Consider the following 57671-nt stretch of genomic DNA (forward strand, 5'->3'; position numbering starts at 1 on the left):
AGGGGACAAATCTGTTATTTTCAGACTTGTCCCAATCAGTGATCCGAGCGGGATTCGAACCCCCGACCCACAGCTTAGAAGGCTGTTGCTCTATCCAGCTGAGCTACCGGACCATCCTTTTGAATCAGGCTGCAAAAATAACGCAATTCTCAGAATAAAAAAAATATCTGAATCGCTAATTTATATATCTTCTCAGGATTTGGGCTGCGTGGGCTTATTGTCCCTTAAAATTCATTGCACCTATCTCATTGAAGTTGGTTAAATGATCCTCAAAAGTTTTCGCCAACTTTTGAAGGTCAATTCATTTTCCTGTATGTCAAAGTATTCATATTATAAAATTCCCTGACTCATCATCGCTTTGGCAACTTTCATAAAACCGGCGATATTGGCGCCTTTTACATAATTGATATAACCATCACTTTCGGTACCGTACTTCACGCAATTCTCGTGGATATTACCCATAATCCATTTCAGTTTCTCATCTACTTCTTCTGCAGACCAACTGTAACGTTCTGAATTTTGGGTCATTTCCAATCCGGAAACCGATACTCCTCCCGCATTGGCGGCTTTGCCGGGAGCGTATAATATCTTACTGCGCTGAAACACTGCGATAGCTTCGGGGGTGCTAGGCATATTGGCACCTTCGGAGACGGCGAGAACACCGTTCCTCACAAGTGTTTCGGCATCTGCCTGGTCGATCTCGTTCTGTGTGGCCGAAGGAAGGGCAATATCTCCTTTTTCACACCATGGACGTGCTCCGGGAACATATTTACAACCATACTCCTCAGCGTATTCACGAATACGCCCACGGTAGAGATTCTTTAATTCCATCACAAATTCAAGCTTCTCCTTAGTGATACCATCGGAATCATAAATATAACCGTCGGAATCGGATAGGGTGACAGGAATAGCACCTAACTCCAGTAATTTTTCGCAGGTATACTGCGCCACGTTACCCGCGCCGGAAACAAGGCATTTCTTTCCTTTGATATCAATATTTTTGGTTTTCAACATCTCCAACAGGAAATAAACATTCCCATAACCGGTGGCTTCGGGACGGATAAGCGATCCTCCGAACTCCCGCCCCTTACCGGTAAAAGTGCCGGTGAACTCCTCTGCCAGCTTCTTGTATTTACCGAACATATAACCCACTTCACGCCCCCCCACACCGATATCGCCGGCCGGCACATCGGTATTGGGTCCGATTACCTTCCACAAGCCTTCCACAAAAGCCTGGCAGAAACGCATCACCTCGCCATCTGATTTGCCGCGTGGTGAAAAATCGGAACCTCCCTTGGCTCCGCCCATCGGCAAGGTAGTGAGTGCGTTTTTAAATGTCTGTTCAAAAGCAAGGAACTTCAGGATGGAAGGCGATACCGAAGCATGAAAGCGAATCCCACCCTTATACGGACCAATCGCATTGTTATGCTGCACCCGGTAACCCATGTTAGTCTGTACGTTACCCTTATCATCTACCCATGTAACCCGGAAGGTATGGATTTTGTCGGGAATGACCAACCGCTCGATCAGGTTTGCTTTTTCAAATTCGGGATGTTCATTATAAACATCCTCAATGGACTCAACAACTTCTTCTACAGCCTGATGATATTCCGGCTCATTGGGAAAACGCCTTTTTAGAAGACCTAAAACTTCTGAAGATTTCATCTGATTCAACTATTTATTTTTAATTTATTAGACCTTGTCTGCGCTCAACAGAAGTCAAAACAAGTTTTGTCTCTGTATCCACTTATCGAAAGAGTTCAAATGTATCCATATGGAACTCGCTTAAATCATGTCACGTTTACCTAATGATTTAGATGCTTGTTTCATGCGTCAATGTAATTTTTTACACTAAGGTTTGTATGGAAGGGAACTCCGATACACGGGAATAAAACGCAATCCTCACAATAATCACGAGTCCGGACCCTCATCTGTCAGAGTCCGGTTTTCTGAAAACCTCACAATTAAATATTGTTATCAAATAACCACTTTGAAATGCAAAGGTATAAATAAATTTCTAAAACAAAAATATTATACACTTTTTTATTAAAACTGTCACAAAAACAGCTATTTTTTTAGATTTCTGTAAACAGGAATAAAAACGATGGCTCCCGACATCAGAATAGAAATAATAGTAAATGTGGTAATTTGTGCATATAAAAGGATATAGGCTACCAATATAATCCAAAGGATAATGATACATGCAATCTGGGTGGTAGAAAGTTTTCTTCTTTCCATATTTCTTGAAAAATCTTTATAATATCACAAAGGTACGATCTCCTTCATTCCATGCAAAATAATCCTGTAAAATTTTAAGGATAGATCATCTATGTTTTTTCGATCATTTTGACTTATAATAATTGAATACAATATTAAAATGACACACATAAGCATAATTTCACATCATTGACACATAAGAACATGCATTAAGTTCCTTTTTTCTTTGAAATTTCAAAAAGATAATGCACTTTTGCACGCTTACAATTTGTTTTTTCATTATTTTCCATTTAAAATTAATCAACTATGTGTGGAATAGTCGGATATATAGGTAACAGGCAAGCTTACCCCATCTTAATAAAAGGACTCCACCGGCTGGAATACCGTGGATATGACAGTGCCGGAATTGCGTTGATCGACAATGAGCATCTCAAAGTGTACAAGGCGAAAGGGAAGGTAGAAGAGCTGGAACAATTTGCCCAACAAAAAGATATCACAGGAACAATCGGAATTGCACATACCCGTTGGGCAACTCACGGCGAACCGACGCATAATAACGCACACCCTCATTATTCGCAATCGGAAGAGATCGCCATTATTCATAATGGAATCATTGAAAACTATGCCGTGCTAAAAGAAGGGTTGACAAAAGAGGGGTACACATTCCAAAGTGAAACCGATACTGAAGTACTGGTACAATTGATAGAATATATGAAAAAAACCAACGGTACAGATCTACCGACTGCCGTACAATTGGCTTTGGGACAGGTCGTCGGAGCCTATGCCATTGCCGTTCTCGACAAACATAATCCCGATCTGATCGTCGCTGCCAGAAAAGGAAGTCCTCTAGTAGTAGGCATAGGGGAAGATGAATATTTTATCGGTTCAGACGCAACACCCATTATTGAATACACCAATAAGGTTACTTATATTGGCGAGGAAGAGATTGTTACTATTCTTCGGAATGAACCATTGAGGATCAGAACGATAACCAATATTGAGAAAACTCCGCAAATCCAGCAACTCGAGATGACATTGAGTCAGCTTGAGAAGGGAGGCTATCCTCATTTCATGTTGAAGGAGATATTCGAGCAACCTCACTCATTAAGTGATTGTATGCGAGGAAGAGTGAATGTGGACAAGGATAATATCACTCTGGCAGGTTTTATCGACAACAAGGAAAAATTTTTAAATGCCAAGCGAATCATTATCACTGCCTGCGGCACTTCCTGGCATGCCGCACAGATCGGTATGTATGCCATTGAAGAGTATGCTCGCATTCCGGTAGAAGTAGAATATTCATCGGAATTCCGTTACCGGAAGCCGGTCATACACAAAGATGACATTGTCATCGCCCTCTCCCAATCAGGTGAAACAGCTGATACACTGGCGGCGGTAGAGCTTGCCAAACAACACGGGGCGTTTATCTTCGGCATCTGTAACGTTGTCGGTTCTTCCATACCCAGGAATACACATTCTGGTTGTTACACTCATGTGGGACCTGAAATCGGCGTAGCCTCCACCAAGGCGTTTACGGCACAGGTCACGGTGCTGACCATGCTGGCCATCCTTATCGGAAAGGAGAATGGGACAATTTCACAGGATAAATATCTGGAGCTGATCAGGGAATTAAGCCTGATACCCGATAAGATAGATAAGGTATTAAAAAAGAACGACCAGATCGCGGAACTGGCAAAGACTTTCACCTATGCCAGCAACTGTATTTATCTGGGTAGGGGATATAATTTTCCGATTGCCCTGGAAGGTGCACTGAAACTGAAAGAAATCTCCTATATACATGCAGAAGGTTACCCTGCAGCAGAAATGAAGCATGGCCCGATAGCGCTTATCAGTAATGATATGCCTGTAATAGCTATTGCGACTCAATCGGAAACTTACGAAAAAGTATTGAGTAATATACAGGAAATAAAAGCCCGCAAAGGGAGGATCGTTTCGATAGTCACCGAGGGAGACAAAATAATAAAAAATATATCATCTCATACGGTTGAAGTCCCTGAGACAGTCCCCTGCCTGGCTCCCTTGCTTTCAGTGATTCCTCTCCAGCTACTGGCCTATCATATTGCAGTGGTGAAAGGATGTGATGTGGATCAGCCACGTAACTTGGCGAAATCGGTCACGGTTGAATAAGTATCAAGAAGTGAATTGCCTCCCCTGCTCGATATGGATTTGGTATATTGCTCTTTAAAATTACGGTGAGATTTCATCAGATTGCTCGATTGCAAAGTGATAATCTTCGATTCATTGACCAGATTCAGGAAGAGAATGCTGCTCCGGGTAGTCGATTCACCTGCCTTTACCCGTTTTATTTGACGCTTGGTCAGTTTTGGATTCAAGTCAAGAATTGCTTCCCTCATATTTACAATCAGACTGAACTGGCTATAATCATCCGATTTTTCCATCTTCTCATATACTATAAATGCTTCGGAGAGAATTTTATACATAACTTTCAAGTCATCGATTTGCTCTTCTGAGAATGCGGTATGATTGTTGTCGATGTAGCGGAAAGTCACCTCCGAAATTGCTTTCAACGATTTGGTAATCTCATAGGAATAATCTACCAGTTGGACATATTCCTGTTCGAGATCCAGCGCATTCATCTGTATACTTTCCAATGTGGGAACCACTTCATAATCCCGTTTATCCTTGAATTTTTCATAAAGGCCATAGGCTTCGCCCATCGCTTTTTTGACAACCTTCCTATCCTCTTCTTTCAGCCCTTTCACAATACTTCTATAGATAAAGAGTGTCTTGTCCAACATTAGGTGGACCTCATCATTACAGGAAGTGACTAATTGCTGTTCACTGGAAAGGATTTGTTGCTGTTGTTGCTCTTTGGACTTTAATTTAGTGTGTAATCTTCCGGATTTAAACAGGATAAAGATAACCAATAGTACCATCACTGCTACCGCGATCTTCCCTCCCCACATCAGGAACAACCCTACAAGCATAGATGCGGTAAATGCCACCAGTGCCGTCAGGAGCCAACCGGCTACCACGGTAAGCACTCCATTGATACGATACACAGCGCTCTCACGTCCCCAGGCTCGGTCGGCCAGCGAACTACCCATCGCCACCATAAAAGTCACATAAGTGGTAGACAAGGGCAATTTCAATGAGGTTCCGAGTGAGATCAGCAAGGCGGCAATGGTAAGGTTGACGGATGCCCGTATCAAGTCGAACGAAGCGCTATTTTCCAATTTTACCGGTTCAAATTGCCTGTCAATAAATTCTTTTACCGATACCGGCATTATCTTGTCGATAGATTTGCTGAGATTGAGGCTGCTCCTTACCATACTACGGGAGAGAGGTGATGAGGAAAATCGCTCTACTCCATCCCCTTTGCGAGCTAAATTCACTTCCGTTTCGGTGACGGAGCGGGATTTTTTGGAAAACCAAAGCGCCAGTACCATAATTACACCTGCACCCAACAACCACCAGATACTGGCGACCACAGGTTCCGATAAACGCCCCATATGGAGTTGGCTGATATCACCGCCCGTTGCAGCCACTTCCTGTGCTATATTGAATGAATCGTAGCCGGCCATGAACACACCGATAAAATTCACCAGGTCATTCCCTGCAAAGGCCATCGCCAGTGCGGCTGTTCCGGTCAATACGATCACCTTTAATATCTTTACCCGGAAAAGATGTTGCAATATACCCATGAACAACGTCCAGCCGACAAAAGTATACAGAAGAGCCGTCGCCATGTTGTATTCCAGATAGTGAAGCATATCAGTACTCACTAGCACACTGCCTTTCAATCCTTTGAAAATGGCAAAATAAGTGATAGCCGTAAGAGCAATCCCCCCCCAAACAGCCCCCAGATATTTAAATACCTTATTATAGTTAAAAGAGAATATCAAACGGGATATATACATGATAATGCTACCAGCAAGAAAAGCAATAGCAATGGAAATAAATATACCACCTATAATAGCCAGTGCTTTTCCACTATTAATAAATTCCCCGATATGCTCGCCCGACCCGGAAGTCCCAACGGAAAAAAGTGCTATCGCCACAGCAGCGCCTAATAGTTCAAATACCAGGGAAACAGTAGTGGAAGTAGGTAATCCAAATGTATTAAAAAGGTCAAGGAGAATGATATCCGTCAGCATCACCGCCAGGAACAACATCATAATGGCCGGGAATGTGAATTTCTCCGGGTAAAATACCCCGCTCCTTGCAATCTCCATCATACCGCTTGAGAACATTGTTCCGATAATGACACCCACAGAGGCTACAGTAAGAATAACCCAAAGAGGAGCTACTTTTGATCCAATACTGGAATTAAGAAAGTTTACTGCATCGTTTGCGACTCCTACAACAAGATCTAATGCTGCAAGGCCTAAAAGGATAATTACAATAATAAGGTAAATAGGATCCATCTTATGCTAAAAAAATTCCGCACAAAGGTCTCCTATAAATGTTACAAAATGGTTACATTTTGGTTACAATATTGTTAAGATTTGAAAAACAAAAATAACCTTGTACTGTTCACCGGAATATTCATTAGAAATCTTATCTTTGTTGCTTCATGGGTATACAAAATTGAATGTTTGTATACGAATATTATTATTTGGTTGTTATCATTCTGTCCGGATTAACGGCTGGTACGTTCCATATTCATGTCCGAATATTATCATATGACTACTATCACTCTGATGAAATGTCCGGTTTGCGGCGCCGGCAATTTGAAAAAAATTTTTGATGCAGCAGATCATTTTTCAAGCGGAGAGATGTTCCCTATATATGATTGCGATCATTGCGGATTTCGATTCACCAATCATTTTCCTTCCGAAGATACCATTGGCAGATATTACGACTCACCCAACTATATTTCCCACTCCGATTCCAACGAAGGGTTAGTCAACCGGCTATACCACCATTTCCGGAAACGGATGCTAAGAAAGAAAGTCAGCCTGGTAGCGAGCTACGTCCCTGAAAAGGATAGCCCTATTCGGTTGCTGGATATAGGCTGCGGCACAGGCTATTTCCTACAGGCAGCAAAGGAGCGGGGATGGATTGTTTCGGGTATTGAAAAAGATGAAAAAGCACGGGAGAATGCAGCCATCCGTTCCGGGCTGCCAGTACATGATGAAAATAACCTGTGGGAAATAAAAAATTCATCTTACAATGTTGTTACTCTATGGCACGTATTGGAACATCTGGAAAAACTAAATGAAACTATCCAAAAAATAAAGGAAATCATTACGCCGGAAGGAATTGTAGTACTCGCGCTCCCTAACTGCCGATCCTATGATGCAAGGTTTTACAAAAAATGGTGGGCGGCATATGATATTCCACGACATCTCTGGCATTTCTCCCCTGGTCCCTTGGAAAAATTGCTCGACAAACATGGTCTGAAAGTCATACAGAAAGTATGTATGCCATTGGATGCATTTTATATCTCCCTACTGAGTGAAAAATACAAGGGAAGCAACTTCTTTATACGCTACGGCAGGGCATTTGGAATAGGTACGATAGGTTTTTTATGCTCGCTCGGCAACATTGAGCAATCGAGTTCTATCATCTATATTGCAAAAATAAAGGAAAATAAATCAAAACCCGATAATGGGAACTTATGATGAGAGTGAATTATGACGAATGACAAAGAAAAACTTGTTCTTACTGACGGAAAGTATTATTTTTGAAACGGACAACATTTATCCGGCTAATTGTTCCATCCAAAACCATTTATAAAGAGATTATCATGGGAAAAAGAAAGAAACCAATTCAATTTGCTGACAAGCGTCTCTTCTATTCTATTCAGGAAGTAGCCGACCACTTTGCAGTCAATATATCACTCTTACGTTTCTGGGAAAAGGAATTCGAGAATATCAATCCTAAAAAAACTGCCGGCGGTACCCGCCAATATACTCGTGAAGATATACAACAACTGGAAATCGTATATCATCTGGTAAAAGAAAAAGGAATGACGTTGGAAGGAGCCCGGCATACACTGAAATCTAAAAAAGATGAGGAGGAGAAACGGGTAGAACTACTTTCCAGGCTTACAGAAATCAAAAAAGAATTACTTTCGCTGGAGACAGAATTCGACCAGCTCCATGAAAAACAAAAATACTCTAAAATAAAAACGGAATAATCAATGTGAGTAACAAGACTAATATGCCAATATGAAAAAATATCTATTCCTCGCGATTTTACTTTTTTCAGCCTCCATTCTAGCTCAAAATGAAAAACCTTTAAAGGTAGGAGCAGAGCGGATCGATCTTTATTTTTCCCTGCTAAAAGGGAAACGAATTGCCGTAATGACCAACCAGACAGGAATGGCAGGGGATGAACACTTGGTGGATATGCTGGTCAAACACCGGTTCAATATTGTAGGGATCTTCTCTCCTGAACACGGATTTCGTGGCACCGCCGATGCAGGGGAACATATAGCCAGTTCAATTGATAAAAAAACAGGCATCCCCATCTGGTCGCTGTATGACAGTGGGAACGGTAAACCATCACCAGACAATATGAAACAATTCGATGTACTGCTGTTCGACCTGCAGGATGTGGGGCTCCGTTTCTATACTTATTATGCCAGCATGGCTCGCCTGATGGATGCCTGCGCGGAGCATGATAAAAAGATGATCGTGCTGGATCGCCCCAATCCAAACGGATTTTATGTAGATGGTCCCATCCTTGACATGCAATATAAATCGGGTGTAGGATGGTTACCTATTCCCGTAGTGCATGGCATGACTTTGGGGGAACTGGCATTGATGATTAATGGTGAGATGTGGCTTCCCGGAGGCAGGATATGCGATATAACAGTGGTGCCGTGTGAGAATTATACCCATCAGACCCTTTACGAATTACCTATCGCTCCTTCTCCCAATCTACCCAATATCCATTCTATCTACCTCTATCCTTCCACATGCCTTTTTGAAGGTACGGTGATGAGCCTGGGGCGGGGCACTTCATTCCCTTTTGAAGTATATGGCCATCCACAATACAAAGGATCCGGTTTTTCATTCACCCCACGGAGTATCCCCGGCGCCAAGAATCCGCCGTTGCTCAACAAAAGATGCTATGGGGTAGACCTGCGGGAGATTCCCAATGAACTGATATGGGAAAAACAATTCGACCTTTCTTATGTAATCGACGCATATAATAACCTGAATATGGGGGAGAAATTCTTCACCTCTTTCTTCGAAAAACTGGTAGGGGTAGACTACATCCGTAAAGATATCATCGCCGGAAAAACGACTGAAGAGATCAGAAAAAAATGGGCTCTTGATGTGGAAGTATTCAAACAGCAGCGAAAACCTTATCTCCTATACGAAGAGTGAAGTGAAATACTTTTTGTATTTTTGCACTTCATTTAGATATAAATTATGGAGATTGCAAGCAAATATAACCCTGCAGAGGTAGAGGAGAAATGGTACAGGTACTGGATGGAGAACAAATTGTTCCATTCCGAACCGGATGAACGTGACCCTTTTACCGTTGTCATTCCACCGCCCAATGTGACCGGCGTATTGCACATGGGACACATGCTCAACAACACTATACAGGATGTGCTGGTCCGAAGGGCTCGGATGCAGGGCAAGAATGCCTGCTGGGTGCCCGGTACCGACCATGCCTCCATCGCTACCGAAGCAAAGGTGGTGAACAGGCTGGCCGCACAGGGTATCAAAAAAAATGACCTCAATAGGGACGAATTCCTAAAACATGCATGGGACTGGACACACGAGCACGGAGGAATCATCCTCGAACAACTAAAAAAACTGGGTGCATCATGTGACTGGGACAGGACTGCTTTCACCATGGATGAAACTCGCTCAGAGAGCGTATTGAAAGTGTTTTGTGATTTGCATGACAAAGGATTGATTTACCGCGGAGTGCGTATGGTCAACTGGGATCCGAAAGCCCTCACCGCCCTTTCCGACGAAGAGGTGATCCATAAGGAAGTGACCGGAAAACTCTATTATCTCAGATATGAAATCGAAGGGGACCCCGACGGGGATTATGCCGTGGTTGCCACCACCCGCCCGGAAACGATTATGGGTGATACAGCCATATGCATCCATCCCGAAGATCCCAAAAACAGCCATCTGAAAGGGAAAAAAGTGATCGTCCCGTTAGTCGGACGTGCCATTCCCGTAATTGAGGATAAATATGTGGATATCGAATTCGGTACCGGCTGTCTGAAAGTGACGCCGGCACACGATGTGAACGACTATATGCTGGGTGAGAAATACAACCTGCCTTCTATCGACATCTTCAATCAGGACGGCACACTCAATGAAAATGGCGACCGATACGTAGGATTGGATCGCTTCGAAGTGCGCAAGCAGATTGAAAAAGATCTGGAAGCAGCCGGACTGTTGGAAAAAGTGGAACCTTACACCAACAAGGTGGGCTTTTCGGAACGTACCGATGCCATCATCGAACCCAAACTCTCGATGCAATGGTTCCTGAAGATGGATGATCTCGCACGTCCTGCACTCGAAGCGGTAGAAGATGGCACCATCCACTTTTATCCCGAAAAATATAAGAATACTTACCGCCACTGGATGGAGAACATCAAGGACTGGTGCATCAGTCGCCAGTTGTGGTGGGGACACCGGATACCGGCCTATTTCCTGCCGCAAGGGGGATATGTGGTAGCGATGACCCGTGAAGAAGCCCTCAAAAAAGCGTTGGCCAAAGTGGACTACCCGCTGACGATCGACGAGCTGAAACAGGATGAGGATGTACTCGACACCTGGTTCTCCTCGTGGTTGTGGCCAATCTCGGTATTCGATGGTATCAACCATCCTGATAACAAAGAGATCAACTACTACTACCCCACAAGTGACCTGGTAACTGCCCCCGAGATTATTTTTTTCTGGGTAGCACGCATGATCATGGCGGGATATGAATACCGAAAAGAGCCCTGCTTCCGGAATGTATATTTCACGGGGATCGTACGCGATAAACTGGGACGAAAGATGTCCAAATCGCTCGGCAACTCACCCGACCCCATCGAACTGATGGAGAAATACGGCGCCGACGGAGTGCGTATGGGGATGTTACTCACCTCACCGGCAGGGAACGACTTGCCTTTCGATGAGTCGATGTGTGAACAGGGACGTAATTTCAACAACAAGATATGGAATGCTTTCCGACTTATCAAAGGATGGGAAATCGATGAAAACATTCCCCAACCGGAGACGGCGAAGGTTGCCGCGGAGTGGTTCCAAAGCAAACTCTCCGAAACCATTATCGAGCTAGACGACCTCTTCTCAAAATACCGTCTCTCCGAAGCGTTGATGCTGCTCTATAAACTCTTTTGGGATGAGTTCTCGGCCTGGTACCTCGAAATGATCAAACCCGCCTATCAACAACCTATCGATACGGAAACATACAAGGTAACACTGCAATATTTCGATGCATTGATGCGCTTGTTGCATCCCTTTATGCCGTTTATTACAGAAGAGCTGTGGCAGGCTCTATATGACAGGGAAGCAGGCGAAAGCATCATGACCTCTCTTCAACCAAAGCAAACTGTGACAGACAACACTCTACTGGCGGATTTCGAAACATTGAAAGAGGTTGTTGCCGGCATACGCACCATCCGTCTGGAAAAAAATATCCCTAACAAGGATGAATTGGAACTACAAGCAATTGGCCCGCACAATCATCAATATGACTGTGTGATTGCCAAGGTGTGTCACCTCGCATCCATCACATCGGTTTTGGAAAAGCAGCCCGGGGCGGTCGGCTTCCTGATCGGAACTACAGAATACAGCATTCCCCTGGCAGAAAAAATAGATGTAGAGGCTGAGCTTCAAAAGTTGAAAGCCGAACTCACCTATACCGAAGGATTTTTACAGTCGGTCATGAAGAAACTAAGCAACGAACGGTTTGTACAGAATGCCAAACCGGAAATCGTGGAAGGAGAGCGCAAAAAACAAGCCGACGCTGAAAGCAAAATCACCCTATTGAAAGAGAACATCGCGGCGTTATCTTCCGGAAAATAGCAAAAAGTGTATCTATCAATCAAAGATCACTTTTGATTAGACATAGAAAAACATGGTCAATTGGATACCTTATATTGCCGATAAAATTTCTGAGGAAATCATCTCTGCCAGACCTGTTTCCGGTGGAGATATCTCCTCAGCATATCATATCGACACAGCAAAGAGAGAATATTTCTTGAAAACAAACCATGCCTCTTTTGCTTTGAAAATGTTCCTTGCAGAACAAGAAGGACTCCAGGCAATTAAAGAAACCAAAACCATTGCCGTACCCCATGTGCATTTTGTGGACTCCTTTGAAGGTCAATCCTTCCTATTGATGGATTATGTGAAAAGCAAACGGCCCGATAACTCCGACTATCAACGCCTCGGAAGTCAATTGGCCCGATTGCATCAATATTCACACGCTGATTTCGGGTTTCCCACTGATAATTTTATCGGCAGCCTGCCCCAACAAAATAATCCTCATGTCAACTGGCCGGAATTCTATTGGTTTGAACGTATTCTTCCCCAGCTTCAAATGGCACTTAAAGATGGATTAATACAGAAAAACATGATGCCGGAAGAAAGGAAAGCCATATCCCTGTTTCAAGAAATATCCGGCGATATAAACCCATCATTGCTGCATGGAGACCTTTGGGGCGGCAACTACCTGATCGCAACAGACGGCACACCTTACCTGATCGATCCGGCGGTTTATTGGGGCCATTCAATGGTAGATATCGCCCTGTCCCGTCTCTTCGGTGGCTTTGGCCCCGGCTTCTACGAAGCCTATCACGAGATCATCCCACAATCACCTCAATACAATATACAGATCGAACTATACCAGCTCTATTACCTGCTGGTGCATCTCAACCTCTTTGGCAGCAGTTGCTATCCTTCCGTCGCCTCCATCCTGAAAAGGTATTTTTGAGATAACTTTCAATTAATCTGTTCACGGGAGAAAAAGCTATCTCTGCAAGAAAAAAAGATGACAACTGAAGAATTCTGGGAAAAATATCATGAATAATTACTCCGACCAACTGATATTTATATAAATACCTGTTGCTTTTTTCGATAATTTTTCGATAATTCGTTATCTCCATGTCACCATATAGACTAATGCTAAACCATTATAAATCAATATAAAAATAATAGCAACCAATGAATGAATAATTTCCAAAAAACCACAAATATGAGAACAACAGACGAAATAGCAAGAATAATCAACAACCATACTCAAGCAATCATAGACAATATTTCATACGAAAGTATTGAAGTTTACAATTTTCTAAGAAAGGAGTATGAGAAAAAAAATATAACTGATAATTATTTATTTCAGTTTGTCTACAGAAGCTTTTATCGACTTGATAATGCGGGACTACCAGCGGAATTCAAAACCGAATACTTCAATCTTTTAGAAAGATATAGCAAACCTGACCATTTTTTTGATTTTCATACAATACTGAAGAAACTCAATGACATTGAAAATTATAAAAAGCAACGTACTATTCAATTTTCTTTTGTTTCCAAGATGCAAAATACCATCCATAGCAACAAACCAATTTATGATAGTAAAGTGGCTAAGGTGTTTGCATTCAGCCGAGCAAAACCAGTTCTAAGCTTTGATGAAAAAGTAGATTTTTACAAAAAACAATTACAAGAAATTGAAGATACTTATAAATTACTCATTAAGAATAATAGCATCCAAAAAGTAATAACACTCTTTGACGAAAAATTTCAAGGAAACAATTTAGGAACAACTAAAAAACTAGACTTTATTTTTTGGTCAGCGGGTAAATTAGATTGGGAGGAAAATAGTATTGGATTTCAGTGATTTTGATCTAATCAGTTTGATAAGCACTCAACCATCAGGAACATGAGGTATAAAACATATTAAAAATATAATTATGGATAAAAACATTCAATTGCGTCACCAATTAAGGAAATTATCGGAAAAGCAGGTAATATTAAATCAAGAAGGTGGGCCTGAAAATAATGGAGACTTATTCGAGGAAATATTAGAAATTCAAGAAAGAATATTGGAAAATTTCGGACTACCCACCAACCATCCCGTTTATGAAAATTATCTCTATTTCAAAAATCCTCCAACAGATCATGAAATATTTAATTGAATGAAACTGTTACACAAAGTGGCTGTTGACTATTTAATGAATAACGTAACAACAGAAATTCAACTCTTAAAAGATGCGCAAGAATCGCAAAGAAATACCTTCCATGTTTTAGCTGAATTATCATTACCGACTCATGTTTACATGATCTTTGTATATGAAGAGATTCTATTAAAAAGAAGAGATATGCTTGAAAACATTCTACAAGAATTTAGATTTGCGAACCAACCAGACATTTTAAATAGACTTGGGAGATTAGAGGAAGAAGAACTGAACGATAAAAATGCAACTGTTCAAATTTTTGAAGATATAGGCTTGAATTATGTTCGACAATTTGTCTTCTTTATTAAAAACCAAACCAGCAAAAGCATATCTATCTAACAAAATTTGAAACAATATTGTATCTTCGCTGTGCCAAGGGTAAACCAGATGTAAACAGGATTTAAAGACCGAAATTTCCGCAAATTTGTAACCATATTTATTGCCCGTCGGTTTCCGGGACACTCTCCTTTCCATTGAAGGTGTAGGGTATGCCGAAGATGTCGAAGACGAGCCTCTAGGCGGAGGTAGTCGTGGTGTGGACATCCTTATATTCCTCCAGTCCTTCACGAGCCGTTTTGGCCGAGGTGGAGAGCAATACCCAATAGTAGTTGTCGCTGTTGATAAACTCCTGTATCGCTTCGTCGTTATAGATAACCTTACGTCCCCGCTCTGTCGTCTCCTTGATGATAAAGTATTTGTCATACAGGGATTTGTGAGATTCTACCGGCTTTTCCCCGTCCAGCTCGTCCTTCAATCCCCTGAGCTTCTGCATGAAGGAGGCGATCACCTTGTCCTTCCTGGCCGGAGCGAAGTATATATGATGCCATCTCCGACTATGATCGGTTTTCCTGTAAACGGTTTTCCCGTAAATGAGGCTGCCGTTTTCCTCCAGGAGATGGTCCGGCCGCATCAGGGAATCCCGGTGTTCAGCGATCAGCTCCTTTTGCCAGGCTATATGGGAGGGAACCAGTATGGTGAACTTGTAACCTCCCGAGGAGAGTATCCCGAGGTTGTGCTCGCTGTAGAAGCCCCGGTCGTCAACGAACTTCGGGATATCCATCCTTTTCATCGTCGACAGGACGTGGTTCAGCACCACCTTGTCGGACATGCTTCCCGGAAGTATTTGATACCATAAGGGAAGTCCACTCCCGCAAGAGGTCAGCAATGCAAGATTGATCTGTTCGAGATTGTTTTACCCGTTCCTTTTGCCCCAATAAGCCCTATCAGCCGGTTTTCTCAAGGAATTACCCCGTACAGGTAGTGAACAAATCCGCAATCTGTAACTTGCATAATTGTTATGATTTTGATATTTCAAACCTGCATAAAGACAACGCATTTTTTTGAATATGTAAAATTATTCACCTTTTTACAGTAGCATTATACAATATACAATTTACAAAGCGCCTCCAATATCCCTATCTTTTGAGTTATATAACATTGGAGCAGGGCAGATATTGGCAGATTGATTATTCAACTGTAAACCGTATTGATACCGAGACACCATTTTCATCGACAACGGTGAGGATATATTCTCCCGGATCGGGAGAGAGTTCCATCTGGTGGATATTAGATGTCTCTCCCAGATAATCTGCGCCGAGATGCCAGAAAACACGTGTGGAAGGGTTACGGTGCGCCAGTTCGAAAACAGCTTTGCCACGTGAACCGTCCATTTGCTTGGTTATCCGGAGTATTGCTCCCGGATAGGGATAGATAAACTGCATCACCGCATCGGAGAGGTTCCCGGAAGCGCATTCGGGTGAATAAGGAGGGAGGGAACGATAACCGGGATGTCGCTGTTTGTAATACCATTCCCAGGAGGGAGGTAATCGGAACCATGAAACAGTACGGATTCCACGGTCCCCCGCGCATTGTTCGTATACCCTGTATTGACCGTCATCCGACAGATGAACCCAACTGTGATAACTGCAAACAGAGCCCTGCAAACCCCGTGCGGGCACAAGCAATGTATCGATAGAAGTTTCGGGGCAGTACAGTCCTTTCAGTTGGCCGCTTTCACGACAAATGGCCGCTTCGACAAGCTCTCCGTAGGGCGTACCAAACCATCCCGTCGCAGGCAGGATGTTGAACAGGTCGAACATCACCTCGGCAGACGTCCGTGCGCCTGTGAGGCCCGGACGGCCTTCGCCGCTCGCGTTTCCGGTCCACACGGCAACCAGGTATTTGGGTGTCACTCCCACTGCCCATGCATCCCTAAATCCATAACTGGTACCTGTTTTCCATGCGACTCTCCTGACAGAAGGTACAAAGTCGCGGTTCAACTCTTCCGGCCGGTTCACATTGGTCAATGCCTGTAAGGTAAGCCATGCGGCTCCTGCATTGAACAGAGGCGATTCATCCGGTCTACGTTCTCCGGATGGATGTTCATCACACACCAAATTGAAACTCTCCCACGCATAATACTTCCCATCCCGGTTATAATCCATCACAGTATGTGCCATTCGCGCATAAGCGTTGGCGATATCCCATAGCGTTCCTTCGGTGCCGCCGAGGATCAGGGAAAGACCATAATGATCGGCAGGCCGGTTGAGGGTGGTCATCCCGGCTTTTTTCAAAAAGTCATAGAATTTCGGCACCCCATATTTCCGTAGTGAAACCACTGATGGCACATTCAACGAACGGGCTAGCGCCTCATCGGCATGCACTGCCCCATCGTATCCAAGGCTGAAATTCTTGGGGGCAAAACCGTTGATATTAATGGGGACATCGGGAAGTAATTCCGAGGGAAGCAACACGCCTTCCTGCAACATGGCACAATAGAGAAAGGGTTTTAAAATACTACCCGTACTCCGGGGTGACCGGATAATATCGACCTGACTACCATAAGCATTGGTACCAAAACCTGCATTTCCGTTGTAAGAGAGTACTTCATTCGTCTCCAGATTGACGATCAATGCCGCAAGGTTGAAAATACCATTTTGCGAGAATTCCTTATTCCAGTGATTCAGCACCTCTTCGGTACGCACCTGCAAATGTTTATCGATCGTGGATTGAATATGGTTGCCCGGGCGCTGTAGATAGGCTTGAGTTACCAGATGGGGCGCAATCTGTGGCAGAGGATGCGGATGGTTGGGTAACGGCTCCAATAAAGCCAACTCATAGTCTGTTTGGTCAATGATATTGTTATCGTATAATTGCCTCAAAAGACGGTCGCGTTTCTTCAACAACCCGTCCCGGTCACGGCCGAAGTGCATCATCGAAGGCGAATTGGGTAATACGGCCAACACTGCCGCCTCCGCCCAGGAAAGCGATCCGGCACTATGCCCGAAATAACGCCACGAAGCAGCATCTATACCCACCACATTTCCACCCATCGGTGCATGGGAAGCATAGAGGACCAGGATATCATTTTTAGAACGTGATAATTCGAGCCTTGTAGCGAGGATAACTTCGATAAACTTTTCGAAATAGGTACGTTTGTTCCGACGCATCAACCGTACAGTCTGCATGGTGATGGTGCTTCCGCCACTCACGATTCGGCCAGCCTTTATATTCTGTGCCATCGCCCTACCCAGCGACAGCGGATTGACTCCCGGATGATACCGGAAATGCCTGTCCTCAAACTGGACAAGGCATATCTTATATTTCTCCGGGATACTGTCGGCCGGAGGAAATCGCCATTGCCCATCGGCAGCAATACGCGCACCCAACAGCTCCCCGTTCCGGTCCGATACCAGCGTACTATAAGGCGAGTTGAACAACGTACGGGGCAGGGAGAAAAGATACCAGACCAGCAGGAAAGCAAGGAGCACTAAAAAGATCTTTTTCCATCGGCTTAATGCGTGAAACCATCTCCTCATCATTCCACGACTTTCACCCACATTCCCCGGTTCCTCGCCTCTTCCTGCGGCGCATACATCGCCTGGCATGATACCGCCGGGAGGTAGTAATTACCCCGGTAAGCAGCCTGCAGGCGCACCCGGAATGTTTTGATTTGTCCGGCACCCAGGTTGAAATAAGTCAGTACCCGGTCGTCCCGGATATCCCGGTAATTGTAACCAGCGCCGGCAGAGGAAGCATCCGCTTCGAGTACCCGATCATTGAAAATTTCCCATCCGGAGGGGAATACCTGTGTCAAGGCGAGATCGGTGAATGCCTCCTCCACCCCATTCTGCACAGTGACCACCGCCGTGAACTCCGTTCCCTGCCGGAGCGATTCCACATTCACCGGATTGGCGTTCAAATCGACATACCGCACCGACAATCTGAATTTCCCTTGTACCGGTTCGTATTCCGAATCGACCTGCGGTTGTGTCCGCCCGGAAAGACGGGCATAGAGTTTGCCATTCCCCTTATTGGTCAGGTTGACCGCAAGGTTGGCATCCGGCTTCACATCTACCTGGTAGATCGCCTTGGGTGTATTTACCCCCTCCATCTTTTTACCGTTCAGTGTCCAGTCGATATCGATATTACCCGTACCCATCTTCTCGGCGAGTTTTGCCATGGCTATCAACCCAAAAGCCGCGGTTTGCGTGGAGATATAACCCGACGACAATGATTCTGCCACGGATGGAGCCAACGACATCGCTTTCTCCACATTGTCGAGTAGCAGGTAAGTTTCCAGTATCATTGCCCTATCCCGTTCCGATGTCCCGTAAGTGTCGTTATTAAAGCCATACGGTTCAACCTCATCCGCCACATTGAAAACAAGCGAATTAGCCACCTCTTTCCTGCCGGCCAACGCATAAGCCGCGGCCAACCGCCAGCGTGCCTGCAGCGACAAATTAGGAAGTTCCCGCATACGGTTCATGGCTCCCAGCTCGGTATTTCCGCTAAGGGCCAGCGTATATAGACGATAAGCCTGTTGTAATTCTATCATCGACACGGCGTAATAAGTAGGATTGGGATTGGTAGGCAACCAGTTCTGTGCGAGCCTTCTCTGGAACTGGATCCATCGCGACAGCACGCTTTCAGGTACTTCATACCCTTTGTTTCTCGCCTCAAGGAGGAAATGCCCCGCATAGGTGGTCACCCATTCCGACGCGTAATGATCGCCATACCAGTATACAAAACCGCCATCCGCCGTCTGCCGTGACGCAAGCATCCGGATCACCTCATCCACTTTGGCGGTCATCCGTTCCTTTTCGTCTTCCTTCAACACGGTAAATTCTTCCACATAGAGTATAGGGAATGCCTGTGAAGTGATTTGTTCCGAACATCCATGCGGATACTCCAGGAGGTAATTCATATTTTGACTGAAATTCACACCCGGCAAACGCGAGAGCTCGAGGGTAGCCCAGTCATCCGGTTGTACGCCATCGGTTTGGATCGTAAATATAGCAGATGCCCCCGGTTCAACAAGTTGAGCCTGGGTGAGCACCACAGGCGGGTTCGGATTACGGATATCGATATCAATGGTCTCGGTGAATGAAGCACCATTGCCGGATGTGGTTATCGTCACCTGCTCGGCTCCTGTTTTTTTGGCGGATATCAATTTAAAGAAGACGGTTTTATCTCCCGGCTTATCAAACGAGACGGTTTTAGACTTTCCGTCGGCAGGTGTCAACAGTCCCTTCGTCTGGATGGACACCTGCACGTTCTTCACGCTATTTTCCATCGCGAACACATTCACCGGCAACCATACCTCTTCTCCCGGACCCAATATGCGGGGAAGCGTGGAGAGTGTCATCAGTTCGTTTTTCACAGCCACGGTTTTCTCGGCGTTGCCGTAGGCGCCATCTCCTCCCGCTACTACCATCACCCGCACCGATCCGACATATTGCGGCAGTTTGATCGTATGTGTTTTTGTCTCACCGCCCTTCAAAGCAAACGGCCCGATAAACTTCACCACCGGCTTGAAACGGTTCACATTGTCTCGGGACGGTCTTAGCGCCTCATCACCGCCGATGCTCAGCAACGATCCCATAAGGCCGGTGTTGGCCCCCAGCACACGGTCGAACAAGTCCCAGGTACGCACACCGAGTGCTTCACGGGCATAGAACTCGCTCCACGCATTGGGTGTCTTGAATGCGGTCAGGTCGAGCAATCCTTCATCCACAATAGCGAGGGTATACGTCATCGGTTTCTTTGATTTTTCCGATACCGACACCGTGAATTCTTTTTCAGGATGGAGGGTATCCGGCATCCGGATTACCGGCTCAAGGATACTCTTCTTATTCTCCACACCCACATTCACCACGCCATACATCCGGATGGGCAAGTCGTTCACCGTCTGCGCGTGCGGTTGCAGCATGGTCGCAAACACGTAGAAGTTGGGTGCCATCTTATCGGCCACCTCTATCACATATTTGGTATCACCTTCGGCGGAAGTCTTCACCCATTCACGATGGAGGATTCCCGATCCGTTTTCGATACTGACCAGCACACGTCCGTCCGAACTCTTCGGTATGATGACCGTTGCTTTCTCACCCACCTCATAGGTTGGCTTATCGGTAGAGAACGCCAGCATGGTCAACCCTTCCGGATCGGTCTTGGCCGAACGACCCCGCCAGTAAGGCCAATCCACATAAAAAATCGTTCCGGTAGCATGCTTGCCCGATTTATCTTTCACCAGCAGCAGGTAACGTCCCCAATCGGGATAATCCACCTGAAAATCGACTTTCCCCTTGCCGTTGGAGAGCGTCACATCCCCTTTTGCCACTACGTTGGCGGCGGTATTATTCACATACGAACCCAGGTCTTCACCGGTACTGTTCCACCACCAACTCCAGTTGAGCTTGTAGACAGTATATTCCACATTTCCCGAAACCGGTTTACCGTAAGCATCTACCGTGACCACGTCGAAGTGAACCGGGCTGTCGGTCTCATGGAACTCGCCGGGACGCAATGCCGGTGCTTTCACCCCCACATAAGTCTTATAGGGCGAATAAAATACCGTCTGGGCATAAAAACTCATATCGCCCCCGGCCTCATATACCCGTGAAAGGATATTCCCGCGCAGCATGCCCGGTGCATTCTCGGCCACAGGGACTTTGGCATTCACACCTGCCACGCCGGAAGCATTCAACACCCCTTCAAATATTTTTGTCTTGCTTGACTCGAACTTCACTACCGGATTATTGAATGAATAGCCGGTATATCCCTTGAAAGGATTATCCGAAGCATAAAGTGTCAGGTCCACATCCGCTTTCAGGTTAGAAGCCGGTGCTCCGTGCAACCACTGTGAAGCGAGGGTACCGGAAATTACACCGCTCGTCGCATCGATAATGGAGTCTGTATCCATACGGACCCTTAAGCGATTGGGTTTAATAGTCTCTATACGAAGGGACTTATAGAAAGTGGTACCTCCCACTTTGATTTGCCCCTGCCATACACCGGTCTCCACAGCGGGATCTGTCGGAACAATAAAAGTATAGAAGCCATTCAAGCCATCGCTCTTCACGTGTCTTTGATAGAATTGACCTCGCGGTGTATAGACTTCGAGGGTGACAGGATGTCCTGCAGGCAATTTCTTCTCTCTGTCTTCAAGGATAAAAGATACATAAAGCGAATCCCCGGGGCGCCAGACACCCCGCTCGGCATAGACATACCCTTTCAATCCTTTTTGCATTTCCTTCCCGCTTACATCGAACCGGCTAAGTGATAACGATGCCTGGTCAGATACTTCCAGATAGCCGGTATCATCACCTTTGGAGGCAGTCACCACAAACGGTTTTCCTTTCTTATAGTCGATTTCAGCGAAACCACTCTCATCGGTCTTACCCGATCCCATTACCTGCATCTGGAAATTATATACGGTCACTTCAGCTCCGGACATAGGCTGAGTAGTGAGAATATCGGTCACCACCACCGTCATGGTATGGTCTTGTCCCGCTTTGGCAATAATACCCACATTGGAGGTCATCACCATGGTCTGCACCCTACGTTCATAATTCATGTAATAAGTGGGCTTACAAGGATCATCCCGCTCTTCCCATTTATAATTGCTCCAATCCATCGGCTCATAGTAATAGGGAGATGTTTCATCCCACACAGCCTCCTCCTCTTCAGAGATTTCGTTATCGGAAAACCGGTTCATATTCACATCATCAGGAATCTGCGGCCTCATTCCCTCGCAGGCATAGAGCGAATACTCCGGCTGCATCGAGAGCTGTACCATGTAAAGTGCTCCCGGATCTTTTTCCATCATATCGGAGAGATCGATGGAAAAGTTATTCCATTTTGAGAGATCCAGTTTCTTATCGCCGTCAAGGCGAATCCGTTTCTTCATTACCAGGCGGCCAAACCGGCGTAACTCACTGCCGGATTGGTTATTGTTCAAGGATGAACTTTGCAGGTAATACAGCAGATTATTACGATACACTTTCACGACCTTCACATCCACTGCCCAAAGATTTACAGCGCTGAAGGGTAGCAACAGATGGTCCGCATCGGGAAGGATATTTCCGCTCTTTTCAAATTTTATCAGCGGTTTATCATCTTCTACCTGCAGTTGGTAAAGATAGGTCTTATCTAGCATCAATCCGGAGTTATTCTGAATCCCTTGATAGATTTGCAGGTCGATTTGCCCTTTTGGAAAAGTTTCGGGATATATCTTGATCACATTTTTATCGATCCGATAAGTGAAATTATTCACCCCGGAGGGAACGATCAATCCCGTCATATCCTGTGTTTGTGAAACCGGATCACTGAAAGTCAGCCGGATATGGGGGGATGGCGCCTGTACCATCCGTACATCCGTCACTACAAAATGATCTTTTGAAAACGCAGGAATATCAATGGTATATTCCAGTTTCTTTTTCGAATCGATCGCTTTCCCGTCAATGGTTAATATATATTGTCCGGACTTATCCATCCGTTTCAGACTGTCAATCTGCACCCTGAATGATGTGGCGCCGGCAGGTGTTATCCGGATTTTTGGTTGTGATTCCCCTTTTACATTGAACATTTTGCTTACATCATCCACCGAAACCGGATTAGATACATTCATTGTTACCTCTACCCCGTTCCATGTTAGGTTGGAGGAGTTCATCGGTGAAAACGGAAGCATATCGGCAGTAAAACTTTGTTCATTCACACGAACAGAGAAATCGAAATGCTTGAATTTCTCCTCCACCTTGAATACTTTTCCCAATTGAAATCTAACCCGGTATTCTTTTCCCGGCTTAAGTTCCCCTGCATCAGGCACAAAACGCACGGTATTCCCGTTCACCCAGAAAGTCTGACCTTTCAATGAAGGAGAAAATGAGAATAAATTCTCTTTTACCTCCGCATTCAGTTCCACGGCAGGGATTTCCTGTACCAGTTCAATCTGGATAAATGCATCGGTTGACACATTTCCATAGGTAAATGCAGAGATATACCGGGCAAATTCAGGATCAATCTCTTTCGATTTTTTTGTATTGCAACCAATCGATAATAATAAAATAGCCATGAATAAGGCTGAAAGAAGACGGACAAGTATTCGTTTCATATGATTATTTGATTTACTGATGTGCTGATGTGCTGATGTGCTGCTTTATTAGTTATTTAAGTGACTATTTAAATTCCAGATAAGGTTCAAGGCGGAAGATATCTTCCGGTGTAAACTCATCAAGAATAGATAGTTCGCGTATGGAAGAAATATCTCCCTTTTTACGGCGAAGTCCCATAATAGCTTGCACCTGTTTATAATTTAGGTATGGATGACGTAATAATTCCTTAAAATCCGACCGGTTAACCTGCAACCTGCGGATATCGCCATCCGGCTCAATATAAACAATGATACCGGAGAAAAGTTCCTGATCGATACCATATACCTCCAATAGTTGTTCGGCTTGCACAAAGCCTCCCAGAAGTTCCCTATACTTCACGATACGGGAAGCATAGGCACTACCGATACCGGGAATTTTTTTCCATTCGGCTGTATCACCCTTATTCAAAGATATGGTTTCTCCCGCAGATAATTTTTCTGTCGTCGGGTAAATTGTACGGGACGAGGATTTATCTATATTCCGGGACATATATTGTTGTGATAAGGACCTATCATTCTGATCATATACACCTTCATCAGAACTACCCTTTCCGGATAATTGTCCTGTATCACTCCCATACTCCTCCTTAACATTTCCGTTTGAAGATGGCCCCCCTACCGTCAGCGACCGTTTGAATTCCTCAAATTCCCGCACCAGAGAGTCGTTCTGTTGCAGTACAATATCTGAAGAGTTACGATAACTGAGGAGTATGTTCAAGATAAGGGTCAACACAATCAAGATGAGCAACAGGATTACCGCCGTCTTCGAATTTCTTTGGAAATATAGAAAATCCTTCCAATACATATCTTTGGACTTTTAGAGTCAAGAACCAAGAGTCAGGATTTAGTAAGTGAAAATAAAGTAACTACTTGTCCACCTAACCTCCTAAGCCTTTAATTGCCTTCCCGAACCTTAAAGATAGAAAATATATTGTTTTCTTTTCGATAAATAGCCATAAATTGTATCTTTGATAATTCTTTGTCCGCTATAGGTCTTATTAATGATTTCTCGCAAGGTATGGTATTGAATTACATTTGGATTGCATTTTTCCTAATCGCTTTCGTGGTGGCTTTAGTAAGACTCATCTTCTTTGGGGATGTGGATGTCTTTACCGAGATCATGAATTCCACTTATGCATCGGCTAAAACCGGCTTCGAGATATCACTCGGGTTAACGGGAGTACTATCCCTATGGCTCGGCGTGATGAAAATAGGTGAACGGGGCGGGATGGTGACGCTTTTTTCCAGAGCTGTCGCTCCTCTTTTTACCCGTCTCTTTCCCGATATACCCAAGAATCACCCGGCTTATGGTTCGATGTTAATGAATATATCTGCCAATATGCTGGGGCTTGACAATGCCGCCACCCCGTTCGGACTGAAGGCAATGCAGGAACTACAGGAGATCAATCCAAAGACAGGGGAAGCATCTAATCCCATGATCATGTTCCTAGTGCTGAATGCTTCTGGGCTGACCCTGATTCCCGTCACTATCATGGTATACCGGGCGCAGATGGGCGCCGCTAACCCTGCAGATGTCTTTATCCCCATCATGATTGCCACTTTTGCCGCCACCCTCGTGGGTATGATTGCCGTCTGTCTCAAACAGCACATCAATATTTTCAATAAGGCAATCATGGGCTTTTTATTGGCCATGGCGGGGATTATAGGAGGTACGATCGTACTCTTTCAATCCATGCCTCAGGAACAGATTAATATTGTTTCGGGGCTTGCCGCCAATATTTTTCTCTTCACCATCATCGTCCTTTTCATCGTGAAGGCACTACGACGTAAGATTAATATCTTCGATGCTTTTATCGACGGAGCAAAAGAAGGATTTAAAACTGCCGTGACCATTATCCCTTTCCTTATCGCCATACTGGTAGGCATTGGGGTGTTCCGCGCTTCCGGTGCCATGGACTTTCTGATGGAAGGGTTGCGCGACCTGGTAGCAATGACAGGCTTCGATACTCGGTGGGTGGACGGTATGCCTACAGCCCTCATGAAACCGCTGAGCGGAAGTGGCGCACGCGGAATGATGATCGACGCCATGCAGACTTTTGGCGCCGATTCGTTTGCCGGGCGATTATCGGCCGTCTTTCAGGGAGCCACCGATACTACTTTCTATATTGTAGCTGTTTACTACGGAGCGGTGAACATAAAAAATTCACGCTATACCGTTCCCTATGCACTTTTGGCCGATTTAGCAGGTATTATTGCTGCTATTTTCGTGACCTATCTCTTTTTCGGATAAAAAATAAAGGATTCTCCAAGCTAATAAATGTTAATAAAATGGCAGTCACTTTCAATGCTGAAAATATCGATTTTCCTAAGATTAAAAAAAGGGAAACAGCCGACTGGATAAAATCCGTCGCAAAAAATTATGGAAAACAAACCGGTGATATCTCCTATCTTTTTTGTACCGATGACAAAATTTTAGAGGTCAACCGGCAATACCTGCAACATGATTTTTATACCGATATCATCACCTTCGATTATTCCGAAGGAGATTGCATCTCAGGGGATATTTTTATCAGCCTCGATACGGTGCTGTCCAATTCAATTCAATATGACACCGATTTCATCGAAGAGCTGCACCGTGTTATAATCCATGGCGTTCTCCACCTGTGTGGCATCAACGATAAGTCGGAAGCCGAAAGCAAACAGATGAAAGAGGCAGAGGAAAAAGCCCTAAGTTCACGAAAGGGAAGCAGAATTTAATTGTACATTTCCACCGGATAGAATAGAATGTATTCATCTATTGACCTGGAAAAAAGACAATTGACTATTTCTTATCGGTAATTAACATCACAGCGACAGGTAACTTTTTCTTTTTTAGTATCTTTGCTTCCTCAAAACAATAAAATGACATTCAATTACGACATCATAGTGGTGGGAGCAGGCCATGCCGGATGCGAAGCGGCGATGGCTGCAGCCAATTTGGGATCCAGAACGCTGTTGATCACCATGGACATGAACAAGATTGCCCAGATGAGCTGCAATCCTGCCGTAGGTGGTATTGCAAAGGGACAGATTGTACGTGAAATTGATGCATTAGGTGGACAGACGGGGATCGTGAGTGACAAGACGGCCATCCAGTTCCGGATGCTCAACCGCTCCAAAGGGCCCGCCATGTGGAGCCCCCGGGTGCAAAGTGATCGGATGAAGTTTATCGAGACATGGCGGAAGATCATCGAGAACACGCCGAACTTAGATATGTGGCAGGATGTGGTGACCGAACTCCTGTATAACAATTCTACCCTCAACGGCGTAAAGACCGGCATGGGCGTGGAGTTCTTCTCCAAAGCGGTGATCCTTACCAACGGTACTTTCCTGAACGGATTGATCCATATCGGCAAGGTACAGATCAGCGGAGGACGTATCTCTGAACCGGCTTCTACTGGAATGACGGAGCAGTTGCGGGATTTGGGATTCACTACTGACAGAATGAAAACCGGCACACCCGTACGTATTGACGGAAGAACGGTCGATTTCTCCCTGCTGGAAGAACAGGAAGGAGATATAGATTTTCATAAGTTCTCCTATCTTCCGGAGGTACAACGGACGCTTCAACAGCGAAGCTGCTGGATAGCCTACACCTCTGAAGAGGTACATCAAGCTTTACGGGAGGGACTTCATGATTCCCCCCTCTACAATGGGCAGATTCAGAGTATCGGGCCGAGGTATTGTCCCAGTATAGAAACCAAAATTGTCACTTTCTCAGACAAGACAAGTCATCAGCTTTTCCTCGAACCGGAAGGAGAAACAACCCACGAATATTATCTCAACGGGTTCTCCTCTTCCCTCCCCTTGCAGACACAATTGAAAGCCCTGCAACTTATCCCCGCCTTTCGGAATGTACATATTTTCCGGCCGGGATATGCAATCGAGTATGATTTTTTTGACCCACGCCAACTGCATCCGACATTAGAAACAAAACCGGTGAAGAACCTTTTTTTCGCGGGACAGATCAACGGAACAACGGGATATGAAGAAGCGGCAGGACAAGGACTGATCGCAGGCATCAATGCCCATGTCAGCTGCCATGGAGGAACTCCTTTTATATTGCGCAGAGATGAGGCTTATATTGGGGTGCTGATCGATGACCTGATTACGAAAGGAGTGGATGAGCCCTACCGGATGTTCACCTCCCGTGCGGAATACCGTATTCTCCTCCGTCAGGATAACGCAGACGAGCGACTCACAAAAAAATCCAATGAATTAGGTTTGGCTACGCAGGAAAGATTACAATTACTCAATGACAAGGAGGAAAAAGTAACCGAAATCATCAATTTTGTGCATAATTTTTCTATCAAATCGGAGCGAATTAATCCATTTTTGGAACATATCGGGACAGCGCCACTAAAGCATGGAGTGAAGCTGTACGACCTACTGACAAGGCCTCACATCGACCTGTCACTAATGTCACAGGAAATAATTCCTCTGAAAGAATTGCTGGAATCCATCCAAGAGCGCAAAGACGAAATAATAGAATCAGCCGATATAGAAATAAAATACAATGGATATATCAAACGCGAGCGGATAATGGCCGACAAAATCACACGGCTGGAAGACATCCGTATCAAAGATAAATTCAACTACAACGAAATACAATCGCTCTCCACAGAAGCACGGCAGAAACTGACTAAAATAAATCCCGAGACCATCGCGCAGGCAAGCAGGATTCCGGGTGTTTCACCCAATGATATCTCTGTGCTGCTTGTACTATTGGGGCGATAAAAAATAGAATGTTTCACGTGGAACATTAAAAAAAGAATATAAAAATGAGTATTGAAACACTTACTTCCTCCGTTAGGAATATCCAGGATTTCCCCATACCGGGAGTCTTGTTCAGGGACATTACCACCTTGTTCCAATCGCCTACACATTTAAAAGAACTTTCGGACATCCTGTACCAAAGGTACCAAAACAAGGGAATTACCAAAGTGGTAGGAATAGAATCCAGAGGCTTTTTTATGGGTCCGGTTGCAGCAATCCGATTAGGAGCCGGGTTCGTCCCCGTCCGTAAACCAGGGAAACTCCCCTATAAAGTAATAGAGGAAACCTACACAAAAGAATATGGAGAAGACGCGATCCAGATTCACGAGGATGCATTATCGAGCGACGATGTGGTATTGTTGCATGATGATTTACTAGCCACCGGGGGAACAATGGTAGCTGCTTACAACCTTGTAAAAAAATTGGGGGTAAAAAAAATTTATATCAATTTCCTTATCGAATTAGAAGAGTTGAACGGTCGGCAACATTTTCCGAAAGAGGTAGAAATAAATTCAATAATTAAATTTTAAACCCCGGAATCTCCGGCTAAATGATACAAATTTCTCACCATTTCCCGGAGATATCCTATTCTGAAAATTAAAAGAGATTTTATCCCCTGTCATGACCGACGAAGTAAAAAATACATTGGCTGTTATTCCCCATCAACCCGGATGTTATCAATTCCTGGATGAGAAGGGTACAGTTATTTATGTCGGAAAGGCCAAAAGCCTAAAAAAAAGAGTCTCTTCCTATTTCAATAAACACCACGAGCATCCAAAGACCCGCATACTGGTCCGTCATATAAGGCAAATAAAATATATTGTTGTCAATTCAGAAGAGGATACTTTTCTGCTCGAAAATAACCTGATAAAGCAATTAAAGCCTCGGTACAATGTGATGCTGAAAGACGATAAATCTTATCCTTTTATCGTAATAAGAAATGAGTATTTCCCACGTGTATACAAGACACGCAATGTGGTAAAAGACGGATCAAAATACTTTGGCCCTTACACTTCGGTACAATCCGTAGATGCCTTATTGGATATTTTCAGGAAAGTATATAAAGTCCGTACATGCCGCCTCAACCTTACACCCGAAAATATTGCAGCCGGCAAATTCAATGTCTGTCTCGAATATCATATAAAACGATGCAAGGGGCCGTGCGAAGGATTACAATCATTAGAAGATTATAACAAGAATATTGCGGAGATTATTGAGATTTTAAAAGGGAATGTCGCCATCATAGAAAAGCAAATTCTTACAGAGATGCAACTGCTGGCCGAACAATTAAAATTTGAAGAAGCGCATGAACTAAAAGAAAAGCTACAACTAATCCATAATTTCAGGGAAAGGTCTCAAGTGGTCAGTAATATTCATTATAATCTGGATGTATTTTCCATTGAAGAATCCGAACAATCAGCCTATATCAATTACCTGCATGTAGTGAACGGAGCCGTAAATCAGGCCTATACTTTCGAATATAAAAAAAGGCTTGATGAGACGCCGGAAGAACTATTAGGCATGGGGATTGTGGAAATGCGTCAGCGATTCGGCAGTGAGATGAAAGAAATTATTGTACCTTTTACTCCGGACCTAAAAGTCCCCAATGTAGAATTTACCATCCCTCAACGGGGAGAAAAGAGAACGCTTCTCAGTTTGTCGGAAAAAAATGTAAAACAATACAAGATCGACAAACTGAAAAAAGCAGAGATGCTCAATCCCGACCAACGGGCGACCAGAATATTGAAGGGGGTGCAAAATGATCTTCAGTTAAAAGAAATTCCATGGCATATCGAGTGTTTTGATAATTCCAATATACAGGGAACAAATCCGGTTGCCGCATGTGTGGTTTTCAAAAAAGCCAAACCATCCAAAAAAGATTACCGTCATTACAACGTTAAAACCGTCGTAGGCCCTGATGATTTCGCATCTATGCGAGAGATTGTGGAAAGACGCTACTCTCGGCTGCTTAACGAAGGCGCTTCACTGCCCCAACTCATTGTAATTGACGGAGGTAAGGGGCAATTACACGCTGCTGTAGAATCACTTCAGAAAATCGGATTATATGGAAAAATTGCCGTGATAGGGATTGCCAAGCGTTTAGAAGAAATATATTTTCCCGAAGATCCGGTTCCTCTCTATATCGATAAAAATTCCGAGACGTTAAAGCTTATTCAGCAATTACGGGATGAAGCACATCGGTTCGGGATTACTTTCCATCGACAAAAAAGGAGTAAATCACAAACAACATCCGAACTCGATCAAGTGAAAGGCATCGGATCTGAAACAAAAAAGAAGTTACTTGTCCATTTCAAAAGTATCAAACGGATAAAGGAAGCCAACAAGGAGGAGATTGTCTCAGTGATAGGAAAAAATAAAGGGGAAATTATATGGAAGTGGATTCACGGATGAAATACTATTTTCTTTATATATCAAATCTATGAGGTTACTTATTCAACGTGTAAAAAAAGCGGTCGTTTATATCAGCCGACAGAAAATAAGCAGTATCAGAGAAGGCATGCTGCTCTTTATAGGTATCGAGGAAACCGATAATGAAGAAGATATTACATTTTTATGTAAAAAGACAGTTAATTTACGTATATTTGATGATGAGAAAGGAGTAATGAACCGCTCGATACGGGAAACAGGCGGAGATATTTTAGTGGTTTCCCAATTCACATTGCATGCAAGTACAAAAAAAGGAAACCGCCCTTCTTATATACGTGCTGCCAGGCCGGACGTATCCAAACCGTTGTATGATCAATTCTGCAGCACTCTGTCACAAATGCTACAAAAGCCGGTAGCTACCGGAGAGTTCGGAGCAGATATGGAGGTAGAGTTAACAAATAACGGCCCTGTCACCATCTGGATCGATTCAAAGAACAGAGAATAATAACTGAGAGGCTTGGGAGAAGGTGAGAAAAAGAAAAAGAAATAACATGACGATACAGGAGGTACAGCATCAGGTAGACCAGTGGATAAGGACTTATGGCGTACGCTATTTCAGCGAATTGACCAATATGGCTATTCTCACTGAAGAGGTAGGTGAATTGGCCCGGATTATGGCTCGTACGTATGGCGACCAATCCTTCAAAAAATCGGATTTATCGAAAAATCTGGCGGACGAGATGGCCGATGTACTTTGGGTATTAGTATGTTTAGCAAACCAAACCGGAGTAGATTTGGAAGACGCGTTACATAAGAATTTCGAGAAAAAGACACAGAGAGACGTGAATAGACATTTGAATAATGAAAAATTATAAATACATCATTCATTAAACTAATATTTGGTAGATGCATAATAATTAAAGAATAAGATAGAATCAATGGAAACAAGTAAATACACTACAGCAATCAACACCCATCCGTTCAGATTGACAGACGAGGAGGTTTCAAAAAAAGTAAATGACTTGCTCAATGAAAAATACAATGAGAATAATAATGCGAAAGTCTATAAAAAATTATATAGCTGCATAGATCTCACTTCATTGAACAGCACCGATTCAAATGAAAGTATCTGGAAATTTACCGAAAAGGTAAACAAGTTCGATGGTTCGAATCCGGAAATGGATAATGTAGCAGCCGTTTGTGTATATCCCAACTTTGTCCGTACAGTAAAAGAAGCACTCACAGCCGATGTGAAGATCGCCTGTGTAGCAGGAGGATTCCCTTCATCTCAGACTTTCAGCGAAATCAAAGTGGTAGAAACATCACTGGCCGTAGCAGATGGGGCAGATGAAATCGATGTGGTCATCAATGTAGGAAATTTTTTAGATGGTGAATACGAAGGAATGTGTGAAGAACTCACCGAAATAAAAGATGCTTGCCGTCATGCTTCTCTAAAGATAATCCTCGAAACCGGCGCATTACAGAATGTAAAGAATATCCATAATGCAGCCGTTTTAGCCCTCTATTCCGGAGCAGACTTCCTTAAAACATCCACGGGAAAAGGATATCCGGGAGCCTCTCCCGAAGCAGCATACGTGATGTGCCATGCCATCCGCTCCTATCATGCTAAAACCGGAAGGAAAGTAGGTTTGAAAATGGCCGGAGGAATTGCCACGGCGGAGGATGCGATAAAATATTACACTATAGTGAAAGAGATGCTGGGGGAGGAATGGTGCAACAATGCCTTCTTTCGCATAGGTGCAAGCCGATTGGCCGAGAACCTGCTCTCCAAAATTGATGTTCTGTGATAATATGACTAATATGCCAATCGAAGCGTAGCAAAAATCCCGATGTGTCGGGATGGGAATAATGTGAACAATCATTCTTAATTTTCAACTATATAATATGATGCAGATCAAACAGTTGATACTGGCGACAATTGCCTGTATATCAAGTATAAATACATTGCCTGCCCAGGAATATAAATCAATTTCCCCTCGCCGGACGCTTCCCTACTGGCAGGATATAAACGTAGTGCAGGTAAACAGGGAGTATCCGCGCACGCAATTTATGACCTATGCAAACAAAACAGAAGCGCTTAACACACCTTACGAAAAGAGCAGATATTATCAATCCCTTAACGGAACATGGAAATTCTATTTCGTGGAGTCCTATAAACAATTACCCGAAAACATCACTGATTCTGTTGTAGCATTAGCAGACTGGAAAGATATCAAAGTGCCCGGTAATTGGGAAATTCAGGGATTTGGCACTCCGATCTATGTGAACCATCCTTATGAATTTGTAGAACGTGATCCAAAAACCCGTTTCCCTAAAATGGAACCACCCTATCTCCCAGAAAAGAATCCGGTGGGTGTGTATCGTCGTGAAATAGATATACCGGAAGAGTGGGAGGATCGGGAGATATTCCTAACGATAGACGGTGTCAAATCGGGCGTATATGTGTATATCAACGGCGAAGAGGTGGGATATAGTGAGGATTCCAAAACACCCGCCGAGTTCAGGATTAATTCCTATATACAACCCGGAAAAAACTCACTCGTATTAAAAATATTCCGGTGGAGCACCGGTTCCTATTTAGAATGTCAAGACTTCTGGCGTATCAGTGGCATCGAGAGAGATGTCTTCCTATGGTCACAACCCAAGACTTCATTGCGGGATTTCAGAGTGAAATCGACGCTTGACGATGATTACTTAAATGGTATCTTCGAATTGGAAACTACAGTAAGCAATTATCAATCCGGTGCTTCTTATGCCAACGTATCATACGAACTGCTCGATCCCTACGGTAAGGTCGTCGCTTCCCAAACAAAGCCGATAGCTGTACAAAGCCATGGAGAGAATAGTATCCGTTTCAGTGCGCAATTGCCGTATGTAACTACTTGGACTTCGGAGCAACCACATCTTTACAAATTACTTATTACAGTGAAAAAAGAAGGGGAAGAATCTGAAGAGGTAGTCCCCTATCCTGTCGGCTTTCGCCGTTTTGAGATCAAACCTGTAAAAACAGGTCACCGGATCGACCGGTTGTTCCTTGTGAACGGACAACCCATCAAGATAAAAGGTGTGAATATACATGAGACTAATCCCGAAACAGGACACTACGTCACGGAGGAATTGATGCGAAAAGATTTTGAACTGATGAAACTACACAATATCAACAGTGTCCGACTCTCCCATTATCCTCAATCGCGCCGCTTTTACGAACTTTGTAACGAATATGGGCTCTATGTATATGACGAAGCCAATATCGAATCACACGGGCTCTATTATGGCGAGAGATCCCTTGCCAAACATCCGGAATGGGAACAAGTACATATGGACAGAACTGTAAATATGTTCGAACGAAATAAAAATCAACCCTCCATTTTTATCTGGTCATTGGGAAATGAGGCCGGAAACGGCATCAATTTCTTCCATACTTACAAATACCTGAAAGACCAGGAACGTAGCCTGATGAATCGACCGGTAAACTATGAACGGGCATTATGGGATTCCAATACAGATATGTACGTGCCCCAATACCCCAGTGCGGCCTGGTTGGAAGAAATCGGCAGAAAAGGAAGTGACCGTCCCGTGATCCCATCGGAATATTCACACGCGATGGGTAATTCCAACGGTAATCTTGATATCCAATGGGAAGCCATCTACAAATACCCGAACCTGCAAGGAGGGTATATCTGGGAATGGGTGGAACACGCCTTATTGAAACACGATGAAAATGGAACACCCTTTTGGGCTTATGGAGGTGACTATGGTGTAGATATGGGAAGTGATGGGAATTTCGTATGTGACGGTGTGGTTGACCCGGCAAGAACTCCCCACCCCGCTATGGCAGAAATACAATATGTACACCAGAATTTTGGATTTGAGGCAGTTGATTCGGAGAAAGGTATTTTCAGGGTTATAAACCGCCAATATTTTACCAATACTGATAATTATATCTTCCGCTACATCATCACAGAAGGTGGAGCAACCTTCGATGAAGGAGTGTTGGATATTGCTCTCTTACCACAGCAAACAGCAGAGGTAAAGGTACCGTTTGGTAACCTTCAACCCAAACCGGGAACAGAATATTTTGTCAATTTTGAAGTAGTCCAAAAAGAGGCGCAATCGCCTATACCCTCAGGCTATATCGTGGCCATCGAACAATTCAAGCTACCGATTTACGTGCCGAAACAAGCCTATACCGAAACCTCAAATTATCCTGCATTAAAAATAGAACAAAAAGGAAATATTCTCCGGGTAAGCTCTACCCGACTGGAATTTCAGTTCGACAAGGCAAGCGGTATGCCCACCTCTTATGAGGTGGATGGCATCCAATATTTCGACAAAGGGTTTGGCGTACAACCCAACTTCTGGCGTGGCCCCAACGACAATGACTACGGAAACGGCAATCCTTATCGACTTCAAGTCTGGAAGCAATCGAGTAAGGATTTCAAGGTAACCGATGTGAAAAGCTACCCGGAAGATAAAAACGTAGTGGTAGAAACTACTTATCTGCTTGCCGCCGGGAATCTCTACACTCTAAAATACAATATATACCCGTCGGGAATCGTGAAAGTCAGTGTACAGTTCCATTCCACCGATATGCAAGAGACAGAAGTCGAAGTATCAGAGGCTACGCTGACTGCCACGTTTTCCCCGGAAGCATCAGCAGCACGTAAAGCATCATCAACTTTAAATGTGCCTCGCATTGGAGTGCGTTTTCGTCTCTCCCCATCTATGAATGATGTGAAATATTATGGTCGGGGTCCCGGAGAGAATTATGTCGACCGTGCTTCCGGATCGAAAGTAGGTGTTTATAGCACCACGGCAGAAAGTATGTATGTCCCTTACTCCCGACCCCAAGAAAACGGCCATAGAACTGATGTCCGATGGCTAACACTCACCGGTGGACCCGGTGGATTACTGGTAGTTGCCGATAGTACGATAGGGTTTAACGCACTTCGCCACAGCGTGGAAGATTTTGATTCTGAAGAAAACAAAGACAAGCCCTATCAGTGGAACAACTTCAACAGTGAGGAAATTGCTGCACACTCCAATGAGGAAGCAAAGGATAAACGCCCCCGACAAACTCATATCAATGATATTATCCCCCAAAACTTTGTAGAGGTATGTATCGATATGAAACAACAGGGCGTAGCAGGATACAATAGTTGGGGAGCACGCCCCCTACCCGAATATAGCATCCCGGCCAACCAGGATTACAAGTGGGGATTTACATTGATTCCGGTGAAGAGTGAAGCTGAAATTGCGGAAAAATCAGTGCTAAAATATGACTAAACTGCCCTCATTGATCACTATTATTTTTTACGATTACTGACATAATGTCTTATATTTACATTACTTTTACATCATTTTAAGCCATTTTGTCATTCACAAAGTACGGATAAGAGAAATACTCCTTTCGGCATATCTTTTGCCTATTCAATAGTGTAAGAATTGATAAATTAAAAGGATTAAAGATAAGGAAAGGAATAAAATTATGGCAATTATTAGACGTACCAACAACTGGTTACCGAGTATTTTCAATGATTTTTTCGGTAATGAATGGATGGAAAACAGCAGCAGATCAGTGCCTGCCATCAATATTCAGCAAAGCGAAAACGGATTTACCGTGGAAGTAGCGGCTCCGGGTATGACCAAAGAAGATTGTGTAGTCAGAATTGATGACGACAATAACCTGGTAATCTCCTTCGAGAAAAAGAATGAACAAGAAGAAAAAGACAAAAAGGGAGCTTATCTAAGACGCGAATTCTCTTACACGCAATTCCAAAGAAGGATGGTATTACCTGAGAATATAGAAAAGGATAAAATTTCTGCAAAGGTGGAAAATGGTGTATTGACCGTTGAAATTCCTACCCGAGAAGAAGGAAAAGTATCTGCCTCTAAATTAATTGAAGTACAATAATTCGAGAGGGACAGGCAATAAAACAGGAGAGTGAACCGTACATCGGGTTCACTCTCTTTTTTTAATAATTTCGTTCAAACAAATAAGAAAGAAATAGACGTAAAAGATCCTTGATCTGATTATCAATCGAGAGTTCAGATATAATCGATTCCGCCTCATCCAGCAACTCTCTTATCTTTCTATTAGCATACTCTATTCCCTCATATTCTTTGGCAAAACGAAGTATGTCTTCTATGTTTTCCTCAGAATAATCGCGTGAGCGGATGATTTTCAATACTTGATCCGACTTGGCCTCAGGTGCCCGCCGCAATGCATATATCAACGGGAGCGTCACCTTCCCTTCCCTGATATCGTTACCGGTAGGTTTCCCTACATTGGTTTTATAATAATCAAATATATCATCCCGTATTTGGAAACAAATACCCAGAATTCCTCCTAAGCGGCTGAATATTTCCACTGTTTCCTGTGTAGCACCTCCGGTAATTGCCCCGATCGTAATGCTGGCACGTAATAAAGAGGCTGTCTTCTTCTCAATTACCTCAAAATAGGAGGTTTCATCTATGACAACCTCTTCGGCAAGTGAAAACTGCACCAATTCTCCTTCGGAAAGGCTCTGTCCCAGTTCCGAGATAATCCGTACAATTTCAAGATCCCTTGTTTTCACGCTCTCCGCCAAAGCGGTCGACAAAAGATAATCGCCCACCAATACCGCCCGGGTATTATCATACACAGCATTCACTGAACGTTTCCCTCTACGCATGTCGGACTTATCGATCACATCATCGTGTACAAGCGTGGCCGTATGTAACAATTCAACAGTCACAGCTCCATGGTATGTTTCCGGGATAATTTGTCCACAGGCTTTTGCAGCCAGAAGTACTAACGTGGGTCTCAACCGCTTACCATCAGCCCCAAAAACATAATCGATAATTCCTGAAATGCGGGGATTGTCGGTTTTTATTGATTTTCGCAAATAATTATCAAAAAGACCCAATTCATCATGTAGGAAGTCTTTTATGATCTGACTTTGATCCATCGCATCCTATATTTAATTCCACAAATTTAGAAATTATTCTCCTTCCCGCAACAAATATTCGTAACTTTACGCTTCTTAATCAGATTTTAAAGATAGATATGAGCAAAAACAAACTTTTCCTTCTGGACGCATACGCACTCATTTACCGTTCTTATTACGCGTTTATCAGAAACCCGAGGGTAAACTCAAAGGGCGAGAACACATCCGCTATCTTCGGATTTGTCAATACGCTGGAAGAAGTACTCCATAAGGAAAACCCGTCGCATATCGCCGTCGCCTTCGATCCCGACGGCCCCACTTTCCGGCATCAGGAATACGAAGCCTATAAGGCACAGCGTGAAGCAACCCCGGAGGATATCAAGCGGTCGGTGCCCATCATCAAACAGATTATCACTGCTTACAATATTCCCATATTGGAAGTACCCGGTTATGAGGCCGACGATGTGATCGGTACCATTGCCAAACGGGCAGACAAAGACCGTTTTGATGTGTATATGATGACACCGGATAAAGACTACGGGCAGCTCGCCGAACCTCATATCTTTATATACAAACCCAAATACGGCAGCAACGATTTTGATATTCTAGACGACAAAAAGGTAATGGAGAGATATGGACTTTCCAGCCCTGCCCAGATGATCGACCTGCTGGGGCTGATGGGGGATGCTTCCGATAATATTCCGGGCTGCCCGGGAGTGGGAGAAAAGACGGCCGTAAAACTGCTCAACGAGTTCGGTTCCATTGAAAACCTCCTGGCGCAAAGCCGTCAATTGAAAGGGGCATTGCAAAAGAAGGTAGAAGAGAACCGGGAACAGATACTTTTCTCAAAATTCCTCGCCACCATCAAAACCGATGTTCCCATTGAAGTAAAAGAGGACGATCTTGCCCGGAAAGAGATGGACGAAGAGGCGATGAAAATACTTTTCGAGGCGTTGGAATTTCGCACATTCCTGAACCGCATGTTCAGCCGGACAACGGTGGTCGCTACCCCTAAAGGGCCTATACAGGGCAATCTCTTCGCTACCATCGAAGAAGAAATTATACAAGAAGTTGTACCTGCGGAGACCCTCTTTGCCGGATATACCGACATCCGCACAACCTCTCATCAATACACAATGATACGGTCGGAAAAGGAAATGACTGAATTGTGTGAAAAGTTGTCACGGGAAAAAGAGGTCTGCTTCGATACGGAGACTACCGACATGGATCCCCTGTTGAGCGACCTGGTAGGACTTTCCTTTGCCTTTAAAGAGGGAGAAGCTTACTATGTGCCCATTTCTGCAGACCGCGAAGAAGCCTGTCGTCAGACTGCAATCTTCAAGCCTTTTTTCGAAAATGAGTCTATCGGCAAAATCGGTCAGAACCTCAAATACGATATCCTCTCGCTCCGCAATTACGATATCCGGGTGAAAGGAAAACTCTTCGACACCATGATCGCTCATTATCTCCTCAACCCGGAGATCAGGCACGGGATGGACTATATGGCGGAGACTTACCTCAAATACCGGACAATCCATATCGAAGAATTGATCGGGCCGAGGGGTAAAAATCAAAAGTGTATGCGTGATGTGGATCCGGAAATCGTATCCGATTATGCGGCAGAAGATGCCGACATCACGTTGAAGCTGAAGAATATACTGGAGCGGGAAATCCACGAAAACAAGCTGGAGAAACTGTTCTACGAGATTGAATGCCCCCTTGTCTATGTGCTGGCTGATATGGAATGGACCGGAGTGCGGCTCGACCTGAAAGCGTTGGAAGAGCTCTCCACCCAATACACGGCCGAACTGCAACGGATTGAAAAAGAAATCACCGATATGGCCGGTATCGAGTTCAATGTCAACTCTCCCAAACAGATAGGGGAAATCCTTTTTGACCGATTGATGATCGTAGACAAACCGAAAAAAACCAAGACGGGACAGTATAAGACCAGTGAAGAGGAGTTGGAGAAGATCCGGTCGAGGCATCCTATCATAGAAAAGATACTGGAACAGAGGGGCCTGAAAAAACTCCTCGGTACTTATATCGATGCGTTCCCCCTCCTTATCAATCCCCGTACCGGAAAGATACATACTTCGTTCAACCAGACGGTAGCCGCCACAGGACGCCTGAGCAGCACCAACCCCAACCTGCAGAATATCCCCATCCGCGATGAACGGGGCAAGGAGATGCGTAAAGTATTTATTCCCGACGAAGGATGCCTGTTTGTTTCATCGGACTATTCACAGATCGAATTGCGTATCATGGCGCACCTGAGTGGCGATAAAAATATGACGGAAGCATTTAACAAAGGGCAGGATATCCATGCCGCCACTGCCGCCAAAATTTACAAGGTACCCCTCGAAGAGGTGACCGGTGATATGCGGCGCAAAGCAAAAACGGCCAATTTCGGGATTATCTACGGCATCACCCCCTTCGGCCTGTCGGAGCGGCTTACCATCTCCCGTACCGAAGCCAAAGAACTGATAGACGGTTATTTTGATACTTTCCCGCAGGTGAAACAATATATGGATGAAAGCATTTCCCGGGCACGTGATAAAGGCTTTGTGGAAACACTTCTGGGACGTAAACGGTATCTTGTCGATATCAACTCGCGCAATGCGGTCGTACGTGGATATGCAGAACGGAATGCCATCAACGCACCTATCCAGGGAAGCGCGGCGGATATCATCAAAATAGCGATGATCCGCATTTTCAATAGGTTGCAGGAAGAGAAACTACAATCCAAAATGATCCTCCAGGTACATGATGAATTGAATTTCAATGTGTTTCCTGATGAATTGGGAAAAGTAAAAGCCATCGTGACGGAGGAGATGGAAAATGCCTGCCGGTTGTCGATTCCGCTGAAGACCGATATTGGTGTGGGTGAGAATTGGCTGGCAGCACATTAGTCGATGTGGTGATGTGATGATTAGCAGATTATCTTATGCTTGACGGATTAGCGGAATACGGTTATTGGGGACTTCTACTGGCATCTTTCCTGGCAGCTACTATCCTGCCGTTCAGTTCAGAAGTGGTATTCGCGGCATTGATCGCGGCCGGATCGGATATTGGTACGAGCATCGCCTATGCTACCATAGGTAACTCGATCGGCGGTGCCACCTGTTATTATCTGGGCCGGTTAGGTAAAATAGAGTGGCTCGAAAGATGGTTCAAGATCGACCGGGAGAAGATCGACCGGATGATTGCCCTCCTGCAAACCAGGGGAGCGGCCATGGGTTTTTTCGGTTTCCTTCCCGCCGTAGGAGACCTGATGCTGGTCGCATTAGGTTTTATGCGGGCCAGCGCACCTATCGTAATGATATCGATGACTGTCGGGAAATTTCTGCGGTATTTTGTGATCGCTTTCGGTACCGATCGGATCCTGTCATGGTTTTAATGGCTGTATTTCTCATTCTTAATTTTTAGTTTTTCACTTTTAGTTCTTAGTTATCAATCATATGTCCACTATACTTTTTCATGAAATTGTTTTTGGCCCCATCCACAGCAGGCGATTGGGGATATCGCTCGGAATGAACCTGTTGCCATATGACGGCAAACTCTGTTCATTCGACTGTATTTACTGCGAATGTGGTTTTAATAAAGATTTCCGGACCAAAACGAAGTTGCCCGACCGGGAAAATGTACGGGCGGCGCTGGAAGATAAATTGCTATCCCTCCGCGGGGAGGGAGTCACACCCGATGTCATCACTTTTGCCGGTAATGGCGAACCAACGATGCACCCCGAATTCAAAGGTATTATTGAAGATACGATTGAATTACGCGACCAATATTTCCCCAATGCAAAAATAAGCGTGCTCACCAACGGCATGCACCTCAATAAACCGGAAGTATTTGAAGCACTTCAGAAAATAGAAAACCCCATCGTGAAACTCGATTCGGCAATCGATGAGACCGTCCGGCTGATCGACCGTCCCAATGCGCCCGGTTATTCAGTAGCGAGACAGGTAGCCCTCTATCAACGTTTTCAGGGTAATTTTATCCTGCAGACCCTGTTCTTAAGAGGCCGGTTTGAAGGACACGAAATCGACAACACCACCGAAGAGGAGGTTTCAGCATGGTTAGAGGTCGTCAGGGCGCTTAATCCCCGCGAGGTGATGATCTACACCATCGACCGGGAAACGCCCGCCTCAGCGCTTGAAAAAGCGCCTCTCGCCGATTTGCAGAAAATAGCTGCCAGGGTAGAGGAACTCGGAATACAAACCAATGTGGCGGGATAATGGCTCTCTATTCAAAAATTATGTCTCATTATATTGCGTGCGAGAATGTTGTCCCGAGGATGCCCGATTCACCTTTCACCCAACCAATCAACTGGCAAATCAACAGTGATGAGACATGGGGTATTGTAGGCCGCAATGGAAGCGGAAAGTCGCTCCTGTCGGAACTGATATGCGGAAAAATAGCTATTCAATCGGGTGATATCCGGTACCATTTTCCGGAAGATCCGGATAAAAATACCCGCCCCCTGCTACCTTCCCAGCAGATCCGGAAGATCGAGTTCAATGCCGCCTATACCCTACTCGACTACCGTAAGCTGTTCTACCAGCAGCGATTCAACAACTCCGAAAATGAGGATATACCGCTGGTAAGCGACTTATTACCACTTGAGAATATCTCCGGGGAAAACCGGCTTATCTTCGAGACTTTCCACCTATTCGATTGGATGGACCGGAAACTGATCCACTTATCCAGTGGTGAATTACGAAAATTTCTTATTGCCAGGGTATTGCTTGATAATCCAAAGATGTTGATCTTCGACAATCCCTTTATCGGCCTGGATGAAGCGTCGCGCAACATTCTCAACGATATGTTTCTGTTTCTGCTGAACCACTGCAATATCCGTCTTTTGTTCATTGCTCCTTCAATGGAAGACCTGCCTGACTGCACGACGCATATCCTGGAGATGCGGGACTGTATGGTCAATTACCGTGGGGAGAAATCCGGTTTTACCCCTGAGAACGGGGCGACAGGTATTCCGGCATCCGGAATAAACTGGGATGATTTCACACTTGAAGACCGCACCTGCGAAAGTAACGAACTGGTATCGATGACCAACGTGGAAATTTCTTACGGAGAACGGATCATACAAAAAGATGTGAACTGGACAATCCTCAAAGATGAGAAATGGGCGCTATTAGGACCCAATGGCTCCGGAAAATCGACCCTGCTCAGCTATATCTTTGCCGACAACCCGCAGGCTTATGCCAAGAATATACGTCTCTTCGGACGCAAAAGAGGTACCGGGGAAAGTATTTGGGATATCAAAAGGCGTATCGGATTCAGCTCCTCAGAACTGCACCTCTATTACAGGGAAAACGTGAATTGCACGGCAGTGGTTGCCTCCGGTTTTTTTGACAGTATCGGGTTATACCGCAAGTGCAATGATCAACAGGTCCGCCTCGCAGAAAAACTACTGGAAATACTACAAATAGCGCATTTGAAAGAGAGGCCGTTCCTGAGGGTTTCTTCGGGCGAACAACGGTTGCTGTTCTTTGCAAGGGCCCTGATTAAAAATCCTGAACTACTGATACTCGACGAGCCTTTCCACGGATTAGATAACCATCACAAACAGCAGTGTACCTCCATTGTCGAGTCTTTCGCACAGCAAACCGGCAAGTCGCTGATCTATGTAACCCACCACAAAGAAGAGATCCCCGATTGCATCGATCATTGCATGCAATTATAGTCATCCGGGGGGAATCACCTTAAATATCAATGGAAAAGATTGCATCAACCATTAGATGCAGTTATAGCCCCTACCAAACAAAGAGCCGTATATAGCTGTTCAATTACTTTAGTCGCTTTCTGCGCTCGGCAAAACAAATAAATTTGTTCTGCTCTTGCTTGACGAAAACGTTCTTTATATGTCCTCCAACCACAAATAAATATCATAAGGCAATGAAGACTGTATATATCGGAACCTATCCACCGCGCAGGTGTGGTATCGGAACCTTTACCCAAAACCTGCTGAAGGCCATGTCCGGCAAAGATGATTCCCCGGACAACAAAAAGGGATTTTTTGTTGTTGCCATGAACGATTTCGACCAGGAATACGATTATCCCGAGGAGGTTGTATTTACTATCCGGCAGGAGAATCAGCGCGATTATCAGGAGGCTGCGGAGTACATCAACCTCAGTGGCGCCGACTGTTGCATTCTGGAACATGAATTCGGAATTTTCGGCGGCCGTAACGGCGTATATATCCTTTCACTCCTTCATCGCCTCAAGATACCTCTTATCGTAACACTGCATACCGTATTGAAGACGCCTTCTTATGACCAGAAAGAAATCCTGCAACGTATTTGCAGGACGGCTAACCGCGTAGTGGTGATGAGCCATCACGCCGTAGAATTCCTGGAAGATATTTATGATGTGCCGAAGGAGAAGATAGCCTATATCGAGCATGGCGTACCCGATTACAAATTTTCACAGCCGGAGGCCAAAAAGGAATTTAAACTCGATAAACGTAAGGTACTCCTGACTTTCGGTTTTGTCAGCCGGAACAAAGGCATCGAGACGGCGATAAAAGCTTTGCCCGAAGTCGTTAAAAAACATCCCGAAGTATTGTATGTCGTGCTGGGGAAGACGCATCCGCACGTGCTCCATTATGTGGGTGAGGAATACCGTAACTATCTTATCCAACTGGTATCGGAATTGGATCTCGAAAATAATGTGGTGTTCATTGATAAATTCGCCAGCCAACCGGAATTATTCAAATATCTCTATGCGGCAGACATTTACCTTACGCCTTACCTCAACGAAGCGCAGATTACCAGCGGCACGCTTTCGTATGCTGTGGGCGTAGGATGCCCGGTGGTTTCAACCCCCTACTGGCATGCGGTGGAATTGCTGGCCGACGACAGGGGTATACTCTTCGATTTCAGCAACCATGTGCAACTGGCCGATATCCTGATCGATTTGCTGGACCACCCTGAAAAGCGGCTCCGGCTTAGTAGGAATGCCTATGAATATGGACGTGAGATCACCTGGCCCAAAATCGGTGCCAAATACAACAACCTCGTCAAAGAAGTAACGGCAGAGCAGCTAAAAATCCCCAGGAAAGAAACCATTCCCTTCGACATAAAAATCCTGCCGCCCTTTTCACTGGCGCATGTAAAGCGGCTGACCGACCATACGGGAATCATCCAGCATACCAAATTCGGTATCCCCAACTTAAAGGAAGGCTATTGCCTGGATGATAACGCACGGGCGCTCATCATGGCCCTGATGGCTTATAAAGAAACCAAAAGCCAAAAAGCACTGGAGTTCTGCCCCGTTTATCTGAGTTTCATCTATTATATGCAAAATGACGACGGGACCTTTCATAATTTCCTGAACTTTGACCGGACTTTTGTCGAGGAACAAGGCTCTGAAGACTCTTTCGGGCGTGCTATATGGGCGTTGGGATATATGTTGGACAATGCCCCGAACGACTCGTACTCTCAAATCGGGAAATATATGCTGGACAAATCCGTCCCCGTATTCGACAACCTTCGTTCGGTACGCAGCATAGCCAATGTCATCCTCGGCATTTCTTACTATTTGAAGAACAACATGGGAGATGATGTGATGATTGAACGGTTGCGCAAACTCACTGCTTTTCTGGTGGAAGAATACCGCCAAAATACCCGCGCCGACTGGAAATGGTATGAAATCCTATTTGCCTATGACAACGGCTTGCTGCCGCTCGCCATGTTGCATGCCGCAGATATCCTGAAGGATGAAGAAGTCCGGAGGATCGCCTTCGAATCGATGCAATTCCTCTCGGATATCACCCTGAAAGAGGGGTATTTGTCGATTATCGGAAACGAAAAATGGTATCACCGGGAAGACACCCGCTCTGATTTTGCCCAACAACCGGTGGACGCCATGTGCATGGTATTGATGTTTTATCAGGCATATAAAATGACCGACAATATCGACTACCTTAAAAAGCTTTTTGCTTCCTTCATGTGGTTCTTAGGAGAAAACGACCTCCGGCTCAACCTCTATAATTATGAAACCGAAGGATGTTTCGACGGTTTGGAACGGGATGGCCTCAGCCGCAACCAGGGGGCGGAGAGCACCCTCGCCTACCTGATCTCTTACCTTGTGGTGCTGGAAGCTCACGAAGAGTATTACAGCAAAGACTGGCAACAGCACCAAACGGATAACTTAACAAGCAATGGATGAGTAATATGTAAAAAGAATGAATTGTTATGCAAGAAATTGTAAAAAGAAAAAGGGCAAGGATAGAAAGGGATCCTTCCCGGGTGATTACCCGGCCATATATCCCGGGAGATCTTTCGAGGATAAACAACTTGCTTTCTAAAGTATTGGGGTTATCCGAATCCACGGCTAAAAAAATATTGCTGCAACTCCATCATGATTTCGCCGACCGGCACCGGAACCTGGATGAATTATTAATGGTAAATTTCGACAAGGTAGCCGAATATATTCCCCATACGATCCACATTTCACTTACCAAGAAAATGCTTATAGGGTCTTATTTTACCATGGAATATTCCATTGAGTCGGCAGCCCTCTTCAATCCCTCCATCGTCCTTCACCCCGACCAGAGCAATGTCCCGAAGGGTGGCGCACGGTTTGTCATGAGCCTGCGCGCGACGGGAGAAGGGCATATCTCATCGATCGTGTTCCGAAGCGGCATCATCGATAGCGACTTTTCGTTCATATTCGACAGTGTGCCGGATTTCGTGGAAACACCTGCCATGCTGCATGATCCCTTTTACGACAATCATCTTTTCTGCCTTAGCCTTCAGGAAATGGGTGTCTGGAACGATACCTCCGAAAAAATCCTGAGCCGGTTACAGCCCTTTTTTACTTATCAGGACCTTAAATTCAGTATTCATGAAGTATACAAGAAAAATCCCGATCAAAGCGACGATACTACCATCAATGCCATCAACTGGCTGGCCAATTCGAATTACAAGATAAAGTTCAACGATAAAACCCAATTATCGGAACGGGTGATATATCCGGTTTCAGAGAATGAAAGCAAAGGCATCGAGGACGCCCGTTTCGTCCAATTTACCAGAGACAACGGGAAAACTGTCTACTATGCCACTTACACTGCCTATAACGGTGAACACATCCTGCCGCAACTGATCAAAACAAAAGATTTCGTCACCTTCAATATTTCCACCCTGAACGGTAAAGCCATACAAAACAAAGGTCTGGCATTGTTCCCCCGTAAGATAAACGGAATGTACGCCATGCTGTCGAGGCAGGACGGCGAAAATAACCATATCATGTTTTCCGACAACCTGCACTTCTGGCATACCTCCCAGGTCATCCAGGAACCACTCTACCCGTGGGAATTCGTACAAATCGGGAATTGCGGCTCCCCTATTGAATTAAAGGAAGGCTGGCTGGTACTGACACATGGCGTGGGGCCCATGCGTCAATATTGCATCAGCGCCATATTGCTCGACCTCAACGATCCCACAAAGATTATCGGACGATTGGCAGAACCATTGCTGTCACCCAACGAGGAAGAGCGGGTGGGATACGTACCCAATGTAATATATACCTGCGGGGCGATGCTCCTCAACGGGCACCTGATTATCCCCTACGCCATGTCGGATATCACCACGCGGGTAGCCACGGTAGAATTAAAAAGCCTCCTCAGGATGATGAAACTCGCCGGTTAGTCTTTAGTTAATCGAGCCTGTACGATGACGCTACCATATCTACTGTAAATCTCTTGCGGAATCGCCACATTAGATAAAAATTCCGATTGTCGTTACGTTGCATACCATTATGCAGCAGATATTTATATTACGCCTTACCGGACCGAGCTCCTCGCCAACATAATGATCAGCATATCCTAGGAAACTCACTGCCGTGGCTGGTGAAGGAGTACCGGAAAAACAGCGACTAAGAGACAGGTGGCTGTTGCAACCGGCTCGAGAAAGAAGGAGTAAGCCTCAACCAAAAAGCAGAAAGTACACTGGCTTACCTGATCGCCTATTTGATAGTGATGACGGTGCACGAAGAATATTACAGCAAGGATTATAACCACCCCAAGTAACATTGGAAGGGATTGTTTATATCCCTTCCAAAAAATAGTTTAATTGCCTATATTTTGTGTACAATAGGTCATAAGTTTTCCGATTCTCCGCACGGGGCATATATTCCACCATATACCCCTGCCCCATTGTTTCAAGGGCGCTTTCCATGGAAGGAAAGACCTTCGCGGCAACAGCAGCACACATGGCGGCACCCAGAGCTCCGGCCTGCTGTGCTGCCGCCACTTTAATAGGTACGCCCATTATATCGGAAAGCGTCTGCATTACATAGGGTGATTTTAGGGAGATCCCTCCCACCCCAATCACCTTATCCACCCGTACACCCTCTCTTTCGAGATGCTCCATAATGGCACGGGATCCGAAAGCAGTGGCTTCTACCAGACTCTTAAAAATTTGCGCGGGGGTAGTAGCCAAAGTAATTCCTGCAATTCCACCTTTCAACGTAAGATCGGCGAAAGGGGTACGACGACCATTCAACCAGTCGGTCGCCACCGGGTCCAACGCTGTTATCGGCAGTATTTCAGCCGCCTCGTTCAGCTGCGGCAATATTCGTGCTGCCGCCTCTGCCCTCTCTCTTTCCGGCAAGAGGTTCAGCGACCAGGAAAGTATTCCCTTCCACCAGGCGTATACGTCGCCAAAGGCGGATTGACCCGCCTCCAGCCCTACCAATCCGGGGATAACCGATCCGTCTACCTGTCCACTGATCCCGGAAATCAGCTTCTCTGCGATATCCTCTTTGGGGGTGACCACAATATCGCAGGTAGATGTCCCGATGATTTTCACCATCGTGTGCGCCGTAATACCGGCTCCAATAGCCCCGGCATGCGCGTCGATGATTCCGACGGACACATTCACGTTTTGAGGCAATCCCAACCTCTCTGTCCACTCCTGCGTCAGTTTCCCGGCAGAGATGTCACTGGTATATGTTTCGTTCTTTAAACGGGCTCCAAACCCATCTAACAGGGGGTCAAGCGCCGAGAGAAACTCCTGCGAAGGGTAACCACCCCATTCTGCTGCCCACATCCCTTTATGTCCCGCAGCGCAACGACTGCGCCTTACCTTCTCAGGCTTCAGGTTTCCGGTCAATAATGCCGGCATCCAGTCACAATGTTCAATGATAGAATAAGCCTTAGACCTGATTTTTTTATTTTCCCGAAGCACATGCAGTGCCTTCGCCCAAAACCATTCTGAAGAATAAATACCTCCTGAACGGGATGTAAAATCGATCTCCCAGCTATGTGCAAGTGTATTGATTTCATCCGCCTCTCGTATTGAAGTATGGTCTTTCCAAAGAATAAACATCGCATCGGGCTCATCTGCCAACTCGGGCAGGAGCGCCAACGGTGTACCGTCCCTGTCAGTCAGACAAGGTGTACTTCCGGTTGTATCTATCCCCAGGGCGACAATATTTTTTATCCCATCGACTGATAGTTGCGACAATAAATCATGCATCACTTCCACCAGCGAATCGATATAATCCTGCGGATGTTGCCGGTATCGGTTGGCCGAAGAATTGCAATACAAACCCTCCCTCCAACGGGGATAATAAGATACTGCTACACCTACTTCTTTTCCTGATGCGGCATTTAAGGCTACTGCCCGACATGAATCGGTGCCATAATCAATTCCTATGACTAGTTTTTCCATTTCATTTATTTTCCGTTACCCAGCTTTTTGCTGCGTGCTATTGTAAAACTGTAATAAGTGATAATAATAAATGCGATAGCAGGTACCCAATAGGCAAACTTAATGCTTCCCGCCTGATCCGAAAGGATACCCTGAATCTGTGTCAGCAGCGCTGCTCCTGCGATGGCCATCACCATACCCGAACCGGCAATTTTGGTATCATCACCCAATCCCCTCATGCCCAATCCATAGATTGTGGGGAACATGGCCGACATGCAACCCGAAATACCCATCAAAGCATATACACCCATAAATCCTTCTCCATAAATCGTCACAAGGGAGCAGATTAATGCCAAAATACCCAATCCTGATAATATGTTCACCGGACGGGTATATTTCATCAGCCAAGTACAAATAAATCGCCCCACTACGAATAATATCAGCGACAAGATATAATAAGTAGCTCCGGCCTGCTCCGCCGTACGAGGTAGCAGTGCGTCCAGTCCGAGGTATTCACTCAACGAATAAAAAGAACCTGCCACCGGTTCCACGCTGCGCAATGCTCCAATAATTGCTTCTTGTGAAGGGTTGACACCCAGTCCGGCGATCACCACATCCAGATCAAGTTGCTGCATCGCATAACGGATAATGAACGACCAGACAGCGATTTGCGAACCCACATAGAAGAACTGTGCCACGACACCCCAGACATAATTTTTATTCCTTTTCAACCTCCCCCAAGTAGCTTTTAAATCTAAACTCTTGTCATCATCCTGTGCTTTGGGCATTTTGGTGAAAATGATCAACAAAAACAACACCAACATTACCATGCCCAAGATCAAATAGGCGGTCGTAACGGCACTCAGTTCACCTCTCTGAATATCAACTAATTCAGAACTACTTAACATAGCTCTTTCTCCAGCCGTCAGGGTATTTAGCTGTGAGAGAACAAATATCTGGCTAGCCAACACACCGGTCAATGCGCCAAAAGGGTTGAACGACTGTGAAAAATTCAACCTTCGGGTGGCTGTCCTCGGATCGCCAAGTGCATATACATACGCATTGGTAGCTGTTTCAAGCACCGAGAGGCCGGCAAACAACACAAAAATAGCAAAGAGATAAGTTGCAAAACTTAGTGGTGAACTGATCTCATTAACCAACATAGCCGGATAAAAGAGCATCGATCCTATGATACAGAGCAACAACCCCAGCTGCACACCCGATTTAAAAGTTCTCTTTTTGATGTAAATGGCACCCGGAAGGGCAAAACAACCATAACCCAAGAGATAGCATACCACCTGTATCCAGGCTGTTTGCGTATCATTCATGCTCATAATTCGCTTGAATGCCGCCAACATGGTATCAGTCATATTGTTGGGTACTGCCCAAATAAAAAAGAGGGAAGTAAGAAGAATAAAGGGGAACAGTATCCCGGGGGGGATCAATCGCTGCTTTTCTACATTATTTGTATTCATATTTATTGAGAATCAAGAGCCAAGAATCAAGAGCCAAGACGTCTAGTATCAGTGTTGGTTCCTTTCTTGCTTTATATTATTATTTAAAAATTATGGAATCTATAAATTCGAAGTAAAACGGGGTCAAAAGATGTTTCTGACTTTCTCAAGATTTACTCCCAGCAATTTTTCCGCGATGGGGGAAAGGTTAGTCTCTTCGCCTGTGAAATGGAATACGTCATGCCTGTGTGACAATGACTCTCCCGGTTTCAGGAATGCGGCGGGCGAGCAACTCTCCAGTTCGAGGAAAGGCCCCATAATACTTCCATCTTCCAGCGGACCGTCGTTATAAGCGTTGAGTGCGTCTCCTATCAGCGGATCGCGATCGGGATTCCATTCCTGATTCAAATAGGTAGCATCAGGGTTCGTATCGAATGTGATAATGGTCAATCGCCTGGCAAGCGGATCGTAATTCCCTGCGATTGCTTTGGTACGTTTGGGATTCATTCCCAGTTTTCCTCTTGATTTTCCATCGGTTTTAAGATAAAGGATACCGTTATCGTCTTTAAGGCGATCAGCCGGGATTTCTCCAAAATAATCGGACGTCACCACTTTTCCTAAATCTTTCTCCTCACCGGCATTATAGGGAATTACCGTTACTGCCGTTTCGGAAGGGTTGAACATATCGAGCATCCAGATGCAGACCGTTCCCGTCTCGGGTGTCCACTCGAAATCATTTTTGTTGGTGATCTTATTGGTTGTCTCATAAGCCACTCCCTTCACTCCCTGCGGTATCTCAACCTGCAACTTGCCGGCTATTCCGGATGGAGAGAGCAGTGAAATTTTTCGTTCAATCCCAATATTCAGAAGATTTCCCAGGTAGTTTCTCTGTGTCATTTCTTTGGTGAAGACAGCCTCTTTTCCAGTCACTCCGTTTACTTCCCACTCTTCAATATCAATTGCTTTTGGAGTATGCCAGTTATCATACACCTGTTCTTTCCCCTGTTCAAAGTAGATAGAATACTTTCCGCCTTCCGGTCCGAGCCAGAAACGATCCTCGCCACCGAAGCCGTTCATATGTTCATCCACTATACCAGCATCAAAAAAATTGTAGTTCACAAACCCGTGACTTTCTCCTCCAAGACCGTTGGCCGTGGAAGTAAACACTTTTCCCTGATACCTGGCCGACAAGATTATCTGTGCTTTTTCATCTTCCGACTTTAGTACGATTAATCCTTCATCTTTTTCGGATAGATAATTCAAATCATATCCAAAAGTTCCTTTTTCATATTCCTTTTCCATGTTTTCTGATGTTTTTTTATTGCCTGTACAAGAGAATAAAATTGCTCCTCCCATCATGACGGGCAACATAGTGCGATAGATTTGTTTTAGTTGCATAAGATAAAAATTAGATACAAGCGCCAAGAGTCAAGAACCAAGACATTTTATTGACAATATCGGTTACTTCATAATTGGCTGAATCGATTATTGAATAATTTTATTTGATTTTTCCAAATTTATCGAGGATACGGTTATAGGCCTCTGCTGCTGCACCATTTCCCCAATCGTATATGGTAAATTCCCCTATTCCTTCACCTTCGGGACTTGTCCGTCCTCCATGGCCGTAATTTTCCATCATAAATCCGTAGTCCTCCTCACCAAAGAAGGGGTATACTCTCTCCCATTGTACTTTTGTGACAGGGTTCAAAGGACTGTACATCATTACAAACGATGCTTTCAGCGCCGCCCACCCTCTTTCATTATACTCATCATTGCTTAATAGTTTTCCATACTGCAGGATAAGCTCTGAGAAAAGGCTCTGGCGCGAGTCGTTCCATTCGCCATCGGCATTCAGCACACCGAAGCCGCCAAGTACATTCACATACATGTAGGGCGGCTGCCAGGAAGCCTGTGTCATCAACATTTCATCGAGCGTACGCTGTCCCCATTCCAGATATTGCCGGTCGCCGGTCAGCCGATAACTCTCAAGAAGCGCCTCTGCCGCCCAGAACATGGAGAAATTGTTCTGTTTGTACATATTATTCCGGCTTACTTTTTTCCCGACCAAATAATCTGATCCATATCGCGAACAGGACCAGTAGGTCTCAAAATCTTCCCATCTCCCGACGGGGATGATATCCCGGATCACCGCATCAATAGCTTTGAATCCGGCCTCTTTGTACTTCTGCTTTCCCGTCAACTCATAGAGTTTCAAAAGAAAAGTTGCCGACATAGAAGTTTCAGATGATTCATTCAGGTGAGCCATTGGTTGCAAAGTATGCAGGTCGAGCCATCCGGGGAAAAAACCGTTCTCCGACTGGATATCGAGTAGTGATTCGGCATATTGCTCGGCGTAACGAAGTAGCCGTTCATCTTTTTCCAGTTCATCATACCATCGAAGCATCAACAGTGCTGTCCAACTCATATCAAGGATATGGAAAGGCGATTCGGCCGCATTCCAGGTATAGGGATTCCTATTTGAGTTTCCCCAAAAATGGGTATCCCATCCCTTGCTGCGGTTATATTTCTTACCGTCTATCTCTACCTCCTGCATCTCTGTTCCGATCAAACCGTAAAAGAAACCTTCGACTTGCGGAAAGGAAAGCGCCAGTTCTTTGGTGAGTAGTGCCTTTTCCATCAGGTCTGTGTTGCCCATTCTTCTGGCATACCGGTATAATCCGCTTGCCGAGCGCAGGGAGCTGAACCATGCCTGATTCCATACCGAACGGAATTCCCTTTCGTTGATTTCTCCCGGATAGTTGGGGCTTTGGGTATAATTCACGATAAAGACCGGTGCACCCACCTTATTGCCTTTCAATCTAAATTCCTGCCAGACATTCTCCGCCCAACTATTAAAAGCCCAGTTATAAGTATGCTCCACATATCGGTCCAGATCGGCATCTCCCGGGTTTCCGGTTTGATAAAGATCATGCCCCCAATGGTTCCATAGGAATTCAAGGGGTCTGCGGAAAGGATTTTTCAATGATGATTCATCCCTGTCCACCATCAGGTAAAAACCGATTTTCACTTCCCCGGCAGGATATTCGGCTCCCGGCTCACGTACAAACAGCACATGATCGTCGACCCTGCCATTACTCATCCCCAAGATAAGTCGGTTTCCTTTCGCATCGAGATCAAGATACCACCTTACCGGCGTTCCTTTTTTCATAATATCCAGATCGGGAATCAGGGTAATCACCTGCCTCCCATCGGCCATGATCAGTGCCGGAGAGCGGAATACATGCTGGTCAATGATATGACGGCCCGTAGGAGTGATATGAGGCGCCCAATGGAAAGAGGGAAAGAAGCCGGGAGTCACCGATACTTGCCAATCATCCTGCTTCACTGTTTTATCGATCGGGAAAGTGAATTGTATATACAGGCAATTCTCATCCACCGCCCTGATCCGGCTAGTACCTTTTTCACTACCTAGCAGGTCATATTGGATTCTTCGGACAGCATTTTTTAATGATTGGGGCAATTCTAGTACTATGGGATAGTGGCTATTCCCCATCTCTATCTCTTGTGCATATAATACACTAGAGAAAATCATGACCATGCCCAATACCGTATAAATAATCCTCTTTATCACCAAATCAATTAATCAGTTAATCAATTCACCCTCTCAAGCGTGATCAAATTGAGTTCGAACTGGTCGGCTTTACCGTTATTTCTCACATGAAACGTAATGGAGTTTGTCTGTGGCGTAAGTTGTATATCTCCCACATGGACATTCTCCCTGAAGGTTTCTTTGTCGGATTTTGTCGAAATCCACTCCGACAGTCGATTCTGCCGTTGCCAAACCTGAAAATCGGCACCGTTCGGCTTCTCATGATAGTTGACCAACACTTTGTATTTTCCTTCGGGTACGTCTGAGAGCATCACTCTTACGGCTCCCTGTCCAAAAGAGGTAAGCATCAACCCTCTGTCCTGAATGACCTGTATCCCTCTCTCAGGAGTAATTTCCATTAATTGCGGGAAATAGATATGGGTAGTTGGAAAATAAACCTCTCTTAACTCCGCAGTGGGTTCCATTCGCTCTTTCAGAGGCTGGTCTGCATAAAAGAATGCCACCGAAGTATAATCCACCGGAAAATTATTTCCTACTTCGCCGTGTTCCATGCCATGATAGAACTCTTTTTCAAACGGCATCTTATCCGAAAGGAAAAAACGATAACCTCCGGTACGTGCCATCGGCAAGGAATAATCAAGCGAACCGTGTATCGGCATGCTGATTCCCCTGTCCCACCGATCGAGCAGCGCATACCACCCTCCGTTATAATAATCTTCCGATCCGGTACCATGCAGGCGCATTTTTCCATCCACATAAGTAGTATCATCACCTTCGAAGAATAGAGTCATACCCGGTCGCAAACCCTGTGCCTGATGGACTGTTCCCACGTAATGCCCTTTTCCTTTGGTTTCCATAAAAGTATAGAACTGTCCCGGTTCAGGCCTCTCCCTTCTCCATACGGTATATAATTTTCCTTCTTCTTCTATATCCCTCGGATTATTGTTATAATAGACTTTTACATTTGCTGTAACGGCATTTTGTTGTACACCGTCTCTCTTTCTATAGATAAACTTCATTGAAGCCGATTGATCGAAAGGCATGGGCAGGTAACAGTAGTTGGATGTGCCCTGCCGCCCCATTACGATACTGCGCATCGCCGGTTTTCCATAAGCATACCCAAAGAAATCGGCAAGCGGGGCATAAATCGCCTCAACTTCTTCATCATCCCATTTTACGGAAAGGATGATATCCTTATAGGAGCCTTCGAAAGCAGTGCCGCCATCAATTTCAAAACCGATGATACGACCGCCGATTGTTCTCTCCAAGGAAACTTCTTTTCCCGGTTCAAGAATAAACGACATTTCCTGGGTGAGATAATCGGCCGAGCGACCAGTAGCATAGCGGTTTACTGTAGGTGATATATCAGCCCACACGTCACTCACCTCTGCCAATACTTCCTTATCGGAAGTAGAAAAATTGCCTGTCCAGCTTTCCACTTGTTTTCCGGGTAGCATCCGGTATTGAATTTGATGGAACATAATTTGCTCTCCCTGAAATACAATCTTCAGTGATTTTGCAAAGGGAATGGGGATATAGCTGTAATACCCACCTATTTCGTTACCACAAACCGGTTTTACGAAGGGATAAACTTCTCCGGAAAAAAGATCCATAAAGCGGATTTTCAAACGTGGAATCCGCTCTCCATCAAAATAAAACAACAATGTGTCTTCGGTAGGTGTAGGAGTCCATATACGGTTTACTACACCCGGTCCTTCAAATTCTGCCAGCACTAGTCCCTCTTTTTCCTTACGGATAAAGGAATAAGTACCATTGAAGCCATCGTCATTCCCTCCTGTCCGGTCGTAACTTGACTCCTGTTCTATCAATTGATTATGTCGATATGAAGGCAACCGGTCCACTCTTTTCAAAAGCTCTACTTCGTCACTCCACCGGTAGGTTTTATTTTGACCGTTTACCTGAAAGAGCCCTGATAAAAACATGAGGATAAGTAATAATGTCTTAACTCCCGTTCTCCTCGTAATTCCTTTCATTATATTTATGATTTTTGTATCCATTTTATAATTAAGCGCATATAATCAATTCACTTCTAACTCTTCCCAGGAAGGAAGCTTGGGGAACGAGGCATGAGGCTCTTTCTGATACCAGAAAGTAGTAGATGAGATATCCGATTGCTGTGGCAGGTAACGGTGTCCATGCCGCCAACCTAAATCCTGAATTGTGATTCTCAAGTCTTTTTTAAACCGTATCGGATCCATCACGTGCCAGCGATACATTCCGAATCGCTGCCCGGATCTGTAGGTAATTTCGGGAGGCAATACCTGCACCAATCCGGCATAAGGTGTTGTAAAAGTAACGTACTTCCCGTGCCGGTCGAAATTATACGATCCGCAGAAATAATCCTCAGTCCCGGTTCCTATGATGGTAGGGAATTGCTTATCTCCATCCATGAAGAATTTGATCTCTCCTTCACCCCACCAACCATTGTTATTCACTTGCCAGGCCATATAGACACCTACATAGTGCCCTTCTCCCTTTATTCCGTCGATAATGGTATAATCGGAGGTTTCATTCACTTTTGTGCGACGGAATTGTGCATGGAAATAGGCAGCATCGTCGGGTACATCCGTCAATGTATAATCGACCTGGTAGTAAAGGTTCATCGGCTCATCATCATTGATATTGGTCATGGTGATCCTGCATTTTTTACGGAATGGCATCACCCAATAGCAATTGAATGCACTTCCCGGATTAACGGTTACCGGCAGAGAATTCAGATGGGCATATTCATTCCACCCCATGCCAAAGAAATCACCCACAGGTACCTCTACTGATGGTTCCATTTCATCATCCCAATAGATACGTATAATGGAAAAACGCCAGTTACCGGTCGGTGTCATCCAGATATGCTGAATGGCACCCGGTCCTTCAATTTCGGCCATGGTAAATGTTTCTCCCGGATTGATGGTCACAAACGGATTCACTTTCCAGCCCTGCCCCAAATCACGGGCAGGAGTCGTGGCATTGGCCGTATTGCGGGGTGCATTGGAATCCGGAATAGCCATCCCCCCCTTTCCTTTTTCCCCGGTAAAGTT

The 57671-nt window shown here is 44.9% G+C and carries 39 protein-coding genes and 1 tRNA gene (1 of these 40 running past the window's edge); 25 read left to right on the forward strand and 15 right to left on the reverse strand.

Annotated features, from left to right (window positions below; genetic code table 11):
• Positions 1-39: 39 nt before the first annotated feature.
• From B4G81_RS01195 to B4G81_RS01205, 3 genes are all read right to left on the reverse strand, one after another.
• Positions 40-113 (reverse strand) — tRNA-Arg (locus tag B4G81_RS01195).
• A 217-nt stretch (positions 114-330) separates the two neighbouring features.
• Positions 331-1665 (reverse strand): NADP-specific glutamate dehydrogenase, encoded by a 1335-nt coding sequence (locus B4G81_RS01200; protein ID WP_294079233.1) that lies wholly within the window; start codon positions 1663-1665, stop codon positions 331-333.
• Positions 1666-2067: 402 nt separating this feature from the next.
• The gene (locus tag B4G81_RS01205) at positions 2068-2238 is read right to left on the reverse strand and encodes a hypothetical protein (protein WP_294079235.1); all 171 of its coding nucleotides are present in this window, start codon (positions 2236-2238) and stop codon (positions 2068-2070) included.
• Between the two features lie 285 nt (positions 2239-2523).
• Between B4G81_RS01205 and glmS the strand changes: the two genes are divergently transcribed.
• Complete coding sequence (gene glmS, locus B4G81_RS01210; RefSeq protein ID WP_294079237.1) at positions 2524-4365, forward strand: glutamine--fructose-6-phosphate transaminase (isomerizing); 1842 nt, start codon at positions 2524-2526, stop codon at positions 4363-4365.
• On the opposite strand, the gene B4G81_RS01215 is transcribed toward glmS, so the two are convergent.
• Positions 4326-6626 (reverse strand): inorganic phosphate transporter, encoded by a 2301-nt coding sequence (locus B4G81_RS01215; RefSeq protein WP_294079239.1) that lies wholly within the window; start codon positions 6624-6626, stop codon positions 4326-4328. The two genes, glmS and B4G81_RS01215, sit on opposite strands and share 40 nt — an antisense overlap.
• Before the next feature lie 258 nt (positions 6627-6884).
• Here B4G81_RS01215 and B4G81_RS01220 point away from each other — a divergent pair, with 258 nt between their 5' ends.
• The 8 genes from B4G81_RS01220 to B4G81_RS01255 all read left to right on the forward strand — a co-directional run bounded on the left by B4G81_RS01220 (position 6885) and on the right by B4G81_RS01255 (position 14707).
• Positions 6885-7826 carry a class I SAM-dependent methyltransferase gene (locus B4G81_RS01220; RefSeq protein ID WP_294079241.1) on the forward strand — a complete coding sequence of 314 codons (942 nt, stop codon included), beginning with the start codon at positions 6885-6887 and terminating at the stop codon, positions 7824-7826.
• A 125-nt stretch (positions 7827-7951) separates the two neighbouring features.
• Complete coding sequence (locus B4G81_RS01225) at positions 7952-8344, forward strand: MerR family transcriptional regulator (RefSeq protein ID WP_294079243.1); 393 nt, start codon at positions 7952-7954, stop codon at positions 8342-8344.
• Positions 8345-8375: 31 nt separating this feature from the next.
• Positions 8376-9542, forward strand: a complete 1167-nt coding sequence (locus B4G81_RS01230) for an exo-beta-N-acetylmuramidase NamZ family protein (RefSeq protein WP_294079245.1) — start codon at positions 8376-8378, stop codon at positions 9540-9542.
• A gap of 45 nt (positions 9543-9587) precedes the next feature.
• Positions 9588-12218 carry a valine--tRNA ligase gene (locus B4G81_RS01235; protein ID WP_294079248.1) on the forward strand — a complete coding sequence of 877 codons (2631 nt, stop codon included), beginning with the start codon at positions 9588-9590 and terminating at the stop codon, positions 12216-12218.
• Between the two features lie 52 nt (positions 12219-12270).
• On the forward strand, positions 12271-13128 hold the full coding sequence (locus B4G81_RS01240; protein WP_294079250.1) for a fructosamine kinase family protein: 858 nt from the start codon (positions 12271-12273) through the stop codon (positions 13126-13128).
• Positions 13129-13389: 261 nt separating this feature from the next.
• A complete protein-coding gene (locus B4G81_RS01245) occupies positions 13390-14031 on the forward strand; it encodes a hypothetical protein (protein ID WP_294079253.1) in 642 nt (213 codons plus the stop codon).
• A gap of 73 nt (positions 14032-14104) precedes the next feature.
• On the forward strand, positions 14105-14329 hold the full coding sequence (locus B4G81_RS01250) for a hypothetical protein (RefSeq protein ID WP_294079255.1): 225 nt from the start codon (positions 14105-14107) through the stop codon (positions 14327-14329).
• Entirely contained in the window at positions 14330-14707 is a 378-nt protein-coding gene (locus tag B4G81_RS01255) for a hypothetical protein (RefSeq protein WP_294079257.1), read from the forward strand.
• A gap of 175 nt (positions 14708-14882) precedes the next feature.
• On the opposite strand, the gene B4G81_RS01260 is transcribed toward B4G81_RS01255, so the two are convergent.
• The 4 genes from B4G81_RS01260 to B4G81_RS01275 all read right to left on the reverse strand — a co-directional run bounded on the left by B4G81_RS01260 (position 14883) and on the right by B4G81_RS01275 (position 24603).
• A complete protein-coding gene (locus B4G81_RS01260) occupies positions 14883-15545 on the reverse strand; it encodes a hypothetical protein (protein WP_422662140.1) in 663 nt (220 codons plus the stop codon).
• Positions 15546-15834: 289 nt separating this feature from the next.
• Positions 15835-18189, reverse strand: a complete 2355-nt coding sequence (pbpC, locus tag B4G81_RS01265; RefSeq protein WP_414703144.1) for a penicillin-binding protein 1C — start codon at positions 18187-18189, stop codon at positions 15835-15837.
• Entirely contained in the window at positions 18186-23759 is a 5574-nt protein-coding gene (locus B4G81_RS01270) for an alpha-2-macroglobulin family protein (protein WP_294079264.1), read from the reverse strand. Before B4G81_RS01270 ends, pbpC begins: the two co-directional genes overlap by 4 nt.
• A 64-nt stretch (positions 23760-23823) precedes the next feature.
• Positions 23824-24603 (reverse strand): helix-hairpin-helix domain-containing protein, encoded by a 780-nt coding sequence (locus tag B4G81_RS01275; RefSeq protein WP_294079266.1) that lies wholly within the window; start codon positions 24601-24603, stop codon positions 23824-23826.
• 213 nt (positions 24604-24816) lie between these two features.
• Between B4G81_RS01275 and B4G81_RS01280 the strand changes: the two genes are divergently transcribed.
• The 10 genes from B4G81_RS01280 (at position 24817) to B4G81_RS01325 (ending at position 36897) form a co-directional block, all read left to right on the forward strand.
• On the forward strand, positions 24817-26049 hold the full coding sequence (locus B4G81_RS01280) for a nucleoside recognition domain-containing protein (protein ID WP_294079268.1): 1233 nt from the start codon (positions 24817-24819) through the stop codon (positions 26047-26049).
• A 38-nt stretch (positions 26050-26087) separates the two neighbouring features.
• Positions 26088-26516: an rRNA maturation RNase YbeY gene (gene ybeY / locus B4G81_RS01285; protein ID WP_294079270.1), complete on the forward strand. Its 429-nt coding sequence runs from the start codon at positions 26088-26090 to the stop codon at positions 26514-26516.
• Between the two features lie 144 nt (positions 26517-26660).
• Positions 26661-28535, forward strand: a complete 1875-nt coding sequence (gene mnmG / locus B4G81_RS01290) for a tRNA uridine-5-carboxymethylaminomethyl(34) synthesis enzyme MnmG (RefSeq protein WP_294079272.1) — start codon at positions 26661-26663, stop codon at positions 28533-28535.
• A gap of 44 nt (positions 28536-28579) precedes the next feature.
• A complete protein-coding gene (locus B4G81_RS01295; RefSeq protein ID WP_294079274.1) occupies positions 28580-29104 on the forward strand; it encodes an adenine phosphoribosyltransferase in 525 nt (174 codons plus the stop codon).
• Between the two features lie 91 nt (positions 29105-29195).
• Entirely contained in the window at positions 29196-30986 is a 1791-nt protein-coding gene (gene uvrC / locus B4G81_RS01300; RefSeq protein ID WP_294079276.1) for an excinuclease ABC subunit UvrC, read from the forward strand.
• 28 nt (positions 30987-31014) lie between these two features.
• On the forward strand, positions 31015-31467 hold the full coding sequence (dtd, locus tag B4G81_RS01305) for a D-aminoacyl-tRNA deacylase (protein ID WP_294079278.1): 453 nt from the start codon (positions 31015-31017) through the stop codon (positions 31465-31467).
• 46 nt (positions 31468-31513) lie between these two features.
• Positions 31514-31837, forward strand: a complete 324-nt coding sequence (locus tag B4G81_RS01310) for a nucleotide pyrophosphohydrolase (protein ID WP_294079280.1) — start codon at positions 31514-31516, stop codon at positions 31835-31837.
• 63 nt (positions 31838-31900) lie between these two features.
• Positions 31901-32770 carry a deoxyribose-phosphate aldolase gene (deoC, locus tag B4G81_RS01315; RefSeq protein WP_294079282.1) on the forward strand — a complete coding sequence of 290 codons (870 nt, stop codon included), beginning with the start codon at positions 31901-31903 and terminating at the stop codon, positions 32768-32770.
• Between the two features lie 97 nt (positions 32771-32867).
• Positions 32868-36269 carry a glycoside hydrolase family 2 TIM barrel-domain containing protein gene (locus B4G81_RS01320; RefSeq protein ID WP_414703142.1) on the forward strand — a complete coding sequence of 1134 codons (3402 nt, stop codon included), beginning with the start codon at positions 32868-32870 and terminating at the stop codon, positions 36267-36269.
• A gap of 202 nt (positions 36270-36471) precedes the next feature.
• Positions 36472-36897, forward strand: coding sequence for an Hsp20/alpha crystallin family protein (locus B4G81_RS01325; RefSeq protein WP_294079284.1), 426 nt, complete (start codon positions 36472-36474; stop codon positions 36895-36897).
• Positions 36898-36958: 61 nt separating this feature from the next.
• On the opposite strand, the gene B4G81_RS01330 is transcribed toward B4G81_RS01325, so the two are convergent.
• Positions 36959-37933, reverse strand: a complete 975-nt coding sequence (locus B4G81_RS01330) for a polyprenyl synthetase family protein (RefSeq protein WP_294079286.1) — start codon at positions 37931-37933, stop codon at positions 36959-36961.
• A 98-nt stretch (positions 37934-38031) separates the two neighbouring features.
• Here B4G81_RS01330 and polA point away from each other — a divergent pair, with 98 nt between their 5' ends.
• The 6 genes from polA (at position 38032) to B4G81_RS01360 (ending at position 47586) form a co-directional block, all read left to right on the forward strand.
• Positions 38032-40824: a DNA polymerase I gene (gene polA / locus B4G81_RS01335; protein WP_294079288.1), complete on the forward strand. Its 2793-nt coding sequence runs from the start codon at positions 38032-38034 to the stop codon at positions 40822-40824.
• Positions 40825-40859: 35 nt separating this feature from the next.
• A complete protein-coding gene (locus tag B4G81_RS01340) occupies positions 40860-41312 on the forward strand; it encodes a YqaA family protein (protein ID WP_294079290.1) in 453 nt (150 codons plus the stop codon).
• Positions 41313-41373: 61 nt separating this feature from the next.
• Positions 41374-42153 (forward strand): radical SAM protein, encoded by a 780-nt coding sequence (locus B4G81_RS01345; RefSeq protein ID WP_294079292.1) that lies wholly within the window; start codon positions 41374-41376, stop codon positions 42151-42153.
• 20 nt (positions 42154-42173) lie between these two features.
• A complete protein-coding gene (locus tag B4G81_RS01350; RefSeq protein WP_294079294.1) occupies positions 42174-43619 on the forward strand; it encodes an ATP-binding cassette domain-containing protein in 1446 nt (481 codons plus the stop codon).
• A 212-nt stretch (positions 43620-43831) separates the two neighbouring features.
• The gene (locus B4G81_RS01355; protein WP_294079296.1) at positions 43832-46105 is read left to right on the forward strand and encodes a glycosyltransferase family 4 protein; all 2274 of its coding nucleotides are present in this window, start codon (positions 43832-43834) and stop codon (positions 46103-46105) included.
• A gap of 26 nt (positions 46106-46131) precedes the next feature.
• Positions 46132-47586 carry a glycoside hydrolase family 130 protein gene (locus tag B4G81_RS01360; protein ID WP_294079298.1) on the forward strand — a complete coding sequence of 485 codons (1455 nt, stop codon included), beginning with the start codon at positions 46132-46134 and terminating at the stop codon, positions 47584-47586.
• Positions 47587-47982: 396 nt separating this feature from the next.
• On the opposite strand, the gene B4G81_RS01365 is transcribed toward B4G81_RS01360, so the two are convergent.
• The 6 genes from B4G81_RS01365 to B4G81_RS01390 form a co-directional block, all read right to left on the reverse strand.
• Positions 47983-49611 (reverse strand): ribulokinase, encoded by a 1629-nt coding sequence (locus B4G81_RS01365; RefSeq protein WP_294079299.1) that lies wholly within the window; start codon positions 49609-49611, stop codon positions 47983-47985.
• Between the two features lie 5 nt (positions 49612-49616).
• A complete protein-coding gene (gene fucP, locus B4G81_RS01370) occupies positions 49617-51065 on the reverse strand; it encodes an L-fucose:H+ symporter permease (protein ID WP_294079301.1) in 1449 nt (482 codons plus the stop codon).
• 123 nt (positions 51066-51188) lie between these two features.
• Positions 51189-52442 (reverse strand): DUF6786 family protein, encoded by a 1254-nt coding sequence (locus B4G81_RS01375; protein ID WP_294079303.1) that lies wholly within the window; start codon positions 52440-52442, stop codon positions 51189-51191.
• Positions 52443-52542: 100 nt separating this feature from the next.
• Positions 52543-54597, reverse strand: coding sequence for a hypothetical protein (locus tag B4G81_RS01380; RefSeq protein ID WP_294079305.1), 2055 nt, complete (start codon positions 54595-54597; stop codon positions 52543-52545).
• 59 nt (positions 54598-54656) lie between these two features.
• Entirely contained in the window at positions 54657-56558 is a 1902-nt protein-coding gene (locus B4G81_RS01385) for a glycoside hydrolase family 172 protein (RefSeq protein ID WP_414703145.1), read from the reverse strand.
• A gap of 96 nt (positions 56559-56654) precedes the next feature.
• A protein-coding gene (locus B4G81_RS01390) for a glycoside hydrolase family 172 protein (protein ID WP_414703143.1) crosses the window boundary here: on the reverse strand, positions 56655-57671 show its 3' portion. Its footprint extends 150 nt past the window's final position; 1017 of the gene's 1167 nt are visible here — the last part of the coding sequence; its start codon lies beyond the right edge, outside the window; its stop codon occupies positions 56655-56657.

Origin of the sequence: Proteiniphilum sp. UBA5384 (genome assembly GCF_002410825.1) — a bacterium.
GTDB lineage: Bacteria > Bacteroidota > Bacteroidia > Bacteroidales > Dysgonomonadaceae > Proteiniphilum.

Excerpts from the sequence above, each read along its gene's own strand:
- B4G81_RS01200 (WP_294079233.1), bottom strand. The coding sequence starts at position 1,665 with ATGAAATCTTCAGAAGTTTTAGGTCTTCTAAAAAGGCGTTTTCCCAAT.
- B4G81_RS01205 (WP_294079235.1), bottom strand. The coding sequence starts at position 2,238 with ATGGAAAGAAGAAAACTTTCTACCACCCAGATTGCATGTATCATTATC.
- glmS (WP_294079237.1), top strand. The coding sequence starts at position 2,524 with ATGTGTGGAATAGTCGGATATATAGGTAACAGGCAAGCTTACCCCATC.
- B4G81_RS01215 (WP_294079239.1), bottom strand. The coding sequence starts at position 6,626 with ATGGATCCTATTTACCTTATTATTGTAATTATCCTTTTAGGCCTTGCA.
- B4G81_RS01220 (WP_294079241.1), top strand. The coding sequence starts at position 6,885 with ATGACTACTATCACTCTGATGAAATGTCCGGTTTGCGGCGCCGGCAAT.
- B4G81_RS01225 (WP_294079243.1), top strand. The coding sequence starts at position 7,952 with ATGGGAAAAAGAAAGAAACCAATTCAATTTGCTGACAAGCGTCTCTTC.
- B4G81_RS01230 (WP_294079245.1), top strand. The coding sequence starts at position 8,376 with ATGAAAAAATATCTATTCCTCGCGATTTTACTTTTTTCAGCCTCCATT.
- B4G81_RS01235 (WP_294079248.1), top strand. The coding sequence starts at position 9,588 with ATGGAGATTGCAAGCAAATATAACCCTGCAGAGGTAGAGGAGAAATGG.
- B4G81_RS01240 (WP_294079250.1), top strand. The coding sequence starts at position 12,271 with ATGGTCAATTGGATACCTTATATTGCCGATAAAATTTCTGAGGAAATC.
- B4G81_RS01245 (WP_294079253.1), top strand. The coding sequence starts at position 13,390 with ATGAGAACAACAGACGAAATAGCAAGAATAATCAACAACCATACTCAA.
- B4G81_RS01250 (WP_294079255.1), top strand. The coding sequence starts at position 14,105 with ATGGATAAAAACATTCAATTGCGTCACCAATTAAGGAAATTATCGGAA.
- B4G81_RS01255 (WP_294079257.1), top strand. The coding sequence starts at position 14,330 with ATGAAACTGTTACACAAAGTGGCTGTTGACTATTTAATGAATAACGTA.
- pbpC (WP_414703144.1), bottom strand. The coding sequence starts at position 18,189 with ATGATGAGGAGATGGTTTCACGCATTAAGCCGATGGAAAAAGATCTTT.
- B4G81_RS01270 (WP_294079264.1), bottom strand. The coding sequence starts at position 23,759 with ATGAAACGAATACTTGTCCGTCTTCTTTCAGCCTTATTCATGGCTATT.
- B4G81_RS01275 (WP_294079266.1), bottom strand. The coding sequence starts at position 24,603 with ATGTATTGGAAGGATTTTCTATATTTCCAAAGAAATTCGAAGACGGCG.
- B4G81_RS01280 (WP_294079268.1), top strand. The coding sequence starts at position 24,817 with ATGGTATTGAATTACATTTGGATTGCATTTTTCCTAATCGCTTTCGTG.
- ybeY (WP_294079270.1), top strand. The coding sequence starts at position 26,088 with ATGGCAGTCACTTTCAATGCTGAAAATATCGATTTTCCTAAGATTAAA.
- mnmG (WP_294079272.1), top strand. The coding sequence starts at position 26,661 with ATGACATTCAATTACGACATCATAGTGGTGGGAGCAGGCCATGCCGGA.
- B4G81_RS01295 (WP_294079274.1), top strand. The coding sequence starts at position 28,580 with ATGAGTATTGAAACACTTACTTCCTCCGTTAGGAATATCCAGGATTTC.
- uvrC (WP_294079276.1), top strand. The coding sequence starts at position 29,196 with ATGACCGACGAAGTAAAAAATACATTGGCTGTTATTCCCCATCAACCC.
- dtd (WP_294079278.1), top strand. The coding sequence starts at position 31,015 with ATGAGGTTACTTATTCAACGTGTAAAAAAAGCGGTCGTTTATATCAGC.
- B4G81_RS01310 (WP_294079280.1), top strand. The coding sequence starts at position 31,514 with ATGACGATACAGGAGGTACAGCATCAGGTAGACCAGTGGATAAGGACT.
- deoC (WP_294079282.1), top strand. The coding sequence starts at position 31,901 with ATGGAAACAAGTAAATACACTACAGCAATCAACACCCATCCGTTCAGA.
- B4G81_RS01320 (WP_414703142.1), top strand. The coding sequence starts at position 32,868 with ATGATGCAGATCAAACAGTTGATACTGGCGACAATTGCCTGTATATCA.
- B4G81_RS01325 (WP_294079284.1), top strand. The coding sequence starts at position 36,472 with ATGGCAATTATTAGACGTACCAACAACTGGTTACCGAGTATTTTCAAT.
- B4G81_RS01330 (WP_294079286.1), bottom strand. The coding sequence starts at position 37,933 with ATGGATCAAAGTCAGATCATAAAAGACTTCCTACATGATGAATTGGGT.
- polA (WP_294079288.1), top strand. The coding sequence starts at position 38,032 with ATGAGCAAAAACAAACTTTTCCTTCTGGACGCATACGCACTCATTTAC.
- B4G81_RS01340 (WP_294079290.1), top strand. The coding sequence starts at position 40,860 with ATGCTTGACGGATTAGCGGAATACGGTTATTGGGGACTTCTACTGGCA.
- B4G81_RS01345 (WP_294079292.1), top strand. The coding sequence starts at position 41,374 with ATGTCCACTATACTTTTTCATGAAATTGTTTTTGGCCCCATCCACAGC.
- B4G81_RS01350 (WP_294079294.1), top strand. The coding sequence starts at position 42,174 with ATGTCTCATTATATTGCGTGCGAGAATGTTGTCCCGAGGATGCCCGAT.
- B4G81_RS01355 (WP_294079296.1), top strand. The coding sequence starts at position 43,832 with ATGAAGACTGTATATATCGGAACCTATCCACCGCGCAGGTGTGGTATC.
- B4G81_RS01360 (WP_294079298.1), top strand. The coding sequence starts at position 46,132 with ATGCAAGAAATTGTAAAAAGAAAAAGGGCAAGGATAGAAAGGGATCCT.
- B4G81_RS01365 (WP_294079299.1), bottom strand. The coding sequence starts at position 49,611 with ATGGAAAAACTAGTCATAGGAATTGATTATGGCACCGATTCATGTCGG.
- fucP (WP_294079301.1), bottom strand. The coding sequence starts at position 51,065 with ATGAATACAAATAATGTAGAAAAGCAGCGATTGATCCCCCCCGGGATA.
- B4G81_RS01375 (WP_294079303.1), bottom strand. The coding sequence starts at position 52,442 with ATGCAACTAAAACAAATCTATCGCACTATGTTGCCCGTCATGATGGGA.
- B4G81_RS01380 (WP_294079305.1), bottom strand. The coding sequence starts at position 54,597 with ATGATTTTCTCTAGTGTATTATATGCACAAGAGATAGAGATGGGGAAT.
- B4G81_RS01385 (WP_414703145.1), bottom strand. The coding sequence starts at position 56,558 with ATGTTTTTATCAGGGCTCTTTCAGGTAAACGGTCAAAATAAAACCTAC.